This window comes from Mesorhizobium sp. WSM4810 (assembly GCF_055811235.1).
Window position 1 is genome coordinate 1 of record NZ_JBVVQV010000033.1, and the last position, 57,671, is coordinate 57,671.

General features: G+C 59.0%; 51 protein-coding genes and 1 pseudogene (1 of these 52 running past the window's edge). 12 read left to right on the forward strand and 40 right to left on the reverse strand.

Features of this window, described 5'->3' with window-relative positions; translation table 11 throughout:
- Nucleotides 1-116: 116 nt before the first annotated feature.
- From AC0L3O_RS30735 to AC0L3O_RS30755, 5 genes and pseudogenes are all read right to left on the reverse strand, one after another.
- Nucleotides 117-386 (reverse strand): annotated as a pseudogene (locus AC0L3O_RS30735) (tyrosine-type recombinase/integrase); the annotation flags it as partial.
- Between the two features lie 71 nt (nucleotides 387-457).
- Nucleotides 458-919: a c-type cytochrome gene (locus AC0L3O_RS30740; protein ID WP_287052949.1), complete on the reverse strand. Its 462-nt coding sequence runs from the start codon at nucleotides 917-919 to the stop codon at nucleotides 458-460.
- Nucleotides 920-971: 52 nt separating this feature from the next.
- The gene (locus tag AC0L3O_RS30745) at nucleotides 972-1,412 is read right to left on the reverse strand and encodes a hypothetical protein (RefSeq protein ID WP_128185018.1); all 441 of its coding nucleotides are present in this window, start codon (nucleotides 1,410-1,412) and stop codon (nucleotides 972-974) included.
- Nucleotides 1,413-1,852: 440 nt separating this feature from the next.
- Nucleotides 1,853-2,644 carry an MOSC domain-containing protein gene (locus tag AC0L3O_RS30750; RefSeq protein WP_128176615.1) on the reverse strand — a complete coding sequence of 264 codons (792 nt, stop codon included), beginning with the start codon at nucleotides 2,642-2,644 and terminating at the stop codon, nucleotides 1,853-1,855.
- 313 nt (nucleotides 2,645-2,957) lie between these two features.
- The gene (locus tag AC0L3O_RS30755) at nucleotides 2,958-3,365 is read right to left on the reverse strand and encodes a group I truncated hemoglobin (RefSeq protein ID WP_128176645.1); all 408 of its coding nucleotides are present in this window, start codon (nucleotides 3,363-3,365) and stop codon (nucleotides 2,958-2,960) included.
- A 682-nt stretch (nucleotides 3,366-4,047) separates the two neighbouring features.
- On the opposite strand from AC0L3O_RS30755, the gene AC0L3O_RS30760 reads away from it, so the two are divergent.
- Nucleotides 4,048-4,686: a hypothetical protein gene (locus tag AC0L3O_RS30760; protein ID WP_473617478.1), complete on the forward strand. Its 639-nt coding sequence runs from the start codon at nucleotides 4,048-4,050 to the stop codon at nucleotides 4,684-4,686.
- 21 nt (nucleotides 4,687-4,707) lie between these two features.
- Here AC0L3O_RS30760 and AC0L3O_RS30765 read toward each other — a convergent pair whose 3' ends face one another.
- Both AC0L3O_RS30765 and ligD read right to left on the reverse strand, forming a co-directional pair.
- Nucleotides 4,708-6,369 (reverse strand): DNA polymerase/3'-5' exonuclease PolX, encoded by a 1,662-nt coding sequence (locus tag AC0L3O_RS30765; RefSeq protein WP_128176643.1) that lies wholly within the window; start codon nucleotides 6,367-6,369, stop codon nucleotides 4,708-4,710.
- A 107-nt stretch (nucleotides 6,370-6,476) separates the two neighbouring features.
- On the reverse strand, nucleotides 6,477-8,375 hold the full coding sequence (gene ligD / locus AC0L3O_RS30770) for a DNA ligase D (protein ID WP_287120542.1): 1,899 nt from the start codon (nucleotides 8,373-8,375) through the stop codon (nucleotides 6,477-6,479).
- 842 nt (nucleotides 8,376-9,217) lie between these two features.
- Between ligD and AC0L3O_RS30775 the strand changes: the two genes are divergently transcribed.
- The 3 genes from AC0L3O_RS30775 (at nucleotide 9,218) to AC0L3O_RS30785 (ending at nucleotide 15,438) form a co-directional block, all read left to right on the forward strand.
- The gene (locus AC0L3O_RS30775; RefSeq protein ID WP_473617480.1) at nucleotides 9,218-10,228 is read left to right on the forward strand and encodes an ABC transporter substrate-binding protein; all 1,011 of its coding nucleotides are present in this window, start codon (nucleotides 9,218-9,220) and stop codon (nucleotides 10,226-10,228) included.
- Nucleotides 10,229-10,687: 459 nt separating this feature from the next.
- Nucleotides 10,688-14,104, forward strand: a complete 3,417-nt coding sequence (locus AC0L3O_RS30780; protein ID WP_473617481.1) for an AAA family ATPase — start codon at nucleotides 10,688-10,690, stop codon at nucleotides 14,102-14,104.
- Nucleotides 14,105-14,133: 29 nt separating this feature from the next.
- Nucleotides 14,134-15,438, forward strand: coding sequence for an ABC transporter substrate-binding protein (locus AC0L3O_RS30785; protein ID WP_287309329.1), 1,305 nt, complete (start codon nucleotides 14,134-14,136; stop codon nucleotides 15,436-15,438).
- A 763-nt stretch (nucleotides 15,439-16,201) separates the two neighbouring features.
- Here AC0L3O_RS30785 and AC0L3O_RS30790 read toward each other — a convergent pair.
- The 23 genes from AC0L3O_RS30790 to AC0L3O_RS30900 form a co-directional block, all read right to left on the reverse strand.
- On the reverse strand, nucleotides 16,202-16,906 hold the full coding sequence (locus AC0L3O_RS30790) for a DUF1989 domain-containing protein (RefSeq protein ID WP_473617483.1): 705 nt from the start codon (nucleotides 16,904-16,906) through the stop codon (nucleotides 16,202-16,204).
- Between the two features lie 113 nt (nucleotides 16,907-17,019).
- A complete protein-coding gene (locus AC0L3O_RS30795; protein WP_473617484.1) occupies nucleotides 17,020-17,649 on the reverse strand; it encodes an amidase in 630 nt (209 codons plus the stop codon).
- Entirely contained in the window at nucleotides 17,622-18,383 is a 762-nt protein-coding gene (locus AC0L3O_RS30800) for an amidase family protein (protein WP_473617485.1), read from the reverse strand. The genes AC0L3O_RS30795 and AC0L3O_RS30800 overlap by 28 nt, the downstream gene beginning before the upstream one ends.
- Before the next feature lie 115 nt (nucleotides 18,384-18,498).
- Nucleotides 18,499-19,167, reverse strand: coding sequence for an FMN-dependent NADH-azoreductase (locus AC0L3O_RS30805; protein ID WP_419695461.1), 669 nt, complete (start codon nucleotides 19,165-19,167; stop codon nucleotides 18,499-18,501).
- Between the two features lie 173 nt (nucleotides 19,168-19,340).
- Nucleotides 19,341-20,363 (reverse strand): BMP family protein, encoded by a 1,023-nt coding sequence (locus AC0L3O_RS30810; RefSeq protein WP_473617487.1) that lies wholly within the window; start codon nucleotides 20,361-20,363, stop codon nucleotides 19,341-19,343.
- Between the two features lie 110 nt (nucleotides 20,364-20,473).
- Nucleotides 20,474-21,415 (reverse strand): ABC transporter permease, encoded by a 942-nt coding sequence (locus AC0L3O_RS30815; RefSeq protein WP_287236231.1) that lies wholly within the window; start codon nucleotides 21,413-21,415, stop codon nucleotides 20,474-20,476.
- Nucleotide 21,416: 1 nt separating this feature from the next.
- Nucleotides 21,417-22,505 (reverse strand): ABC transporter permease, encoded by a 1,089-nt coding sequence (locus AC0L3O_RS30820; RefSeq protein ID WP_473617489.1) that lies wholly within the window; start codon nucleotides 22,503-22,505, stop codon nucleotides 21,417-21,419.
- Nucleotides 22,505-24,013 carry an ABC transporter ATP-binding protein gene (locus AC0L3O_RS30825; protein ID WP_473617491.1) on the reverse strand — a complete coding sequence of 503 codons (1,509 nt, stop codon included), beginning with the start codon at nucleotides 24,011-24,013 and terminating at the stop codon, nucleotides 22,505-22,507. Before AC0L3O_RS30825 ends, AC0L3O_RS30820 begins: the two co-directional genes overlap by 1 nt.
- Nucleotides 24,014-24,155: 142 nt before the next feature.
- Nucleotides 24,156-25,895 carry an amidohydrolase family protein gene (locus tag AC0L3O_RS30830; RefSeq protein ID WP_473617492.1) on the reverse strand — a complete coding sequence of 580 codons (1,740 nt, stop codon included), beginning with the start codon at nucleotides 25,893-25,895 and terminating at the stop codon, nucleotides 24,156-24,158.
- The gene (gene gcvA / locus AC0L3O_RS30835) at nucleotides 25,828-26,817 is read right to left on the reverse strand and encodes a transcriptional regulator GcvA (protein WP_473617494.1); all 990 of its coding nucleotides are present in this window, start codon (nucleotides 26,815-26,817) and stop codon (nucleotides 25,828-25,830) included. The genes AC0L3O_RS30830 and gcvA overlap by 68 nt, the downstream gene beginning before the upstream one ends.
- Before the next feature lie 14 nt (nucleotides 26,818-26,831).
- A complete protein-coding gene (locus tag AC0L3O_RS30840) occupies nucleotides 26,832-27,764 on the reverse strand; it encodes a polysaccharide deacetylase family protein (RefSeq protein WP_419695455.1) in 933 nt (310 codons plus the stop codon).
- A gap of 24 nt (nucleotides 27,765-27,788) precedes the next feature.
- The gene (locus tag AC0L3O_RS30845) at nucleotides 27,789-29,357 is read right to left on the reverse strand and encodes a rhodanese-like domain-containing protein (RefSeq protein WP_473617495.1); all 1,569 of its coding nucleotides are present in this window, start codon (nucleotides 29,355-29,357) and stop codon (nucleotides 27,789-27,791) included.
- A gap of 8 nt (nucleotides 29,358-29,365) precedes the next feature.
- Entirely contained in the window at nucleotides 29,366-29,947 is a 582-nt protein-coding gene (locus AC0L3O_RS30850; RefSeq protein WP_473617496.1) for a cysteine dioxygenase family protein, read from the reverse strand.
- Nucleotides 29,937-31,148: a cystathionine beta-lyase gene (gene metC / locus AC0L3O_RS30855; protein WP_473617498.1), complete on the reverse strand. Its 1,212-nt coding sequence runs from the start codon at nucleotides 31,146-31,148 to the stop codon at nucleotides 29,937-29,939. The genes AC0L3O_RS30850 and metC overlap by 11 nt, the downstream gene beginning before the upstream one ends.
- Nucleotides 31,145-31,753 (reverse strand): DUF1989 domain-containing protein, encoded by a 609-nt coding sequence (locus AC0L3O_RS30860; protein WP_473617499.1) that lies wholly within the window; start codon nucleotides 31,751-31,753, stop codon nucleotides 31,145-31,147. Before AC0L3O_RS30860 ends, metC begins: the two co-directional genes overlap by 4 nt.
- Nucleotides 31,753-32,559 carry an IclR family transcriptional regulator gene (locus AC0L3O_RS30865; RefSeq protein ID WP_473617500.1) on the reverse strand — a complete coding sequence of 269 codons (807 nt, stop codon included), beginning with the start codon at nucleotides 32,557-32,559 and terminating at the stop codon, nucleotides 31,753-31,755. The genes AC0L3O_RS30860 and AC0L3O_RS30865 overlap by 1 nt, the downstream gene beginning before the upstream one ends.
- Complete coding sequence (locus AC0L3O_RS30870; RefSeq protein ID WP_473617502.1) at nucleotides 32,556-33,419, reverse strand: nitrilase-related carbon-nitrogen hydrolase; 864 nt, start codon at nucleotides 33,417-33,419, stop codon at nucleotides 32,556-32,558. The genes AC0L3O_RS30865 and AC0L3O_RS30870 overlap by 4 nt, the downstream gene beginning before the upstream one ends.
- Entirely contained in the window at nucleotides 33,412-34,443 is a 1,032-nt protein-coding gene (locus tag AC0L3O_RS30875) for a M14 family metallopeptidase (protein WP_473617503.1), read from the reverse strand. Before AC0L3O_RS30875 ends, AC0L3O_RS30870 begins: the two co-directional genes overlap by 8 nt.
- Complete coding sequence (locus AC0L3O_RS30880; RefSeq protein WP_473617505.1) at nucleotides 34,440-35,159, reverse strand: ABC transporter ATP-binding protein; 720 nt, start codon at nucleotides 35,157-35,159, stop codon at nucleotides 34,440-34,442. The genes AC0L3O_RS30875 and AC0L3O_RS30880 overlap by 4 nt, the downstream gene beginning before the upstream one ends.
- The gene (locus AC0L3O_RS30885; RefSeq protein ID WP_473617532.1) at nucleotides 35,156-35,935 is read right to left on the reverse strand and encodes an ABC transporter ATP-binding protein; all 780 of its coding nucleotides are present in this window, start codon (nucleotides 35,933-35,935) and stop codon (nucleotides 35,156-35,158) included. Before AC0L3O_RS30885 ends, AC0L3O_RS30880 begins: the two co-directional genes overlap by 4 nt.
- Nucleotides 35,935-36,936, reverse strand: a complete 1,002-nt coding sequence (locus AC0L3O_RS30890; RefSeq protein ID WP_473617506.1) for a branched-chain amino acid ABC transporter permease — start codon at nucleotides 36,934-36,936, stop codon at nucleotides 35,935-35,937. The genes AC0L3O_RS30885 and AC0L3O_RS30890 overlap by 1 nt, the downstream gene beginning before the upstream one ends.
- Nucleotides 36,933-37,808 carry a branched-chain amino acid ABC transporter permease gene (locus AC0L3O_RS30895; RefSeq protein WP_473617507.1) on the reverse strand — a complete coding sequence of 292 codons (876 nt, stop codon included), beginning with the start codon at nucleotides 37,806-37,808 and terminating at the stop codon, nucleotides 36,933-36,935. The genes AC0L3O_RS30890 and AC0L3O_RS30895 overlap by 4 nt, the downstream gene beginning before the upstream one ends.
- An 86-nt stretch (nucleotides 37,809-37,894) precedes the next feature.
- Nucleotides 37,895-39,034, reverse strand: a complete 1,140-nt coding sequence (locus AC0L3O_RS30900) for an ABC transporter substrate-binding protein (RefSeq protein WP_419695445.1) — start codon at nucleotides 39,032-39,034, stop codon at nucleotides 37,895-37,897.
- Nucleotides 39,035-39,184: 150 nt separating this feature from the next.
- Between AC0L3O_RS30900 and AC0L3O_RS30905 the strand changes: the two genes are divergently transcribed.
- The 3 genes from AC0L3O_RS30905 (at nucleotide 39,185) to AC0L3O_RS30915 (ending at nucleotide 40,450) form a co-directional block, all read left to right on the forward strand.
- The gene (locus tag AC0L3O_RS30905) at nucleotides 39,185-39,487 is read left to right on the forward strand and encodes a putative sulfate exporter family transporter (RefSeq protein WP_473617509.1); all 303 of its coding nucleotides are present in this window, start codon (nucleotides 39,185-39,187) and stop codon (nucleotides 39,485-39,487) included.
- On the forward strand, nucleotides 39,472-39,711 hold the full coding sequence (locus tag AC0L3O_RS30910; protein ID WP_473617533.1) for a putative sulfate exporter family transporter: 240 nt from the start codon (nucleotides 39,472-39,474) through the stop codon (nucleotides 39,709-39,711). The genes AC0L3O_RS30905 and AC0L3O_RS30910 overlap by 16 nt, the downstream gene beginning before the upstream one ends.
- Before the next feature lie 598 nt (nucleotides 39,712-40,309).
- The gene (locus AC0L3O_RS30915) at nucleotides 40,310-40,450 is read left to right on the forward strand and encodes a hypothetical protein (RefSeq protein WP_473617510.1); all 141 of its coding nucleotides are present in this window, start codon (nucleotides 40,310-40,312) and stop codon (nucleotides 40,448-40,450) included.
- A 70-nt stretch (nucleotides 40,451-40,520) separates the two neighbouring features.
- Here the strand turns inward: AC0L3O_RS30915 and AC0L3O_RS30920 are convergent, their stop codons facing one another.
- Nucleotides 40,521-41,675, reverse strand: a complete 1,155-nt coding sequence (locus AC0L3O_RS30920; protein ID WP_473617511.1) for a tyrosine-type recombinase/integrase — start codon at nucleotides 41,673-41,675, stop codon at nucleotides 40,521-40,523.
- The gene (locus tag AC0L3O_RS30925; protein WP_473617513.1) at nucleotides 41,668-42,123 is read right to left on the reverse strand and encodes a helix-turn-helix domain-containing protein; all 456 of its coding nucleotides are present in this window, start codon (nucleotides 42,121-42,123) and stop codon (nucleotides 41,668-41,670) included. The genes AC0L3O_RS30920 and AC0L3O_RS30925 overlap by 8 nt, the downstream gene beginning before the upstream one ends.
- A 975-nt stretch (nucleotides 42,124-43,098) precedes the next feature.
- Here AC0L3O_RS30925 and AC0L3O_RS30930 point away from each other — a divergent pair.
- The 3 genes from AC0L3O_RS30930 to AC0L3O_RS30940 all read left to right on the forward strand — a co-directional run bounded on the left by AC0L3O_RS30930 (nucleotide 43,099) and on the right by AC0L3O_RS30940 (nucleotide 45,274).
- The gene (locus AC0L3O_RS30930) at nucleotides 43,099-43,374 is read left to right on the forward strand and encodes a hypothetical protein (RefSeq protein WP_473617514.1); all 276 of its coding nucleotides are present in this window, start codon (nucleotides 43,099-43,101) and stop codon (nucleotides 43,372-43,374) included.
- Between the two features lie 81 nt (nucleotides 43,375-43,455).
- The gene (locus tag AC0L3O_RS30935; protein WP_473617515.1) at nucleotides 43,456-43,944 is read left to right on the forward strand and encodes a VOC family protein; all 489 of its coding nucleotides are present in this window, start codon (nucleotides 43,456-43,458) and stop codon (nucleotides 43,942-43,944) included.
- Between the two features lie 142 nt (nucleotides 43,945-44,086).
- Nucleotides 44,087-45,274 (forward strand): MFS transporter, encoded by a 1,188-nt coding sequence (locus tag AC0L3O_RS30940; protein WP_473617517.1) that lies wholly within the window; start codon nucleotides 44,087-44,089, stop codon nucleotides 45,272-45,274.
- 212 nt (nucleotides 45,275-45,486) lie between these two features.
- Here the strand turns inward: AC0L3O_RS30940 and AC0L3O_RS30945 are convergent, their stop codons facing one another.
- The 4 genes from AC0L3O_RS30945 to AC0L3O_RS30960 are packed head-to-tail and all read right to left on the reverse strand — an operon-like array spanning nucleotide 45,487 to nucleotide 50,308.
- Entirely contained in the window at nucleotides 45,487-46,719 is a 1,233-nt protein-coding gene (locus AC0L3O_RS30945) for a phosphorylase family protein (RefSeq protein WP_473617518.1), read from the reverse strand.
- On the reverse strand, nucleotides 46,716-47,171 hold the full coding sequence (locus AC0L3O_RS30950) for a response regulator (protein ID WP_473617519.1): 456 nt from the start codon (nucleotides 47,169-47,171) through the stop codon (nucleotides 46,716-46,718). Before AC0L3O_RS30950 ends, AC0L3O_RS30945 begins: the two co-directional genes overlap by 4 nt.
- Nucleotides 47,152-49,944, reverse strand: coding sequence for a hypothetical protein (locus tag AC0L3O_RS30955; RefSeq protein WP_473617520.1), 2,793 nt, complete (start codon nucleotides 49,942-49,944; stop codon nucleotides 47,152-47,154). Before AC0L3O_RS30955 ends, AC0L3O_RS30950 begins: the two co-directional genes overlap by 20 nt.
- Nucleotides 49,945-49,966: 22 nt before the next feature.
- Nucleotides 49,967-50,308, reverse strand: a complete 342-nt coding sequence (locus AC0L3O_RS30960; RefSeq protein ID WP_473617521.1) for a hypothetical protein — start codon at nucleotides 50,306-50,308, stop codon at nucleotides 49,967-49,969.
- Between the two features lie 501 nt (nucleotides 50,309-50,809).
- Here AC0L3O_RS30960 and AC0L3O_RS30965 point away from each other — a divergent pair.
- Entirely contained in the window at nucleotides 50,810-52,417 is a 1,608-nt protein-coding gene (locus AC0L3O_RS30965; protein WP_473617523.1) for a restriction endonuclease, read from the forward strand.
- An 882-nt stretch (nucleotides 52,418-53,299) separates the two neighbouring features.
- Here the strand turns inward: AC0L3O_RS30965 and AC0L3O_RS30970 are convergent.
- From AC0L3O_RS30970 to AC0L3O_RS30980, 3 genes are all read right to left on the reverse strand, one after another.
- Entirely contained in the window at nucleotides 53,300-54,871 is a 1,572-nt protein-coding gene (locus AC0L3O_RS30970) for a hypothetical protein (RefSeq protein WP_473617524.1), read from the reverse strand.
- 515 nt (nucleotides 54,872-55,386) lie between these two features.
- Nucleotides 55,387-55,587, reverse strand: a complete 201-nt coding sequence (locus tag AC0L3O_RS30975) for a hypothetical protein (protein ID WP_473617525.1) — start codon at nucleotides 55,585-55,587, stop codon at nucleotides 55,387-55,389.
- Between the two features lie 203 nt (nucleotides 55,588-55,790).
- Nucleotides 55,791-56,138 carry a hypothetical protein gene (locus AC0L3O_RS30980; RefSeq protein ID WP_473617527.1) on the reverse strand — a complete coding sequence of 116 codons (348 nt, stop codon included), beginning with the start codon at nucleotides 56,136-56,138 and terminating at the stop codon, nucleotides 55,791-55,793.
- 250 nt (nucleotides 56,139-56,388) lie between these two features.
- Between AC0L3O_RS30980 and AC0L3O_RS30985 the strand changes: the two genes are divergently transcribed.
- The gene (locus tag AC0L3O_RS30985) at nucleotides 56,389-56,595 is read left to right on the forward strand and encodes a helix-turn-helix domain-containing protein (protein ID WP_473617528.1); all 207 of its coding nucleotides are present in this window, start codon (nucleotides 56,389-56,391) and stop codon (nucleotides 56,593-56,595) included.
- Nucleotides 56,596-57,551: 956 nt separating this feature from the next.
- Here the strand turns inward: AC0L3O_RS30985 and AC0L3O_RS30990 are convergent.
- Nucleotides 57,552-57,671, reverse strand: the end of a protein-coding gene (locus tag AC0L3O_RS30990) for a hypothetical protein (protein WP_473617529.1). It continues 645 nt past the right edge of the window; 120 of the gene's 765 nt are visible here — the last part of the coding sequence; its start codon lies off the right edge, out of view — the gene reads right to left on this strand; its stop codon occupies nucleotides 57,552-57,554.

Here is a 57,671-nt window from a genome sequence, read left to right on the forward strand (position 1 = left end):
GTTACCTGCCTGCAAGTCCGCTATCCACTTTATTGCAGCCCCTCCGACGAATCGACACGAAGGTCCGGAGAGGGTCACAGAGCGACCCTTGTAGGAAAGCGCCGCTCCACAATACTTCAGAGTTCAACCTGTTCAGAGATCGCCAATGCGTCATCGACCTCGATGCCGAGGTAGCGGACGGTGCTCTCCAGCTTCGTGTGACCGAGAAGCAATTGGACGGCGCGGATATTGCCCGTCTTCTTGTAGATCTGCGACGCCTTTGTCCGCCTCATTGAGTGCGTACCGTATCGTTTCGGGTCGAGGCCGATGCTGGCCACCCATCTGCCTACGATCCTCCCATACTGCCTCGTAGACATGGCGGACCTACGCGGGCGCAGCCGAAAAAGGTTGCCTCTCAGGACCCAAAGCCGAATTTCGCCCGGCCCCGGGCAAATGACTATCCTCGCGCGGAGCGATATTACGGCTCCAGCCTGGTGTGCCGCCCACGGCCGAGCGCGCCGTCGGCGCGCGCCTGCAGGTAGGCATAGATGTCGTCCACATAAAGCGCGAAGTTGGGATCGTCGGCGAACCCTTTCATGACCGAAGCGCCGTTGCTTTGGCCTTCGCGAACAACGCGCCTGAACGTTTCGACATCGAGCAGTCGGTCGACGAGGGACGACGCGAATGTCGAACCCACGCCATCCGGTCCGTGGCAGTGATTGCAGCCCGCATGATAGCGTCGGAAGCTGTTGTAGGTCCGCGCATCGACCTTACCGTCGATGATCCTGTAGAACTTGCCTGCGGCCGCCTCGTTTTGCGACGAGACGGCCGGACTGGCGGCGAGGCAGCAGACAGGGACGGACAACAGGACCAGTTGCTGCAATGGACGCATCGTCTGCTGCTCATGCGGCACTTCGAGGCACGGGGCACCGGCTGCCAATCGTTGCCATCAGATTGGCGCGACGAATGCGGCACTCCGGCTGGACTTGACCCTAACGCGCTTTGGCAATCTCGTCCGGGAGCGCAAGCGCCTGGTTGGCTACGAGCTTGTCCCTCTCGCCGACATCGACCAGCAATGTCGCGGCGTCCTTGCCGCAGGTGACGTTGAGCGAACGGCCTTCCACGCTGTCAAGGCCGGCGATCTGCCCTGGATTGAGCGCCAGACGAACACGCGCCGCCGTTACCGGCAGCACCGCTTCCGGATCACTCTTCTCGGTAATCATCAGAGCAACGGAGCATGTGGCGGCTTGCTGCACGAAATACCCGCTCATGAATTTCGAGCCGAATTCATAGCTGATGCTCTGGATCGGCAAATATTGGGTTTGGCTTTCCGTCGGCCCCAGCGATGCGCCTGAAGCGGCCGGAGCCAAAGCCCACAGGCTCGCGGCTACCGTTCCGGCGAAGATCGAAATGCTGATTGGTCTGCGTAACATAGTGCTCTCTCCTTCAGATGAGCGTGGTTGATCAAGCGATCAAAGAGGCATGCAACTTGCGCGGACCAACAACATCAGGGTCCGAACACTCAGCGTGGTCGACAAACGATTTTTCTGGGAAGTTTACGTCGTATCGGCATGCGCTCGGATACGCGAAAACTGGATATAATATGCGTTTTACGTTTAACAAGTAAGCTTTCAGAAAATTTTCACTAGGCGCTGGGCAAAACCGCAGACCGACATCTTGCTGCTCGTGCAAGTATCCTCCACCCCCTCATGGAGAGCACAGGGGCTGTCAAATTCAAGAGAGAAGTGGAGCGCGCACAAATCAACTGGAGGAAACCGGCGAAGCACCTGACGCTGCGCCTGACGAGATGAGGAAGGTCGGGGTACGGCCGGCTACCGGAATGAGCAAGCAGCGCCAGATGCGGCATCCATACCTAGTCCAGCACTTCGATGTCATCTCCGATCCGCACCATGCCTTCGATCAGGACGGCGCCATAGACTCCAGCCTTACCGTTGTGGGCTTTGGTGACCTTGCCGAGAATTGCGGGATTGCGCTCCGCCGTGTCGGGATCGAGTGTGATCATTGCGCAACGTGGGTCGCGTTCGAGGATTGAGACTACCGTCTTCGAACCGATGCGCAGCATGCGACCAACGAGGCCGTCTTCGGCGAACCCGGTTGTAGACGCGAGGTCCATGAAAACATTCGCCCTGAAGCGCCGCTTGTCGAGATCGATCCCCAGCTCCTCGCCGAGCCGGCGCCCGGTCTGGACCGAGAACAACGAGACCGGACGACAATCTGTCATCGCCCGTTCCGAGCGCATCAAGGTCAGGGCGTGTTTGTCGCCGAGTCCCCCGCCCAACTTCCGGATCAGCATTGGGTCGTCAACCGACAGAACCTCACCCGATGGCGTTTCCACGTCGATGGCAAGGTCCGCTGGATCGGCGAAGATTGGGCTCATCCCGGGCTCGATGCTCTCGGCCTCGGCCAAGTTGGGTGGCTTCGCGGCCTTGTCTGGATGGCGGAAACGGGGGCGGTAGAGTACCATCTTCATCTGCTCACGTCCCGTCAGATAGGGGAACCCGCTGGGTCTCCCGGCGCTCCTAAAGGCGAATAGCCGGTCTCCATAAACGCCGGCGAAGCCAACGAAAGCCTCGCTCAGCTCTTCGCCGCGCATGCTCTTGACTGGATAACGCCACAGGCTTTCAACCTTGCCGATGATAGCCATGCTCTTCTCCTCCCTTTTGCCTCTCTCTTCTTTCGCAGAGATTACTCCACCAGTTAGGCTTGTGTGCTGTCGATGAACGTCGATACTGCAGTCCGCTCGCTGGCCGAAACATTGAAGCTGTCGCGGCGCAAAGATGGCCGACGAAGGTCCGCCAGTCGCTTTCGTTGAACCAGCACCATCTCACCAGCCCCGGCAGGCCCCAAGTAACCGCGGCGAGTGAGCCCGTTTAGGTCCCGGTCAAGGTGCGATAGCCGTGCTGTCTTTTTGCGCGCTGGGCGAGGGCGAGCGATGCCATCTAAAATGGCTCGACTCGTTACGCCGACGGCGCAACAATCGCGGCACGCGTGCTCTCAATGAAAGCCTTGACCTCGGCCTGCTCCGCCGCCGGTACTGAGAATTTATCAAGGGTCGTCTGCACGTCGTCCATGAACGCTTGCCACTCGCCGGGAGTGATCGCCATATCGCGGTGCGACTCCTCCATGCTGCGGCCTGAGTAGCGCTGCGGCCCACCGGCCGCCCAGCACAGCATCTCGGTCACCAGATACTTGAACCCTGCCGGCGGCACTTTGTGATGCGCGTCGTCCACCCGCGGATTGGCATTGAGCCTCGGGTCGACCATGATCCGGTCGATTAAATCCTCGACCACCGTGGCAATGCTGTAGACCCCGCCCAGCCGATCATAGAGCGACGGCGTCTCCGATGCTGCTTCACTGCCAGTCATCGTCTTGCCAAATCCTTGCGCGCCCGCGCCAGCCTTCCGCAGCATACATCGAGCTGAGCGAAAAGAACAGGTTGTCGACTTCGCTGGATTGGGATCAATGTCGGCGATGTGGTGGTCGAATGCGACGATCTGCTGGGCGTGGGCGATGCCTTACCGGGTGTACTTCCCAAGTAATGGGCCTTCAGAGGTGAAACCTCCACCCCCTCCGTTGAGAATGTCAAACCTGTTCACTTCTGCACTTGGCGCAAATGCCTCCCTCAGGCGGCTGGAATGGAATGACTGCTCGTCACCGCTGCGGACGTTCCCGCGGATCGATAGGAAGTTCCGGAACGGGTCAGGAATACCGGTTCCGCCGAACGTCAGCTTTCGAGCAACATTTCGGCTCGGGAATGGCCGGTTAGGGTCACATCCAGACCACCCTTTGAGCGCTGCGTACGTCCGCTTCTGCACCTCGATGGCCGAAAACTGACAGTCCGCAGTCGGCCCCCAAAAAGCCGCCAGGCGGCAACGCACTTTGAGATGAACTCTGCCGCTTCCCGTTAGCCGAAGTTGCAAGCGGCCGCTAACAATCGTGGTTGCGCCTTTAGGGCATCCGTGGTTCAGACCGCTGGTGGATTAGAACTCATGTTGGCTTTGCGATCGGCTCATCGCTGCCGACAATCGGTGACCTATATAAAGGGGCATGTCCACGCGCCGAAAAATCAATGCAACAGCGAAGCTGATTGGAGAGTGGCCTTTAACCCCGGCTGCAACGCTTGGATCGTCCGTCAGAGCGAGGGGTATTTTTCTCGAAATACGCGCCCGCCTTCCAATGGAGTTCAGGAAACTGCTCCATATCGAGTCCCGCGTGCTTACCCTGCGCCTGTCTGAGGGCGCCGAGAATGATGTGCAGGTGGTATTCGGGATCGTATCCAAAGCACTGCAGAATATCGAAGACCTGCCCGTAATCCCCCGTGAAATCGAGGACATTCTGACGATCTCGACGGCCGAACGGCACCGCTGGCTGAAAGATGGTCGCTTGCAGAGCGCCGGGACGAAAACGGTGAAACTCCGCGGGCGGGCAAGGAACATCACCTTTCACGTGTTCGACCCGCAGCACGTGGAGGATGTGCTTGACCGCGACCTGGTTATGGTCTGGCGCGAACAGGACGCAGCGACAGCTGCAGAGAATAGGCGGCGAGCCGCGGGGAAGGCCGCTATGAAACGTGCTCAAAAAAGCGGTCGCGGAACTGCAGCTTCAGCTGGCTATGGCCCCGATGAGAACTCGCACTCCAGTTTGCGCGGCTGGGAAGATTTTGAGGATGACGGACTCCTGCGCTGATAGGCCGGCCGCACAAGCAGGTTAGGACGTTTGCCTGCGCCGTGCGAGATGCGCAAGGAGGGCCGTCAAACGCATCGCGTTCAGGACCCGCTTCGCAGGGACACCGCCCTTGCGCGCCATCTCGACACCCCAATGCATGTGGTCGAGCTCGCGGATCGAATGAGCGTCCGGATTGATGCTGAAGATGCAGCCCTGATCGAGTGCCTTTTGATGCCAGCGCCAGTCGAGGTCGAGTCGCCAAGGATGTGCGTTGATTTCGACAGCGACGCCGTGTTTTGCACACGCTTTGAGGGCTTTGTCGACGTCGAGATCATAACCGGGCCGGCGCAACAGCTGGCGACCGGTCATGTGCCCGAGGATTGTCGTCCGAGGATTTCCGATCGCCTCAATGATACGCTCCGTCTGTTCCTTCTTGGGCAACTTGAAGAGGCTGTGCACGCTCGCGACGACGAAATCGAACTGTTCCAAGATATGATTCGGGTAATCGAGCGAGCCATCCGCCAGGATGTCGGCCTCGATGCCCTTCAGTATGCGAAATTTTCCATTGTATGCCTTGTTCAGCCGGTCAGCTTCGCGGTGCTGTTCAGCAATCTCCTGCAACGAAAGGCCGCCTGCGTAGTGAGCGGACTGCGAATGATCGGCGACACCATAGTATTCGAAACCGCGCTTGCGCGTGGCTTCAGCCATTGCCTCAAGCGTTTCGGTGCCATCGGATGCGGTCGTGTGAGAATGCAGGATGCCATGCAGATCTTCATCCCGAATGAGGGCGGGTAGCTTCTGCTTTGCCGCTCGCTCAATCTCGTCCCTGCCTTCGCGCAATTCAGGCTCGATAAACTGCAAGTCTAGAGCTTGGTAGATTTCTTCTTCTGTCGCTGACGCGATCAGCTTTCTCCCGCGATGAAGCCCGTCGGCGTTTAGGGTGAATCCCTTGTCGGCCGCGAACGTCTTCAGTTGCTCAAGGTGGTCTGCCGAACCGGTTGCTTCGAGCAGGTTTGCGCCAAAGTGCTTCCTGTCCGTGACAACAAGCCTGAGGGTCGTATCCTCGATTCCAGTCGACTTTCTGCCCTGCGCTACCAGGGCGAAGTCGGAAACGAGCTCGCAACCGCGCCGGAAGTCACCTGCAATTTCGACGCGCGAAAACTCTGGATGCTCTTGCTTCACCGATATGACCGCATGTTCGAGAAGAGCGGCGGCCTTGTGCAGGTGAAGTTGCGTTTCGCCGCTTCGCACGATGGCCAGGCTCTGCAGGAGTTTTGTCTGAAGCGCGGCGCCGAGACCTTTGACTGGGCGTATGCGGTCTTCTCTTGCTGCGGCCTCGAGCTCCGCCAGCGAATTTACGCCGAGCAGCTGATGAAGCTTCAGTATCTTATCGGGACGAAGCCCGGGTATGGCAAACAGCTCCATCACGCCCGCTGGAACATCCTCGCGCAGCTTCTCAAGGCTTGGGTGCGTGCCGGTTTGGTAAAGCTTGGTCACGATGTCTGCGATCGCGTCACCGATCCCCGGGATCTTGGTGAGGGCGCCGGTGGCGATGATCCGATCAAGCGGCTGCGACAGCGCCGTCAGACTGTCTGCCGCGCGCAAGTATGCCTTTGTGCGATAGGGATTGTCGTCGCGCATAGACGCCCGTTGCGCGTATTCCCTCAAAAGACTGGCGACGGTCCTCGGATCGATTTTTGCCATGGCTTCAGCCAAACGAGGCCGATCTCCGCAGGTTCCAATCAGGCAAGGCCATGAGCGCCGCGTTGCCCTTTAAATCCCGGCTTTACTGCCTCTTCCCGCGTCGGACGCTACAGATTGGGCAAGGATTGGTCAGCGCGACCCCATCCCGCCAGAGCTTTGGAGGCTGCGCGTTTCTTTAATTCAGGAGCATCGCCCACGTGGAAATGAGAGGGCGCATCTATTGTCTTCATCTCTGCCCACGTAATCGGTGCCGCGACAGGGGCGCCCGGACGTGATCTTGCGCTGTAGGGCATGATCGCGGTCGCCCCGCGCTGATTGCGTAGATAGTCCACAAAGATGCGACCCTTGCGGCGCGCCTTTGACAACACGGCCGTGAAATGGGCCGGATCGCTCTGGGCGACCGCCTGCGCCAGGCGAGACGCGAAGTCCTTCACCTCTGGCCACTCGGCGCCAGGGGTGAGGGGCGCGATGACGTGCACTCCTTTGCCTCCCGTCAGCATCGGGAAAGTCTTAAGCCCCAGCGATTTAAGGATAGCGCGGAACTGAAAGGCAGCGGCGCGGACGGCCTCAAAATCGAGGCCTTCATCGGGGTCGAGGTCGAACACGAGGCGGTCGGCCTTTTCGACATCCTCGATCCGAGCCCCCCATCCATGCAGCTCAATCGTTCCCATCTGGACGCAAGTCATCAGTCCGTCGGCATCGTCGACATAGAGATATGGTTCCTCGTGCCCGTCCTTCTCCGTGATGCCGACATGGTGGACTTTGTCGCCAAAGCTGCCGGCGTCGTGTTTTTGGAAGAAGCACTTCTTCGCGCGGCCCTGTGGGCATCGAACCAGACTGATCGGCCGGCTGCCAACCCAAGGAAGCATGATCGCCGCGACCGCTGCGTAATGGTCGGCGAGCTGTCCCTTGGTAATGTTGGACTCCGGATAGATGACGCGGTCACGGTTACTTATCGCGATGCCGGTTGTCGCAGACGCGGCGAGATCGGCTGCATGACGTTCCGTCTCGAGCACGACCGCCTCCGGCTTCTTGTCTTCGCGGAGACCAAGATAGCTCGGATGTCGTAACGTCCCTTCATTTGTCATTTCGGTGAAGGCAATCTCAGCGACCAGTTTCGGGCGGAGCCAGTGTGCGCCGCGCACTTCGGCGCGTGGTGCGTCGACGGTCGCGGCCTTCTGCTCAAGCGGCGCCATGATCATCAAGAGACGAAGAAGTTCAGCGGTATCGAAGCCGGTGCCGACTTTCCCGGCGTAACGCAGCTTGCCGCCGTCATGAACGCCAAGGATCAAGGACCGAAACGCGCGGACCTTGTCGGACGGCGTCCAGCCGACAATCACAAATTCCTGCCGCCTGATGCATTTGATCTTCAGCCAGCTTGCGCCGCGGGCCGCCACATAACTCGAATCCGCGAGCTTTGAGATGACGCCCTCAAGGCCGGCTGCGCAGAAGCGATCGAGCAGCTCTTCTCCGCGGCCGAGGATATGGTCGGAGTAACGAAGGACCGGATTTTTCGCAGGCAAGATCGCCTCCAGCTTCGCCTTGCGCTCAAGAAGAGGAAGCCTTGTCAGATCTTCGCCGTCGAGCTGCAGCAGATCGAACGCATAAAAGTCGATAGTCGCCGGGGCACCCTTCAATGCATTCTGAAGCGCCTGGAAGTTAGATCTTCCTTCCGCATCGACAACCACGGCCTCGCCGTCAATCAGGGCGGAGCGCACCTTGAGCTTGCGAGCCTCGGAGAGGATCGAGGGAAAACGGCTAGACCAGTCCAGACCAGATCGTGTGTAGGCTCGCGCCTCGCCACCGCCGACGGCAACGAGAATACGATAGCCGTCATATTTCATCTCATGGATCCAACGATCGCCGGCAGGGACCGTGTCCACGAGCGTTGCGAGCTGGACCGGCCGGAAAGCGGGCGGCGCTAAAGTGACCTCGTCACGAGCGGGCGACTTCGCTTGACTAGCGCTCGACCCATTGATTGCCTTACGCGACGTTGGCTTGACCACTCTGACCTAAACCATACTCCAGAGACGAAATAGCGTTATCCGCGTCCAACGCGCGACTACTTCTTTAGTTTCGCTGCAGGCCGTATTGAGCTTTTCGCGATCATTGCCGACCCGCTTGATTAGCGCCTCGGCCTGAGGCCGTGCTCCTGCCTCCGGCCCTTCCATTTTCCCGATTTGCGCGCACAGTTAACTGGCAATAATCAAGAGCAGGAACGTGCCCTCAAATGCCGCCACAGCGTATCCGCTTTCTGCCATCGGCTTTAGAAGCCCGACATTCCGGTTCCGGTCCCCTAAACGGCCTGTCAGCTTTGCGCCCAATCCCGGTCGTTCCACCGGCGCGCCCCGTCCCTTAAAAGCGGACATCCCTCGTTCCTACGCTAGCGGCGACTTCGCGCCAATTCCAGACATTCCCGACGCTTTCCGGGAGCGGACCTTCGCATATCGTCCGAAACCGACCCCAAGCGGAAGTTGGCTGTCCCTCGGCTGAACTTACGCCCATGACCCAATTCGGTCTTTGCGGGGATTGCGTCGGGCGGCCGGAATGCGGCTCAAAGCCGCCCTTGAGCCGCCTAGATTGCCGATTCCGGCTGGTAGGCATGTGCCCGCCTCTAGCCTAGCGGAACACGTTTGTCCTCGCTGGCAGCGCCGATTAGGAGTATGATTACTCATCGCTGGCCGGGACCACTCATGCAGCGAGAGAGCGCAAGACTCCGCCTAAAAAGGGCGCGCTCCATAGCCTTAGACCACTGTGCGCGCTCACCGAGGTTGTCCGTCTGTGCTCGGATCGCTTTTGCTCGATCCTGGCCGGAATCTTTTCGCCAATCCGGAAAAGGAGCGTTCCGATGCAAGTCATCCAAGATCGTCGCACCTTCCTCGCTGGCCTGTCGGCGGCCGGCAGTGCGGCGCTATTCAACATTCGCCCGTCCAATGCAGCAGGGGAACCGCCCCCAGAAACGACCACCGTCCGTCTGGGAAAGTGGGAAGCCTACTGCTGGGCAGCCGTCTTCCTGGCCGGAGAACTGATGCGTGCCGACGGTATCACCGATGTCCGCTATTTGACAGGCGACACCAGCGTCGACAATTCTCAGTGGCTTGCTCGCGGCGACACGGATTTCGATATGAACATGCCGTCGATGCACATCAAGTCTATCGAGGCCGGCGTACCGATCAAGGTACTGACCGGTGTGCATACTGGGTGCTTCGAACTGATCGCCAACAACAGCGTCCCTGCCGTTACCGATATGCGGGGCAAGCGGGTGGGAGTATGGAATATGGGTGGCCACCCGCAAATCTTGGCGAGCCTCATGGCCAACTATGTCGGGCTCGATCCCGTCCACGATATCCGATGGGTAGAAACTGCAGATCCTATGCAAGACTTTATCGATGGGAAAGTCGATGCGTTCCTCACCGATACGTCGATATCGCACAAGCTTCGCGCTCAGAAGAATTTTCCCGGCCACACGGTCGTCAACATCGCCGTCGACCGCCCGTGGTCGCAATACTTCTGCTGCATGGTTGCCGGCAGCACGGACTATGTGACCAAGTACCCGGTGGCGACCAAGCGTGTATTGCGCGCCATCCTCAAGGCCGCCGACTTCTGCGCCTCGACCCCGGAACTGGCGGCGCAGGCGCTGGTCGATCGAGGCTTTCTGCCCAACTATGACTCCGCTCTGGCAACGCTGAAAGAGAACCCGCACGACAAGTGGCGAGAATACGATGCCGAGGATTCGGTCCGCTTCTATGCGTTGCGCCTGCAGGAGACGGGCATGATCAAGTCGAGCCCGCAGCAGATCCTAGCAAACGGAACGGATTGGCGTTTCCTCAACGAGCTGAAACGGGAGCTGAAGACTTAACGCCTAGCCGAAATGTCCGCTTGTTGGGTGCTCATCGGACGTTCAGCCTCGCCCCTTCGAATGACGGCTTCTGGCGCTCCTTGCTCCCTCCGTTCGAGGAAGCGTACGGCAGGAAACCCCCAACCTAGTCCTCCAACGGCTTCTTCCGCGTGCAGAGCGGTTAAAAGCACGGGTCGCCTCGATTGCGCCAATTGGAGACGCTTGGTGACGACGCGTCGAACGTCTTGAGCGGGGCCGAAAACAGACCGGCAGCTTCGGTCTGAGAATCTTCAAGAGCGGACATTTCAGGTTGGGTGTGGGCATCGTCCTGACGTGACCCGGAGCTGCCATTTGCCTTTCCTCAACGCGTGCCCTCTCTCACCGGAACCTGACGTTGCTATGGGCATAACCGCAAGGACGACCTAGCCTCCTGTTTGCGGTATAATGCTGGCCAAACTTCCACCGCCTAGGGAGAAGGGCATGGATATCGCGGCATGGCTGGCAAGCCTCGGACTGGGGGAATACGCCCCGGCCTTCCGCGACAATGACATCGATTTCGAGCTGCTGCCTAAGCTCACCACCGAGGACTTGACGGCCTTGGGCATCAGGTCCGTGGGGCATCGGCGCAAGCTGCTCAGCGCCATTTCGGCGCTCGCGGAGAATTCCTCCGCTCAGCCAGGGTCGAACCTGTCCACTCTTGAGGAGTTTGCACAAGACGCCACCGCCGACGACGTGGCAGCGCCACGAGCAGAGCGGCGGCAGCTCACCGTCATGTTCGTCGACCTCGTCGGCTCGACCGCGCTGTCGCAGCGACTCGATCCCGAGGACATGCGCGAGGTGATCCTCAGCTACCAGCAGGCAGTGTCGCGCGAGATCGCGCGCTACGAGGGACGCGTCGCCAAGCTCATGGGCGACGGCGTGCTCGCCTATTTCGGCTGGCCGCAGGCGCATGAGGACGACGCCGAGCGCGCCGTGCGCGCGGGTCTCGCGGCCGCGACCGCGACCGGCCGACTGGCCGGCCCCGGCCGAGTGCCGCTCGCCGCGCGTGTCGGCATCGCCACCGGGCTGGTGGTCGTCGGGGACCTGGTCGGCGAAGGCGCGGCGCAAGAGGAAGCCGTGGTCGGCGACACGCCCAATCTTGCAGCCCGGCTGCAAGCCATCGCCGAGCCGGATTCTATAGTGGTCGCGGAGGCTACGCAAAGGTTGGTCGCCGGACTGTTCACAGCGACCGATCTTGGTGAACGCGAACTCAAAGGCTTCACCGCTCCAGTGCGGTGCTGGCGCATCGTCGGCGAGACGGCGGCCGAGAGCCGCTTCGAAGCCCGGCACGCCGTGCTGACGCCTTTGGTCGGCCGGCAGGAAGAGCTCGCCTTTCTGCTCGAACGGTGGCATCGCGCAACATCGGGACAAGGCCAGGTTGTCCTACTCACCGGCGAGGCTGGCATCGGCAAGTCTCGCCTGTTGGCCGCACTTGCCGCGCAGGTCGCCGCAGGGCCGCGTTCGGTACTGCGCTTTTTCTGCTCGGCCCACTACACCAACAGCGCACTCCATCCCCTGATCTCGCATTTGGAAAGGGCGGCGGGCTTCGTGGGCGACGACAACGCCGACACGCGGTTCGACAAGCTCACGGCGCTGCTTGCCGAGATCGGCGCGGAGGCTGGCGAGGCCCTACCATTGCTGGCAACGCTGCTCTCGATCGATGCAAGCGGGCGTTATCGGCCGCCGAAGTTGCCGGCGCCGGCGCTCAGGGCGCGCACGCTCGCTGCCTTGACGCGGCTGGTCGAGGCGCCGGCGACGAACGCTCCAGTGCTCGTACTCGTCGAGGACGCCCATTGGATCGACCCCACGACGGCCGAATGGCTAGAAACGCTCGTGGAGCGGCTCTCGGACCTGCCGGTCCTGCTGGTGGTCACGGCGCGGCCGGAATTCGAGCCACGCTGGAGGGCGCTGTCGTGTGTCGACACGCTGCAGCTGGGACGGCTCGAACCAAGCGATGGCACGGCGATCATGGAGCGGGTGGCGGGCGGCAAGAAGCTGCCGCGCGACATCGCGGACCGCATCCTTGCTAACACGGAGGGGGTGCCGCTGTTCGTCGAGGAGCTGACGAAGACCGTGCTCGATTCCGGCCTATTGGTCGAGGCGGGCGATTGCTATCTGGCGATCGGGCCGCTGCCGGCGATCGCGATCCCGTCGACGCTGCAGGACTCGCTGATGGCGAGGCTCGACCGGCTGTCTCCGGTGAAGGAGACGGCGCAGATCGCCGCCTGCATCGGCCGCGTTTTCCAGCACCGGCTGCTCGCCGCAGTGAGTGGCGCCGGCCGAGGCCGGCTCGACGATGCGCTCAGCCAGCTGGAACAGGCAGAGCTGCTGTTCCGCAGCGGCGCGGCGCCGGAGGCGACCTACACATTCAAGCACGCGCTGGTCTGCGACACGGCTTACCAGAGCCTATTGAAAAGCCGGCGCCAGCAGATCCATGCGAAGATTGCCGCCGCGCTGGAAGCGGAGTTTGCCGACGTCGCCGAGACCGAACCTGAGACCGTGGCGCAGCACTACACGATGGCCGGACTGGCGGCTGAGGCCGCGTCATGGTGGCTGAAAGCCGGGCAGCGGGCGATGACAAAGTCTGCCAACCGCGAAGCCGCGGCGCACTTCGGCAAAGGACTCGAGCTCGTTGTGACTTTGCCCGCTTCCGAGGCCCGTCTCAGGCAGGAGCTGTCACTCTGGACGGCAATGGGCTCGGCGCTCATCCCCGCCAGAGGTTGGGGCGATCCCGAGGTCCTGCACTCTTTCTCGAAGGCACGGGAACTTGCCGAAAGGCTTGGCGATAAAACACAGCTGTTCGCCGCGGTCCGGGGCGAGAGCGCCTGCCGCACCATTTCGGGTCACCTGCTCGCCGCAAATGCGCTCGCCAACCAGTGCCTCACGCTCGGCATGGAGCTCGCGCATGCTTCCGGCGATTCCGGCTACATGCTGGAAGCGCACCACCAGCTCTGGGGCGTCAACTTCTATCTCGGCAACTACAAGACCAGCGAGGTGCACGCCAGCCAGGGTATGGCCATCTACGACTACGAGAAGCATCGCCACCTTGCCTGGGGCTATACCGGGCATGATCCAGGCGTTTGCTGCCGGTCGTTCTCCGCACAGATGCTCTGCGTTTGCGGCAATCCGGATAGGGCGGTTCAGCAGTCAAGAGAAGCCGTCGCCCTGGCCGAGCGCGACTCGCACCCTGTTAGCCTGGCCCAGGCGCAGATGGCGCTCAGCGTCGTCCACCTCATGCGGCGGGAGCCGCATGATGGGCGACTCTGGGCGGAAAAGGCCATCGCCGTGTGCACCGACTTCGCCATGCCGCTGCTGCTTGGCCAGGCTCGCGTGTTCTTCGGCTGGGCGCTCGCTGGTGTGGGGCAGCTGGACGAGGGCATTCGCCAGATGCGCGAGGGGATCGCGGCGATCGCCGCGACCGGTGCCGACATGGGGATGGCTTACTACCTTTGCGCGCTCGCCCGCGCCTGCGGCGAGCGCGGCGAGGCAAGCGAAGGACTTGCCCTTCTGGAGCAGGCGTTGGACACGCTCGCCAAGTCTGGCTCCAGCTACCAGCTGCCCGAGCTGTTGAGCGCCAAAGGAGAGTTGCTATCGCGCCTGGACCAGGGCGACGATGCTATCGAAGGCTCGTTCCGGCAGTCGCTGGCCGCCGCCCGCGAGCAAGGTGCGAGACTGGCCGAACTGAGGGCCGCGCTTCGGCTTGCCCGACTTTGGTCCGATCGCGGGCGCGAGAGCGAGGCGCGAGACCTGCTCGCACCCGCCTATGCGGCGTTCAACGAGGGTTTTGGCATGCCCGACCTGGCAGAGGCCAGAGCCGTGCTGCAGAAGCTTTCACATCATCCGACGGCATCGCCATAGGGAGGCAACGACCCCCGGGGAGGAACACCATGTTCAAGCAAATGTGCATTGGTCTGCTAGTCGGCGTAGCACTAATGCTGGCCGGCAAACCGGCTTCTGCAACCGAGCTCACGATCTTCTGGGCGGAATGGGATCCTGCAAATTATCTGCAAGAACTCGTCAACGAATATGAGAGGCAGACCGGCGTCAAGGTGACCGTCGAAACAACGGCCTGGCCGGGGTTCCAGACCAAAGCGTTCGCCGAATTCTATGCCAGGGGCGATGCGTACGATATGGTCGTTGGTGACTCGCAGTGGCTCGGCGCTGGCTCGACCGGCGGCCACTATGTTGAGCTGACCGACTTTTACACAAAGCACGACGTCGCGGAGCTGATGGCTCCGGCCACCGTGGAATTCTATGCCGAATATCCGGGTGGCAGCGGCAGGTACTGGGCGATCCCGCTCGAGGGCGACGCAATCGGCTGGGCGTATCGCAAAGATTGGTTCGAGGACCCGAAGGAAATGGCCGACTTCAAGGCGAAGTACAACTACGACCTCGCCGTGCCGAAGACCTTCAAAGAGATGCGCGACATTGCCGAGTTCTTCTATCGGCCTGACCAGAGATATGGCATCGCGATTTACACCGACAACTCATATGATGGGCTGGTGGGCGGCTTCGAAAGCGTGCTTTTCTCGTATGGCGGCGAGCTTGGCGACTATGCAACCTACCAGGTCGACGGTTTTATCAATTCCGACAGGGCCGTGGCCGCGCTCGAATTCTATAGGGAGCTGTACAAATTCACGCCTCCGGGCTGGGCCAACGCCAATTTCGGAGAGGAGAATCTGGCGATCACCGAAAGCCTGGCCGCGATGAGCATGAACTATTTCGCGTTCTTCCCATCGCTTACCAACGAGGCTAGCAATCCGAATGCCAACAACACCGGCTTCTTCGCCAACCCGGCCGGACCGCGAGGCGATCAGTTCGCCCCACTCGGGGGGCAGGGCATCTCGATCATCTCCTATTCGCAAAAGCAAGACGAAGCCCTCAAATTCCTCGAGTGGTTCATCAAGGACGAAACGCAGAAGAGGTGGGCGGAGCTCGGGGGCTACACCTGCAGCGCGGCCGTGCTGAAGTCGGATGCGTTTCAGAACGCCACGCCGTACAACAGAGCCTTCTATGAGACCATGTTCAAGGTGAAGGACTTCTGGGCGGTTCCGGAGTACGCCGAATTACTGCAGCAGTTTAACCAGCGAGTCTATCCGTACGTGACGGGCGACCAAGGCACGGCCAGGGAGACGCTTGATGCCCTCGCCGCGGACTGGAACGCGACTTTCAAGAAGTACGGGCGCCAGTAGTCGGTGTAGTTATGGATGGGACGCATCGCGTTTCACACCGAACATCGTGGAGATGCCGAACGCCTGCTTTGCGAAGCAAAGCGGACCTTCTCGAGACGGCCGCATAACTTCGGCTTCTGTGAAGGGTTACGGATGCCGGCTTCTGTGAGAGGTGCCGAGCGCTGGGGCCGGCGTCCGGAAGCCTCCAGGGAACGAACCGGCATGGTCGCCGGTAATGTCCGCTATAAGGCGGTGGCAAGCCTGACTTCAAACCGCCGACATGGGGCGCGAAGCGGTCATCCGCGGCACGAGGAACGACGGTCGCCAACGGGTCACTCGCGCTGGTTGGGCTCAATGTCCGGTTTCTGGAAGGAAAATGGGGCCCGCAAGGTCAGGATTGGGTCAGGTCGAGACTTCAAGCGCCCCAAGCAGAACGTCAGCTATTGCCATCCGGAAGTCCCGAAGCTGTCAGTCCGCTTCCGGCCCCGCTCAAGACGTTCGACGCGTCGTCACCAAGCGTCTCCAATTGGCGCAATCGAGGCGACCCGTGCTTTTAACCGCTCTGCACGCGGAAGAAGCCGTTGGAGGACTAGGTTGGGGGTTTCCTGCCGTACGCTTCCTCGAACGGAGGGAGCAAGGAGCGCCATCTGCTGACGTTCAGGCCAGTCAGTCCGAAGGTCCACTCTTGCCCACCAAGCTGCACTTAAGCACTCAACTCGCAGGTATCCTAGCTCTCAGTCTCCGCTAAGCGCTCCAGCCGCCTGCATTCAACGCGTCGGAACGGTCACTTATTCGGCTGATCGACCCGGAAGTGCAGTTCGACGGGCATATTATTTTCGCCATTGATGGGAACCATGTCCTGCGGGCACGCGGACATCACGACGACCAGATCCATTTTAGCACGGAACTCGACCCGGTCGCCCGCCTTCGAAACGGTTGGAAGCCAAGCGATACTGCCATCGGCACGTACGGGAGTGTTCATCCACAGATTCAGCGGACTCGGGATTTCGCTCGCGCGCAAGCCGATGGCAAGCATCGCCATGCGAAGGTTGTCGGTGCAATTGTCGTGGTATTCGGTGACACCCAGGAGCCGATAGCGATAGAGATCGCAGGCGGCTATGACGGTGTCGTGAACTCCAGGAGAATCATCAACTTCGAACGTGAGGAATGGTCTTCGCCGATTACTGACAAGGGTATCATTCACCTTTGGCGTTATGTGGCTGAGATACCCATGCAGATGCTCCATCGAAAGATATTCGCGAAGATCAAACGCGTTGAATGCCCAGAAATCGCACACCTGTGTGCCGTGCGTATTGATGATTGTAATAGTCTGGCCTTTGGCTAATCGTACGGCTCGTCCCTGGCGAGCAGGCACATTGTAGACCTTGCCGACCTCCGGAGCGCCGTCGGCGGAAATTGGATTGTCAAGAGTGCTGTTTTGTCCGTCCGGTTTGCCCTGATCTTCAAAATGCGGAGAATGCAAGCTCATGGAACACCCTTGATCTGGCCCGTAGGTGATTGGAACGGAGCGCCGGCAACACAGGAGGGTATGCCGTCACGTGAATAAAGTGATGATGCCGAAACACCGCAACTGAAACGTGTTCATCCGACGCGAAAGCGGAGGTCATCAGTAGGCATTGGCGAAATGTACTTTTCAACCCACAGGGCGGCTGACAGCACGCCTTCGTCGCTATCGACGGCGCCGGACAAGAGCGCCGACGTCGCCAATCCGATGCTCCTGCCCGTGGGCACGGCGATGCCCGGCATATTGAGGAAGCTGCCTATCATCGTGAGTGACAGGGTTGCGAGATTGACTTTGGCAAACAAGTCCGCGTCCCCTTCCATGTGCGACAATCGCGGGGCGACATGCTTGACGGTCGGCATCAGCAGGATCGCGCCGCCGAGTTCGCGGGCGATGTTTCCGATCAGTTCAGCGGGTAGGTCTCGCAGGATCGCTATTTCAGCTGCGCCTAGGGATGTTGCCGCCTCAAGCCGCGCGACGATTCGAGGGTCCAGCAATTCGCGTGAGCCACCAACGAGCAATTTCTTGTGCTGTGCATAGGCTTCGGCCGCGCCAAGCCAACCGGCATCGTCAAAGACCTTACGGCTGCGTTCGACAGCGACGACACGTCGATTTTCGACCCCGGCGCCGGCGTCGCTCAGCCTTTCAACGAAGCCGATGAAGTTGTTGCGCACCCCGTCAGTCAATTCGGGATCCTCGAGGATACCCATATCGACCACAAATTTCGTGGCGACGATGCCGGCGAAATGTTTGGCTTCCTCTTGCCACGCATCGCCGCATCCATAGTCACGCAATCTGCCACTGTCCGGCAAATCGGACCAACACTGTCGAATGAACTGGCGAGAGGAAAAACGCCGCTCATATCATAGCGCGAGGGCGAAGCCTTGAAGCCGACGAGGCCATTGAAGGCGGCGGGAATCCGGATAGAGCCGGCCGTATCGGTGCCAATGGACGCGGCAACGACGCCATCCTTCACAGCGATTGCCGATCCAGATGAGGAGCCCCCCGGCACACGGATTCCGTCACCGGGGGTTCCAAAGTGGAGATTAAGACCGAGGCCAGAATAGGCTAGCTCGCTCAGATTGGTCTTGCCGAGAGCGAGAAGGCCCAGCCGTCTGGTGTTCCGAACGCCAACGGCATCTCTCGCGGCGATTGCCGCCTTCGCAACGACCGCTGGAGAACCGGCCGTTGTGATCATACCTTGGACGTCGAAAAGGTCTTTCCAGGCAATGGGGACGCCATCAAGGGAACTTAAGGGACGTCCCTCGCACCAACGGACGTTGGATTGTTCCGCCTCTGCAAGAACTTCCTTTGCTCGCAACGAAATGAAGGTATTTGGGCTGCATGCGGCGCGCGCCAACGCCTGCTCGACCAATCGGCAAGGATTGGTATCGCCCTGAACGAGCGCGGCTGAAAGTTCTTGCAGGGTACCATTGGGTTGCACCGCGGCGTCCGTTCGGCTCGATTTCTTGCTGCCAACCTTCCGCCCAGCGCTAAGTGCTCAAAAGACCCAGGCGGTTGAGGTGCGGCACCTCGTCTCGAGAGGTTGAGCGGGACGGTCAGGACGCCGCGGCATATACGGCGCTCGGCATCGACAGCCGATCGACAAGTGCCGGAATCGCGGCATGTGCCGCCGCAATCGAGGTGGCATGTCGGTCCCCGCCGAACTCCTGAAATTCGATACCGACATGATGCATCGCGTCCACGCCGAGATAGTGCTTGATCGCTCGAAGATGGGTGTCGAGATGGTTCATGTGGCTGCGAATGCCGTCCGGCTCGAAACCGAATTCCCCGCATGAGGTCAGGAGCACCAAGGTCTTCCCCGAAAGCATCGGCTCCAAGGGAAAGTCCCCTCGCCCAAGATCGAAGGTGAACGTCTTGTTGATGCGGACGATCTGATCGACCCAGCCCTTCAGGGCAGTGGGCATGCCGTAATTGTACATCGGCGTGCCAAGCACAATGATGTCCGCGGGCTCAAGTTCGGCAATCAGCGTATCGGAAAGAGCGACCAATTGGCGTTGGTCCTCGGTAAGCAGTTCTGGTTCGGTGAAGACGGCGGCAATCCACGGTTCCGTTGTGGCCGGGGGCGGATTTGCGCCCACATCGCGCCGGATGACGATATCGCGAGGATTACGCGCCTTCCAAGCCTCGATGAACTTTGCAGACAGGTCCCGCGAAAGCGAACGCGAGATCCGTGCGCTCGCGTCAATGTGAAGAATAGTGGCCATTGTGATCTGCTCCGATTTCGATTTACCGCAGACCTATCAGGCTGATGCGTAATGGATGCCCGATTTGATTTAAGCCAATGGCTGAATAGAAATCATCAGCGTGACGCTCAAACGAAAGCCGCCGCAGGGTTGTTTGCACAGCCCCGCGGCGGCGATTTTTCAAGTCCAACCGGTCAGTACGGCTGCGGCTTGAGTTCGCCCGATCTCATCTTGGCGACGAGCCCTTGAACCTCGGCACGAACGTCTTCCGGTACATCCGCGTGAAAGGTCCCGATGCGCATGGCGGCTTCATTGTTCAGATCCGCCTTATACAGCTGGCCCTTGAGTTCCCCCTTCACCGAGAGGCGCAGATAGGTGAGCATGTTTTGGCTGACGTCGAGAATGGCCGACTGGATCATGATATCGGGCCATTTTTCGATCGCGTCATAGTACAGGCCGACGGCATACGCTTTCTTTTCCTGGACCGCCTGAAGCGCGCCAACCGTCGCGCCATCCATTGTGGGCCACACGACGTCGGCGCCCTGGCTGAGCTGATTGAGCGCCGCCTCCTTGCCTTTGGCGACATCGTTCCAGTCGCCGGTCACCGTCACCAGCACCTTGGTGCCGGGAACGGCTGCTTCGGCACCGTCCTTGTAGCCCTGAACCGAGTCGTTGGTGAACTTGAACTCCTGGGCGATCATGATGCCGATTGTGTTGGCCTTGGACATCTTGGCTGCCGTATAGCCCATGAGGTAGCCGAACTGACTGAAGTAAAAGTCGGCATTCGCCACATTGCCGCCGACACCAAGGCCGTTGTTGACCATGAAGGCCGTATCGGGAAAGCGCTTGGCGACGCGTTGGACGGCGTCCTGATATTCTCCACCGTGGCCGATGACGAGATCGTACCCGCGGCGCGCATAGTCGGAGAGCACCTCGACCTGATCCGGTTGCTCGACGAGTTCGGAATAAGCAAATTCCAAGCCCAGTTCCTGTTGCGCGGCTTTGAGGCCGGAATATGCGGCCTGGCTCCATCCGTTGTCGGTGATGGTGCCCGGCATGGCAATGGCTACTTTGTAGGCATCCTTTGCGAGAACACCAGACGTGCCGGACAGGGCAAATGTCGCTGCCGCCACTCCCGAAATAAAAACCTTACGCGCGATCATCATTGATCCTCCCAAGCACCGGCAATATTGCCGTGTGCAAACCAGCCCAATCACAGGACCTGTGATTGGTGAGCTCCACTCACCCGGTTATCGTAAGAATGCCCCTGCGCGGCAAAACTGATTTGTTCTCAACTCATGCATAAGATTGTTGCATGTGTTGGCGTTCAGCGGCCTTCCCGGTCATAGGGGGCGCCAAGCGCTTCCGGTGCACGAACCACGCCGACCAGCCCGACAAGGGCGACAATCGACGCCAGATACGGCAGGATCAAGAACACCTGGTAGGGAATTTCCGGATTGACGAATTGCAGTCGCAACTGGGCCGCGTCGCACATTCCAAAAAACAGCGCCGCGAGGATCGCCAACGCCGGATTCCACCGTCCGAGAATGACGGCGGCGAGAGCAATGAAACCTTTTCCAGCGCTCATGTTTTCCGCGAACAGGTGGATTTGCGAAAGCACCAGCTGCGCACCGCCTATTGCCGCAAGCATGCCGCTGCCTATCAAGGCGGCGTAGCGAAGCCGGAACACAGCCACACCCGACGAATCCGCCGCGCGAGGATTTTCACCGGTTCCGCGCAGGCTGAGCCCCCAAGACGTCTTGAAGAGCAGCCAAGATGAAACAGGCGCGAGAACATAAAGAAGGTAGGTCAGCGGATCCTGATTGAACACCGCAGGGCCGACGATCGGGATCGCGGACAATCCAGGGATCGCGATCTTGCCGAACCCTTCGACGGTGGCGCGTCCCATCTCCTCGCCGAAGAGCTGCCGCGCCAGAAACGAGGTCATTCCGGCAAAGAGCAGATTGATGGCAATGCCGGCAACCAGTTGATTGATGCGCCAGGAAACCGCAAGAACCCCCAGTAAAAGTCCGCCTACGGCGCCCATCAGAATTCCGCACGCGAGGCCAATGATCGGCGATCCTGTGGCAAACGCGCCGATTGCGGCGCCAAAGGCGCCGGCAAGCATCATCCCCTCAAGCCCGATGTTGAGGACGCCGCTCCGTTCGGCGAGCACGCCACCAAGCGCAGCGAATGCGATGGGAACCGCGAGGCGCAGACTGGACGCCATGAAATCGGTGAACTGTCCTATGTCCGTCAGGAATTCCATTCTAGCTCGCTTTCTTGGCAGCCGGCAGGATTAGCGAGGCACGGCGGGCGCGTAGGTAGGAAAGGATGCCGAAGCGGTCGGCGCGCATGGCAAGGCTTGCGGCGAGCATGATCACGACGAGCCCCTGGAGCGCATCGACGATCGAGCGCTCCACACCAGCGACACGTTGCATGGCGCCGGCACCAGCCTGGAGGCCGGCAAGGAAGAATGCCGCGACCGGCACGAGGATGGGCGAGGCCAGCGCCATGAACGCCACGACAATGCCGTCAAACCCATAGCCGGAGCTGAACAGGTGAAAGAGGCGGTATTTGAGGCCGATCACTTCAAAGCCGCCGGCAAGACCGGCGAGGCAACCGCCCAAAATCATTGATCGCAGCATCTGTTTGCGAACGGCGATGCCGGCATACTGGGCAGCTTCCGGGTTTCGGCCGACGGTGTCGATCGCAAAGCCCGACGGCGTGTAGCGAAAGAACAGGTAGATGACGACGGCGATCAAAAGTCCCGCCATTGCGCCAATATGCGTATCGGTTTCCGGCATCAGAATTGGCAGGTGCAGGAATTCGGGCAGTTCCTCGGAGTAAGGATACGGCGCCGACTTCGCGAGCAGCGGGCCGCTGACGGCATAGGAAACGATGTGAATGCCGATGAAGTTCATCAGCAAGGTCACAATCACTTCGTTGATGCCGTGATACGCGCGAAGATAGCCTGGGATGGCCGCCCAAAGTCCACCTCCGATCATTGCTGCGACAACAACGATCGGGATACCTGCATAGGAGGGCATCTCAGGCAGCGCGAGTCCAACAACGGTAGCAAACAGGCCACCGAGATAGATCTGACCTTCGCCGCCAATATTGTAGAGCCCGGCGCGCAACGGCACCACGACCGCCAGGCCCGCAAGCAGGATCGGCGAAGTCTTTACGAGCGTGTTGCCGATCCCCCAATAGTCGAAGAAGGCCTCACCGAACAGGGCCTGATAGCCGGCTACGGGGTCTGACCCGGCCAACAGCATCAGGACGCCGCCGATCAGCAGGGCGATGGCGACAGCAAAAACCGTGCGCAGTGCGAAAATCCATTCAACGACGCGGTCCATCATGCCGCCTCCATGGTCACACCGGCCATCATCATTCCAATTTTTTGGGCAGTGACATGCTCGGGCGCCAGGATTCCCGTAAGCCTGCCCGCGCAAATGACGCCGACGCGGTCGGCGACTTCAAGCAGATGCTCAAGTTCGGTCGAGATGTAGAGAACCGCCACGCCGCGCGCGCGCTCTTCGAGAATCTTGTTTTGCACGAACTCGATTGCGCCGACATCGAGACCCTTGGTGGCCTGCATCACAACGAGGATGCGCGGCCGTGACTCGATCTCCCGCGCCAGAATGATCTTTTGCTGGTTGCCGCCCGAAAGGAAGCGCGCCTGTTGTTCGGCCGAGCGCAGGCGAATGTCGTAGCGCGCTATCAGGTCGACCGCACGCTCCGCAATATGCCTGTAGTCAATGATGCCGTTGCGACTGACCGGTTCCCGGTCGAAGCTGCGCAGCACGAGGTTCTTGGACACCGAATAGTCCAGAACGAGCCCTGTGGCGTGCCGGTCTTCCGGTACGAACCCGATCTTGGTGTTGACCACCCGCTCACGCACGTCGAGGTGGCTGATGCTCTCGCCCTCGACTAGAATGTCGCCCGACGTCAACGGCCTCATGCCGACAATGACCTCTGCGAGCTCTCTCTGACCATTGCCGTCAACCCCGGTCAGGCCGAACACTTCGCCCTCACGCAGCGAAAACGACAAGGATTTGAGCGCGGATGCGCCGCGGTCGCTTTGAGCACAGACGTCAACGACTTCAAGAACCGCCCGACCAGGCTCGCCGACGCGATTCCCGATCCGAATGTCGGATTCCCGACCCACCATCAGTCTGGAAAGTTCTTTCGGCGTCGTCTCGGCGGCGCCCACTTCGGCAATGACGCGACCTTGGCGCATGATGGTCACGTTGTCCGCTACTTCCATCACTTCGTCGAGCTTATGGGTAACGAACAGGATGGTGTGTCCCGCGGCTCGTATTTTCTTGAGTCCGTCAAGAAAGCTGCCGATTTCATCGGGTGCGAGAACGCTGGTTGGCTCGTCCAGCACAAGGATTTCCGCGTTGCGATGGAGCACTTTCAGAATCTCGACGCGCTGGCGCATGCCTATGGGCAATTTCCAGACCGGCGCATCTGGATCGACATCGAAGCCGTATTGTTCCGAAATCTCGCAGATCCTGGCGGCCTGCTGCTTGAGGTTCAGCGAGAGGCCGCCGGTTCCCAGCAAAATATTCTCGGTGACGGTAAGCGCGCTGGCGAGCTGGAAGTGCTGGTGGATCATGCCAATGCGATGGCCAATCGCATCGCGAGGAGAATTCAGAACGATTGGCGCGCCATCGATGAGTACCCGACCGTTGTCAGGCCGGTAGAGGCCGTAAAGCACATTCATCAGCGAGGTCTTACCCGCCCCGTTTTCACCGAGAACGGCGCGGATTTCGCTCCTGCCGACGGTGAGACTTACATTCTCAAGCGCCTTGAAGGGCCCGAACGATTTTGAGACATTCTCGACGATCAGATGTGACATGGGATTCCTCGACGAGGTCGCGCGCTGCACCGCCACGAAAGCGTTCGGCCTGCTCTTTCCTATTGGGCTCGCAATAGTTCGCCCCCTCAACTGAAAAGGGCTCATCCGTCGCATGAAGCAGGAGGTGGATTTCGAAAGAGACTCAGCCGTCCGTCTCACGCCGGGCGCTGTCGAACCGCGAAAGCCATCTCTGGATGAAGGGATCTAACGCCGCGGCGCTTTCCAAATCCCCATGGGGGATGGGAGTCCGGCTGAGCGCATCGGCAATGTCGGAAGCGAGTGCCCGCTTGTCGAAACGGGTGGGCTGGCCGTTCTCGAGCACGACCTCGCCATCGACAATAACCATGTCGACGTGGCGCGCCTTCGCGCGCGTCATCAACAAGATGAACGGGTCGGCCTCCGGGGCGACCCAGGGCGAGGTGAGTTCGTCGAGACGCAGCAGGACGAGATCGGCCTTGAAGCCCGGCCGCAACATGCCGATGCGAATGGATCTGTTGAGATGTTGCGCACCGACCCTGGTCGCCATCGCAAAGACATCGCGTGCTCCGACGCCGGGCTCCCGCGCTCCGGCGTTCAAATGTAAGCGCCATGCGAGGCGCATCTCGGCGAACATGTCGTCGTCGTCGTTCAAAGTGGTGGCGTCCGTGCCCAGCGCAACAGGAATTTGCATTGCTCTCAGTTTGCCGACCGGAGCAATTCCGCAATGAAGGCGAAGGTTGGAGCCCGGATTGCTGACGACGATAACGCCGGTGCCCGCTAACGCCCCAATATCCGCATCGGAAAGGTGGACGCCATGTGCGAGTGAGAGGCGCGGCGTCAGGATGCCGAGTGAATGGAGATAGGCGATAACCGACTGACCGCGGCTACGCTGGCTTGTTTCCTGTTCGTAGCGGGACTCGAGCGCGTGGGGCTGGATCCCCGTATCGTAGCGTTCGGCGCGCAGATTAATTTCCTCGAGAACCGATCGCTCGACCCATTGCAAGCCTGGTGGACCGAACCAGAGGTCAATACGTGGCTGCGTCGAGGCCGCGGCGTGCCATGCATGGAAAAGATCGAAAAATTGTTCAGGGCTCACTCGGTCGGTCGGCGCCATCCAAGTGGCTGCAAGTTTTCTGATCGCAGGAGGGAGTTGCACGGCGAAGCGCTCGTCCTCGCCCTCGCCGCCCAGGAGAAACCCCATGGTTCGGATACCAGGCGCAACAACCGCGCGGATGCCGGCGCTGGCGTAGCCATCCATCTTGCCGCGGACAGACTGGTCGACATTTTCGGCGCTGCCGGCAAGGCCGCACATGTCGATCATCGTGGTGACGCCTGTTCGCAGCATCTGGCAAGCGGTCCACATAGCGGACAGGCGCGCATCGAGCGGGCGCAGGGAGCGGATGCCCTGCAGCCAGGATTCTAGCGGTGCATCGGCTATGCCGTGCAGGGATGTCGGCACGCCGAAGCTGTGATGGTGCGCGTTGACCAGCCCGGGCATCAAAAGATGCGACGTGGTTCCGACGACCTTGCAGGACGGATTCACTTTTCGCAGTTCAGTATAGGTGCCGTTAGCGCCGATTTTGCCATTCACGACCAGAACGGCGCCATCTTCGATAAAGTCCGATGGTTCGTCAGACAGCAGTGCCCAACGCGCGCGCACGATATAGGTCGACTGCTGACGATGTTCCCTCGAGCCGCTCATGCGCGCAGCAACAGGCGTCCCCAGGGCGAACCCGTTGGTGCCTGGTGCGCCTTTCCTCTGGTCGAAGACGCTTGCCAATTGCATGTCGAACGCTGCCTGCTTGATGAAACACGGCAAACCTATCAAACGTTTTTCAGCAATGAAGTGAGGATTGCTCAGGCGTCGGGTGAGCGGATACCGGATGGCAGGTTTGATTCTCAATAAGCTCGCCGGCAGGACTATCGCGGAAAATATCGGCTTCTTCGAGCAGCCACTCCCGGAAGGCCGCCACTCTCGGATTGCCGGAGCGAGTTTCGGGGCAGATCAGATAGTAGTTCTTGTTGGGCAGTCGAATGGAGGAAGCGAGCACCAGACGGCCTTGCACAATATCGTCGGCGGCAGCGATCAGTCCCACCAGCGCAAATCCATTGCCGTCAATCGCCGCCTGTATGCACATATGCTCATCGCTGTAGACCGCGTTGGTTGGAAGATGGGCGCCGCCCAGACCGGCCTCCTCGAACCAGGTGGACCAGTTTGGATCGCGCTTGGTGAACCCGGACCATTCGTAGTGGATGAGCGGGCCGCGGGAAACGGCGGCCGCATCGTCGTCAGGGGATGTGCCCGCAAGCAGCGAGGGGGAACAAACGACGGCTGCCTTGTCCGACAGCACCCAAACCGTGCTCAAATCGGCGTAGTCGCCGAAGCCATAACGAATAGCCAGATCGAAGTTGTGGCGTGTGAAGTCGACCGTCTCGTCGGACCCGCTGACCTTCACGACAATGCCGGGGTGGCGTTGCCGGAACCGGCTCAATCGCGGCATCAACCATTTGGTAGCAAAGGAGGTCGTGGTCGTTACCGATAACTCGCCCGTCGCGGTGGCATCGCTCACTTCCTCCGATGCCAGCTCAAGATAAGAAAATCCCTTGCGAACCAAGGGCGCATAGGTTTCGCCGGCCTTGGTCAGGGAAAGCGACCGCACCAGACGGTTGAAGAGTTTTTGCTGCATGAACTCTTCGAGCAGCTTGACCTGATGGCTGATCGCAGTGGGAGTAACATGGAGTTCTTCCGCAGCCATCTTGAAACTAAGATGCCTGGCTGCGGCATCAAACGCTTGCAGGCTCTTGAGAGGAGGAAGTCTATTCATGATCCACCTTCGGTTCAGCCGTCGGTCTCCTCGCCGCTACGCTGTGGCGCACGCGGTTCCGCCATGAGGACCGGCAAGTCGTAATAGGGCAGTCGGTCCACCCGGATCTTGTGGCTGGCGGTCGCATGACAGGAACGGACATAGGCCGCGATTTCATGCAGCGGTGCGAACCAGACATCACGCGTTGAAAGCATATCCTCCAGCCAGTGCTCGACCTGGCGCCAGCGTGCGAGGCGGCCGGTGAGGAACGGATGCCAGATTCCCATCCAGAAGCCCCCGGCCTCGTATTGCGCCTCGAACTCTTCCTGGAAGGCGCGCAGGCCGGTGCTGGGAGCGGCGACCGGCATCATATATCCGATCTCGGCATAGTGGGCGAATTGCGGCCAGTCATCATTGCCCCAATGGACCGGAATCTCCACCAGATCGCCCTTGTCGGTCTTGAGCATATAAGGAATATCCGCTCCCATGAGCGAGCTATCGTAGGAAAAGCCGCGCTCGATCAGTAGATCGATGACGCCTTGAGTGGCATTGTAAACAGGTGCCCTATAACCGCTTGGCGTCTTGCCGGTAAGCGACTTGTGGACATCAAGCGCTCTATCGAACCAGTAGGTCTGCTCAGCCAGAGAATGTTCGGTTGGGTCCTCGTGGAGATAGCCATGGTGGCCCACTTCGTGGCCGGCCTTGAGGATCGCCTCCACCGTTTGCGGGTACTGCTCAATACACCAGCCCGGAACAAAAAATGACTGCTTGATCCCCAGCCTTCGATAGGTTTCGAGGATTCGTGGAACTCCGACCATTGGTCCATATTGACCCATGGAAATCGGATAGAGGCGCGTATGCCCGTCCTTGGGACGGGAAATGTGGATCAGGCTGTCTGCATCCATGTCAAAGGTGATGGCGCAGGCGCACCGAGCCCCGCCTGGCCAAGTTATCGGGTTTTCAATCACGTCGAGGTTCCCCTTTCTTGGGGTTCAAAGCGCGAAGACAGCGCGCTCCTGCGCATCGAGTCGCGCCACCAGCCCGGTTTCCCAGGCGATATATTGTCGGGCCGCTTCGAGATTGCCGCTGTGGCGGTCGTGCGTGAAAAACACGAAGTCGATCGCCTCTTCGTCCGGCGGCTCATCGGGCGTCGATACTACCGGCAGCCCAGCTGCCTTCCACGCCGCCGGGTCGCCTTTCAGCGCACGGACATCAGCATAGCCCATATTCCGCAGATCGCTCGCGATCAGGCCGTCGACAACGGCGTCACCGCCGCAGAGCACGATCGGCCGCCCGATCTCGACGTCTCTGACGGTATCCGCAAGATGGGATCGCAGCGTCCAGCGCGCCCCCGAAATGTGACCCGCTCGAAAACTCATGCTCGGCTGCGTGTCAAGCAAGAGTTCCTTTCCAATGAGAGCAGATTCCAAATTCCGGACAGCCGAGGGAACGATGACAGGACTGGTGGCGACATCGATATCCGGCCAAGCGGCTTGCCCTCCGGCAAGCGCATAGACCTCCCACCCCATCAATCTCAGCCATCTCGCGACGACCACGGCGCGCATTTCATTGTCATCGATGAGAACAATTCGGGCGCCACGTACGGCAGCCCAGACATCTGTCGACTGGATCAATTGGCCCCCTGGTGCGTTCTCGGCGCAATCGAGATGCTCAGCCGCGAATTCGAGGTCGCTGCGAACGTCAAAGACGTATGTGGTGCGCGTTTCATCCCTTCCCCATGCATTCACATCGGATGCTCGCGCAAAAGCAACGTTCCATCGTTCCGCCAACGCGCGAGCCTGCATTGTCATCGCTCCCAGCGCTTGCAAACCAGGGACCGCTTCAACCCTGCGTGAGGAACCGCGCTCCAGCTCCAGCCCGGCAAGCCTCCATCCCTGAGTGCCATTCTCGAGGGCAAACACCGGATTCCTGATCCCCATATCCCTCAGAATTTGTGCTCCGAGGATCGACCGCGTGCGTCCCGCGCAATGCACGACGACCGGAGTTTCTTCATCCGGAACAAAAAACTCAGCACGATAGGCCAGCTCGCCATTGGGCACGCAAATGCTGCCCGGCACGTTCATTTTCGTATGCTCATTAAACGGGCGCCCATCAACGATGACGAGCGCGTCGCCGCGCTGGATCCGCTTTTGCAATGCCGCTGGCGTAATATGCGGCACTTCGAATGCCTGCTCCACCAGTTCGCCAAAGGCCTTGCTCGGTACGAACACGCCCTCGAACAAGGTAAACCCGGCCTCTGCCCAGCCACGTGCACCGCCGATCAGGACTCGCATGTCACCATAGCCGAGCCGCCTTCCGAGGTCTGCAGCGTGTTCCGCCCGGCCTGATAAACCGTCGTCGTACAACACGACACGGCAATTTCGCCGCGGCACCAGCCTCGTCAACAATACTTCGAAGCGACTGAATGCCGCTGACGAAGCGAGAAATGGATGGCCGGCCGCGAACTCACCGGCTTCACGCACATCGAGCAGTGCAATTTCGTCGCCATCGCTTAAGGCGCGCTTCAGCGCCCGGGCGTCAATTCCAACAGATGATGTCACTGCACAGCCTAGCGTTTGGTGGCGACAGCCATTTTCATCGGCTGGGCAGTCCCTGCTTCGAGGTCGAACACCAGCCTCTCGGTGAGTGCTTCGAGTGCCTTGCCGTAAAAGTGCAGGTGCCGGATCGGTGCTTCGCTCCTGATCTCCACTGAGTGGATATCGTCGGCGAGCAAAGCGATGCCTTCCCCTGGACGCACTTCGACCTCCCCGGTGACCGTGAGCCTGGCAGGACCGGGGCCGGTACCGCCATCAACACGATCGTAGAGGGTATTGTGCTCGCTGCCTTCCACGGCGGCGATGCATGCCCAGGTCGTGTGATTGTGCGGCGGCACCTTGTTGCCGGGCCGCATGACGTTGAGGTAGAGCGTGAATTCCTGATCGTCGTCCGAACGCACAAGATATCGGGCCTGCCGTTCGCCCGGCTCCGGATCGGCATAGTTGGCAGCGTTCCATAGGCCAGGAAGCGCGGCGAGCTTTTTCAGCGCGTCGAGCACCTTGGAAAGGCTGGCGCGGGTTGCCCCTTCGCTTGTAACGATAGCCCGAGCTCGTTCGACCATCGCATCAATCATTGCGTCGTTGTCACTGCGCATGGTTCATCCTCCGTTGCAGATCTCGGCGTTGGTTTTCGAAAACCGAGAGCCCCGCCTCGAGATCGGCGATCAGATCATCAGGGTCTTCAAGCCCGATGTTGATGCGAAGCAGTGGCCCCGTTGTGCGGTCTTGTGAGGCAGTTCGGATGGGCTTCGAAGGCAGGATCAGGCTTTCGTAACCACCCCAGCTGGAACCGATGCCGAACAGCTTGAGCGCGTTGATCAGACCGTGGATGGCGTCATGTCGCGCAGGAACAAGTTCCAGGCCGAACAGGCCGGATGCTCCGGTGAAATCTCGGCGCCACAATGCGTGCGACGCATGGCCGGCAAGTGCGGGATAATAGGCACGCGACACCGCCGGGTGCTGCAACAGCCAGTCAAGCACAATTTCGCTACTTTGCTGGTGCTGGCGCAGTCGTGCCCCGAGCGTGCGCAGTCCACGCAGCCCAAGCCAGCAATCATCCGGCCCGGCGATAACACCGTGTTCGGCGGCATAGCCGCGCACGCGCTCGAAATATTCCTCGGTGGTGACCGCTATGCCGAGCATGGCGTCGGAATGGCCGACAATGTATTTTGTCGCCGCGTGAATGGACACATCCACGCCACGTGCAAAAGCCTGAAAGAACAGCGGCGTCGCCCAGGTGTTGTCGGCGACAACAGCGATGCCCCGCGGACGACAAACCGAAGTGATCGCCGGGATATCCTGGACCTCAAACGTCAAGCTGCCCGGAGATTCGCAGTAGACGACACGGGTGTGATCCGTGATGAGGTTTACAAGCTCCGCACCCATCCCCGGATCGTAGTAGGTGGTTGAAATCCCGTCTCTGGCCAGCGCCTCATCACAGAATTTTCGCGCCGGTCCATAGACCGTATCGACCATCAGCAGATGATCGCCCGGCCGCAGCAACGCCCGCAGCACGCTGGCGATCGCTGACAGCCCAGACGGAAAGGTGGTGGCGCGAAAGCCGCCTTCAAGCGCTGCGACCGCTTCTTCAAGCGCGAACGTCGTTTGGGTACCGTAACGCCCATAGCGGAGGGACGAGAATTTCTCGACACGCGAACATTCATACGCCTGGAGGTCGGGATAAAGTATTGTCGAAGCGCGTACGACGGGAACGTTGACCACGCCACCGAACGCCTGCGGATCGCGCCCGCTATGAGTGAGAATTGTGTCCGGCCTCAGCCCGCTGACCTCGTTCACTGCGCGTCCCCAAAGATCGTATAATGCGCGTCGGTAGGCATTCGCCCCGCGCCGTTCACCGCGGAAATATCCTGCGGACAGGCCGAAAACACCACGACAACGTCTACGAGGGCTTCGAACATCACATAGTCGCCAGGTTTTGAAACCGGCGGTTCGCGAGTGATCTGCCCATCGGGCGCGACGGGGAAATTCATGAACAGGTTGAGCGGCCCGGGCGTGAAATCCACGTCGCGCCCGATCGCCATCAGTGCCGCGTGGAAATTGTCCTCGCAATTGTCATGCCCCGGGTACCCCATCTTGGCGTAGATACCGGGGCTGCAGCAGCACATCAGCGTGTCGTGGACTCCTGGCGTCGTGTCTTCAACCAGCTTGAGCATTGGCCGATAGCGATTGGAGACAAGGACATCGCCGACAGCGGGAGTAAGACGGCTGTTCCAGGAGCGGGTTGCTTCCATGGCCATGTACTCGCCGAAATCCGCGGCGCTGAACGCCCAGGTATCGAGTACCTGCGAGCCAAACGTGTTTTCGACCCGCAGCTTTTGCCCCGCGGTAAGTGCGACTGATGTGCCTTTGCGCGCGGGAATGGTCATGTGTTCCCGTTTCATCAGGCTGTCCTCCGAGTCTTGCTGGCTAATCGGTGCTGGTTCGATGCGTTGCCATAAGGGTAGGCAGGCGCGCCGAGTTTCATCGACAGATCGCGGCCGCCCTCCTGCAGCATGGCAAGCCATGCGGGGATTTTTGCTGGCTCGAACACATCGAGCGGGAGCACGAATCCGATCGCCGCAGTGACTTTTCCGTCGCCCCCCAGAACAGGCGCCGCGATCGCAACGAGCCCCGGTGCACTTTCACCATTGCTGACACAGAACCCATTCTGGCGGATCCCTTCGAGCTGATCTGCCAGCACTACCGGGTCGGTAATGGTCAAAGCCGTAATCGGCATCAGCGCGTTCCGCTCGAGGAAGCCTCTAAGCTCATGCTTATCCATGCCCGCCAGCAGCACCTTGCCGGCCGATGTGGCATGTGCGGGCAACCTGTTGCCGACGCGCCAATGGCCTTCGGCATAGAGCGGCCCCTCGACGGCCATCAGATGAAGCACGATGTCGCCATTCATGACGCTCATCGTCGAGGAAAGACTGGAACTCTCCATAATCCGCCGCAGCACGGGCAGCGCCTCGCGCGCGAGCGCACTGGATTTTGGATATCGCGATCCAAGCTCGAAAGCGGTGATGCCGACCTTGTAGCGCCGTGTCGTCGGGTCCTGTTCCAGCACGTTCTGGTCGCGAAAAACCGCCAAAAGCTTCGAGACCTTGCTCTTGGGTAAACCGGTGGCGAGGCACACATCGCCGACGGAGAGTGTCTCGCTGGTAATGAACAGGCGCAGAATGTCGAGGGCGGTATCGAGCGTTTTCATATAATGTCCTCTCGTGGCGCCGAAGATCCCGGCAGGACGGACACGCTGTAAATATCGCTGCGGCGTGAAGCGAGATGGGACTGGCCGACGGACCGTATCGCCGCGGGATTCACCCATGGCGCAAGAAGAACGGCATCTTCGTCGCGGCTCGCAGGGCCAGCCCGGAATCGTCCGTCAGGCCCGACGATGCAACTCGATCCTAGAAAGCTCAGGTCCCCTTCGGCGCCTGTCCTGTCGGCGACGGCAATAGTGATCTCGTTGGCGCATGCTGCAGCGATTGCCATATGGCAACCTATCGGCAGTCCATGTGCATCGAACGGATTACGATGACGCGGATTGCCCGCCCAATTTGACGGCAGCACCACAAGCGTCGCGCCGGCAAGCGCCATGGCGCGGATCAGTTCGGGAAACCAGAGATCATAGCAGATGGCGACGCCAACCTTTCCCCAAGGCGTGTCAACCAGCAGCATCGAACCGCCAGGATCATAGAGGTCGCGCTCAAAATTCCAGAGATGCAGCTTCCGATAGCGCCGGCATGCGCCGTCGGGGCTGATCACGACAGCGGTATTGTAGAGCACGTCCTCGCGCTCTTCGATCAACCCGCCAATCACCCACAGATTGTGCGTTCGGGCTGCGTCGGACCAGGCAGCCACAGTCTTTCCCTGCAATGTTTCAGCCAGCGGCATTAATTGTCCGACGCTGTCGAACACATAGCCGGTCATGGCGCATTCAGGGAGCACCGCAATATTTGCGCCCGCGGCCGCGGCTTTCGCAAGTAGCGCAACACTGCGCGCCCGGTTCTCGCTCACGGCACCATGCACGGGGTTGAACTGTAGGACGGCGATCTGTGGGTCAGGCATGGAGAAAGCTCCACTCGATGCCGACAAATGCCACCCGATCTCCACTGTGCACCACCGGGTCCGTGCGCAGCCCGATTAGCGCCACGGGAGCGTCGAACTCAATCTTCTCGAGTTCCTCACCCCAAACGCTTTCTACAATTCCAATCGGCTGTCCGGCCGGCACGATGCTTCCTGCCACCGCTTGTTGGCGAAAGAGCCCACCATGGCTGCACATGACGTGACGCCGCCGAGTTACGCGCTGGACACCTCCTGGCTCCCAGCCGTCGGCTTCGAGAAGCCCTATATGCTGCGCCAGTCGAAACAATCCCCTTACACCCTGCGCGATGTATGCTGGCTCTTGGCGGCTCCCGCCGCCCAACTCGACCATGAAAGCCAACAGCCCGGCCTTGAGCCCCTGATAATCTAGGGCGCCGGCGACGTTGCCCGGCAGTTCCGATTCGCCGTCGAGGGGCATACGGCAAACAACGAACGGTTCGAACGTGGCCGCGGCGGCGAGCAGCGCGCTTTCCTCAGCCACGTGCGCAGATCCGATTTTGTAGACGACGTAAGGTTTGCTGTCGAAATACGGATTCATCGTGTGAAAGTTGACCAGCACGTCAGCAACGCTTTCGATCTCCGAAAACAGTGTCCAGGCAAGGCGTTCCGATGCCAGTCCATCAGCTCGTCCTGGAAACGACTGATCAAGGTCAAGTTCATCCTGCGGCACACGTTTGCGCCGCGCGTCGAAGCCGAGCGGGTTGGAAACCGGCGTCACCACCACTCTGCCCCGCATTTGGCTTGGATCCAGCGCGCGATAGAAGTCCAACGCCGCAAGGACGCCGTTGATCTCGTCGCCGTGCACAGCCCCATTCAGCCACAGACAGGGACCGTCTTGCATACCCCGCAACACGAGATAAGGCAGATCGATGCTCTGGCCGCTCGCCATTGTTCCCATGGCCAGTCGGCCACTAGCGCGCTCGCCGGGCTTGAGGGCCAGAAGGGCTTTGTTGACCAACCCGCCCTGCTTAAGCTTGGAGTCCATCATGCCGCCTCCTCGCCGAGATAGGCGACGCGCACCCGCGGGTCTGCCAAAACCGTCTTCGCCGGCCCATCGACGGCCAGAGTCCCCATCTCAAGGACGATTGCCCGGTCGGAAAACTGCAGCGCGCCCATCACGTTCTGCTCGGCAATAATCACGGTGACGCCGCGCGCCGCGATCTCTTGAACTGTCTCGAATATCTCGCGCATCATCAAAGGCGCCAGTCCCAGTGTCGGTTCATCGAGCAGCAGCACCCGCGGCTTCAGCATAAGCGCCATTGCGATCTCGATAACCTGCTGCTGGCCGCCGCTCAGGTAACCGACAGGCACATTCCACTTGGCTTTGAGCATCGGGAACTGATCTGTTGCCCGTCTAATTGCAGCCTCGCGTTCCTGCCGCGATAGCGTATAGCCGCCCATGAGCAGGTTTTCGGCGAGGGACATCGCCGGAAAATTGCAGCGTCCTTGCGGCACCAGCGCGAGCCCGCCTTTCAGCCTCTGCTCGGGCGTCGTGTCCGTAATGTCATTGCCTGCGAAGGCAATCGATCCATCGAAGCGCTTGCCGATACCGAATATCGACTTCAAAAGGGTCGACTTTCCTGCCCCGTTACCGCCCATTAGTGTCGTGATCGTGCCCTGCTCGATCGCAAGATTGACGCCACGCACGATCGGCTCATCGACATAGCCGACCGACCAGTTGTTCAGCTCGATGATTGGATTCATGGAACCTTCTCCGTCGCGACATCGCTGCCGGAGCCACCGAGATAGGCACGCATGACGCGCTCGTCGGCGCGCACCGTTGCAGGCGGTCCTTCCGTCAGTTTCCGGCCCGCTTCCAGAACGACCACATGATCGGCATGACGCATGACGAACGGGATGTTGTGCTCAATAATCACAAAGGTCCGCCTCTCGGACTTCAGCGCGTCGAGCAGGCGCGAGAGATCGCGGATCACTGATGGGTTTACGCCCGCCAGCGGTTCATCGAGAATGATGATTGCCGGATTCAAAATGAGCGTCGCCGCCAGCGCAAGTAGCTTACGCTGTCCGTAAGATAGGATCGCCGCCGGCGCCTCGCGATAGCGTTGCAGCCCGACACGCTCGATATGTTCGTCGAGGACCTCGGATGATGGCGCCTTCTCTCGCACCCGCGCAAAAGTGAGCGGATTTGTCGCCGCCGCACCGCCCGCGGCAATGCGCAGATTGTCACGCAGCGAAAAGCGTTCGTAGACACGAACGTTCTGAAAAGTGCGCACCAGTCCAGAAGCCGCGACCGTGTGAGCCGAAGCCCCGGTAATGTCCTTGCCGGCCAGAATCACCCGTCCGGCGTTGGCTTTGGTGAATCCGGAAATGCAGTCGATAGTGGTGCTTTTACCCGAACCATTGGGTCCGATCAGCGCGGTAACCGAGCCAGCCTCAACGGAAAATGATACGTCGTCGACCGCCTTGATTCCGGCGAAGCTCTTGGAAAGCCCTGTGACTTGCAGAAGACTTGTACCCATCACGCGCGCCTCCGCCACAGCCGCAAGCGCCTGTCCTCTAGATATCCACCAAAACCGCGTGGCATCACAATGATGATTGCCGCAAGCAGCACCCCAAAGATGACAAGACGCCACTCAGAACTTACGCGCAACATTTCGGGCAGCGCGGTGAAGACCAGGCTCGCGCCCAGAACGCTCCAGAAATGTCCGGCGCCGCCGGCAATGACGATGATCAGCAGTATCTGGGTGTAGTACATGTCGAAAATGCCGGGCTCGACGATCGAGAGGTGGAAGGCGTACAGAGCGCCGACAAAGCCGCTTACCGCACCGGAGATCACAAAGGCGAAAAGCTGCCAGCCAGAAACGTCCATTCCCTGTGAGCGGGCGAGCGACTCATCCTGGTTGGTCGCCAGCAAAATCTTGCCCATCCGCGTCGACATAATGGAGTAGAGCAAAGCCAACACCGGAGCGATCAGCATCAGCGCGATCCAGTAGAACTGGAACGGATCGGCACCGTCCAGGTTGACCACGCCCGGAATGGATATCGAGAGCGGTGGCAGGCCGGGGATGCCCATAGCTCCGCGCGTAACTTCGGTCCAATTGCGGGCCAGGAGTTGCAACAGCAGTGTCAGTGCCAGCGTGACAATGACGAATGCTGCCCGCGACACCCTGAGGGCGGGTACACCAACCAGAACGGCAACCACCGCGCAGATTGCTGGAGCGATCAGCAGGCACAGCCATGGGGACAGCCCGAGGCTCTGACTGCCGATCGCCGATACGTAGGCGCCGACACCCCAGAAGCCGGCCTGTGCAAAGGAAAGCTGACCGGCAAAACCGTAAATCAGGTTGAAGGCCTGGCTCATCGCAGCAAAGATCAGAGCCACGATGGCAATCTTGATGACGTAGGTATTTGGCGCCAGAAGCGGTGCCTCGACGATCACCGTGACTGCGACAAGGCTGAGAGCAACAAATAGACTGCGTGGCATGGCGGGAGTTTCGAGGCTTGAGGCAATTGCAGTCATATCCGCACCCCTTGTCCAAACAGGCCAAGCGGCTTTACCTGCAAGAGCACGATCATAAGGCCGAACACCACGACGTCCTGCAGTACTGTCGAACCAAGTCCGCCCGCAAAACTCTCAGCGAGGCCGACAATCAGCGCGGCCACGGCGGCGCCAGGTATATGGCCAAGGCCACCAATGATTACGATGGCAAAAGCCTTGAATAGCAGCGAAACGCCGAGCAGCGGATGAACCGTGAAGAGCGGCGCGAGAGAGGCGCCGGCCATGCCCGTCAGTCCCATTCCCAGGATAACGGCATGGCCGGCTACTCGCTTCGGGTTCATGCCGACAACTGTGGCGGCAAGCGGATTTTGGGCCAAGGCACGCATGGCCATTCCAAAGCGAGTGCGGGTCAGGAGCCACCAAACCGCGGCCAGCGTTCCAAGTGCGATGGCAGCGGCCGTCAGGCGAAGCTGTTCGATACCAACGCCAAGAAACTCAATTCTGGAATAGACTTCGGGGAAATCGATAATGTGCGGCGTCGCGCCGACCGTGGCGAGTAGCGTGTTCTGCAGGATCATGCCGATGGCAAGCGTCAGTATAATCCCGCGTTCGAACTCGCCGCTTTTGAGATGCTTCAACAGGCTCTCGTAGAGCAGAAAGCCTACCATGGCGATGAGGACACCAGAGGCCGCAACCCCGACGACATAGGGCAGTCCGAGCCAGTTGCTGAGTACAAGCATGGCGAACGCACCAAGCGCGAATATCTGCCCATGCGCGAAATTGACGATTTCGAGCACGCCAAAAATGAGCGATAGACCAACCGCCACCAGCGCATAGATGGCGCCGAGGATAAGTCCATTAATCAGCAATTGCCCGAGCAGGGAAATGTCCATGGCTCTGATTGACCTTTATTGGCGAACACGGCCTAAGCATAGGAGGCGCAGATCTGTCTTTCGGCAGACCGGCGCCCCGGTTTCGTTTACGTCCCGGACGTGCTGTCCACGATAACCTTCGTCCCTTCGACACGCAGGATCACCGCCTTGTTGTGGGCTTGATTGTGCTCGTCGAACGAAATCGTTTCGTCGAGCAACGAGGGATAAGATGTGGTGACCAGCGCCTCGCGAATGGCAGCTGGGTTGGCGTTGCCGGCGCGTGTGATGGCGTCAGCCAGCACCTTCACCGCTTCGTAGCCTTCGAAACTCTGATAGTTTGGAGCCTCGCCAAACTTGCTGGTGAACTTTGCGACGAACGCCTTGTTGCCCTCGGTGTCAACGGCTGGCGCGTAGGGGAAGACGCTGGTGGCGCCGTCGAGCGCTCCAGCGTCGATCAGGCTTGCCTGAAGATCGGACAGTTCGATGCGGCCGGTAATTGGAATGTTCAAGCCGGCAGCGCGATACTGCCGAAGAAAATTGAGTTCATCCGCGCCTACCGCGTAGAGTGCGATCGCATCCGGCTTTTTCGAGCGAAGCCTTGCGATCACCGATGCGAAGTCGGCGGTTCCTTGAGTGAAGAAGTCGGCTGAGCCGATTGCGATACCGCTCTTGACCAGGGCGGCCTTGAGTGCTTCGTGCCCACCACGCCCGTAATCGGTGTCTTCACCGATAAACGCGATGCTCTTGTACGTTCCTTTCGATGCAAGGTAATCACCAAGCGCCGCAGCTAGGCCCGCGTCAGAAGGATTGATCTGAAATGTCCAGATGTTCCCGCCCGCACCTGCAGCTTCGCTGATTTTGGGATTAGTCGACACGTCAACGATCAGCGGCACTTTTGCGCGTTCAATCACCGGCATGATCGCAAGAGTGACCGAACTGCACAAACCTCCGATGATGGCAACAACCTTGCCGACGTCGATCAGTTGGTCTGCGCTGGCCACGCCTTGGGTCGGGTTGCACTGATTGTCCTGGACCTTCAATTCCAGCTGACGGCCAAGGACGCCCCCTGCTTCATTGAGTTCCGCGACCGCGAGTTCAGCGCCCTGGCGCTGATGTTGGCCAAGGTAAGCTGCGCCTCCCGTCTGCGGACTGCTCAGCCCGATCGGGATTACGTCCTGCGCGAATGTACCAGAACTGCCTAGAAGCGCGACTATCGCGGCGCTGTATATCACACGTAGAGCTTTCACTTGCCGTTCCTCCAATCGGTTTCATATAAAGAAACACTGTTTCATTATTATGGACAGATAGCTCCGGCTGTGTCAATAGCGCTCCATTGACAACAGGCGAGGATTGGCGTCGACAAAAATCTCGCCAGGCTGATCGCCGCGGGCACGGCCGTGTGCGGCGCCTCCGCCATTCTGGCCGTCAACGGTACAAAGCGTATCGATGAAGAGCACGCTGTCTATGCCGTCGCTTGCGTTACCGTACTCGGCACAGTTTCCATGCTGGCGGTCATGACGATTGGCGACCTGCTCGAGCTTTCTCCAATTGCCTACGGAACTTGGGCAGGCGCGTCTCTGCACGAGGTCGCTCAAGTATTGGACGCCGCTCAGCATCAGGTCGGGTCGGAGCCGGTGGCAACGGTAGTGAAACTCAGCCGTATCCTCTTTTTGCCGTCGGCTTTATCTGGGGCTTCCTGACGCTGGTGCTGATCCAAAGCACCGGGGTCGTTCCTCCGATGGCGGTCATCATCACCGGTTACATTGTCAATTTTCTTCTCGCGGTGGCGCTCGCCGGCCTCGCATTCGGCGTTAAGGTCGCAGCAATTCACGACAATGGCTGGAGGCCGCTGGCTCTTGCAGCCATAGCCACAATTCTGATCAGCGTTTCGAGCCTTGCCGCGATTTTGTTATCCGGGATGTGATTGCAGGGCCGGCGTTCGTTGGAGCGGTACTTGACACTAAACGTGTTGATCCAAGAGCAGGGGCAGGTCGACAGTTTCCATGCTGCGGCCCAGAAGGGCAGGACCGACAATGGGGCGCCGGTTCGCGCGAGGATCGACTCCAAGTCAACTCCTCTGCCTTCGTGCTCGATCCGGATGGTAGACAATATAGAGGCTGTCTTCCGCAGCGCTTGAAGTCCGCTCTCCCCCTGTCGCGCCGTTGGCGTCTCATCATCTGAAGGTCGGCACGGGTCAGAACTTCCGGTTCAGGCTGTGCCGCGGAAAGGCAGAGAGGGGTCGAACCTTGCCGATCAGGCAGCGGCGAAACGGCGCTGATGGGGAGTGGATCCACGCAACGGCGTGGGTAGGTCCATTAATGAGTCGCATAGGCGCTGTTGGTCAACTACCTTCGTATAGCCGCCGGGTCACCTGGGTAGACGGCACGAGCAGACCGCGCCAAGGCTTCTTCGGCGGCCCGATGCCCGACCTTTGCCATTCCAAGTGGTTTGGTAGGGACGTCGAGATGGCACTGCTAAGACTAGGATCGCGAAAGTTGAGATATAAACAGGAGCGTAGCTTGATGAAAACGGAAAACTGGAGCGAACGGCTGGACGCAAGAATCATTGAATGGATGAAGCGCGTTCCAGCGCCGCCGCTTTGGCTGTTGCTCGCTATGCAGGGCCTCGCGCTCATCATGATGATAGTGCTTCTGACTTCATGAGATGAAAGCATGGAGCAGGCGCAAAAGGTTAGGATAGCTCAAGGCATACGACTACCAGGTAGTTCGTCCACTAATCCAAATTCGTTTTCTCAGTTTCGAGATCAATGATAGTCGACTTCATGGCCTCGGACGGCAAATGAACATAATTGTAGGCCGTGACGCGGGAGCCGGGCGCGTGGCCTAACCTGGGCTGAAGAATGACGTCATCGACTCCACGTTGCTTCAACCAAGTCGCGTGCGCTTTCCGAAGCATGTGAGGAGTGATGTGCATCTCTGCGCCGTCGCGTGTAACTCCGGCCTTTTTGATAGCTGTCGCGAGGGCTTTTTCGAAGTTCCACATTCTGCCACCTCCGCGCCCTAAAAACACAAGGCTTGCCGACGCACTATCGTCTAAAGCTTGTTTGAGGGCGGCATGCTTGGCCACGACAAGTTCCTTCATGAGGCTCGCGCCAACAAATACGTCACGATCACTGTGGGCTGTCTTCGGTGTCCAGCCAGCTTTCCGACGGATCAATATCGCGTTGTGGAGTTCATCGACATCCGCCCATGTCAGCGAAAACGCCTCGCCCTTTCTGCAGCCAGTCTCCGCAAGAAAACGAATCAACAGAGCAAGGTTAGGAGGCAGAGCGGCCACCACCCTAACGATCTCCTCAATGGTTGGAACGCTGAGCCGCTTCCGTGGCTCAGGAATCGGCTCCACTTTGGGTATCTTATGGAGAAGATCGTGATCCACAGCCCAACTTAGAATCTGTCGCAGTAAGCGGATTTCGGAGTTGATAGTGGCGGGTGATCGACCGACTGCAAGCCTGATCTTTTGATAGTCAACGATATCTTTCGCCGAGATTCGCTCGATATCCAGGTCGGCTAATGGGCCAAGCAGCGCCTTCAAGCGAAAAGCATGCGTTTCGAGTGATATCACCCGCTTCTTCTGCGTGGCTACGCGATCAGCTTGCGTCGCAAGCCATCTTTGAGAGAGTTCAGAGAACGTGATGCCAGCAACAGGGCGATGGAAGCCCCGGAGTGCTCCATCGATCTGAAGGCTCCGGAGAAGTTGCCTGGCTTCGCTCATGGCTTCGCTTTTCGTATCGAAGCTCCGACGGGTTCGCCTGCCTTCCAGGGAAACGTGTGGCGGAATATCCAGAAACCACTTCCCAGATTGCTGGCCGTCCCGAACGCGAGGTGCAATGCGAAAGGGACCAATCTTGAGCGCTTCGTTATTAGCCATCTCCCCGCCCCTTCCCCAGCAGGCGCTGAACATGCAGGACTGGATCGAAGACGTCGTTAGATTTGGGTCGGCCCAAAGAGCGACTTCCAATTTTTGCAACCCGTTGCACCGGGCGCGACCTATTGTCGTCTTTCATGGGACGGGTAGCTACGGCTCGTTCCGAGAGAATGAATGCTTGCACATCTGACCTGGAATAGATGGCTCGCTGACCGATCTTAGAAACCGGCAGTTTGTGGCGCGGAATTCGCCGAACGAAATCTAGGCTGCATCCCAGCATACGGGCGACATTCTCCGCAAAGAGGTAGTCTCGACCGAGCCCATCCGCATCTGCGAGAAAGCGACCGGGATTCTGCTTCCTATCGAGATCATAGGCTGTTCTTACGCGCGCCGCGAGGTTCTCGAGCAGAGTCCCCGGCGCCCGATTGCCGTCCAATTTTTTCTCGCGCATTGCCGGCCCCTAGAAAGTTGTCGCGATCATCCAAAGGCGTGTCTTGGCTGTGCAAGTGCCAAACACCCCCGTGTGAGGCCTAGGGGAAAATGGGCTGACTAGCAAGGCGGTAAGTAGGTCAGTTTTGAAAGCTGCTGCGACCAAAGTGTTTGTCAATCCAATAGCTTACACCTTTTTTGACGGTCGACATGTTCGATCTTTAGGGATAGCTCGCGGTCGAAAAGTATTACTAAGACGAGCACCCACAGCGTGAAATCTCAACCGCCCGCAAAGAGCTACGCGACTTCGCCTTACCCAGGGACTTTTCGGCTTCGTCGAGGGTATACGACCGCCGTCCGAAGCGCGGCTGATCTGCAAATGACGGCCTTGGCTGGAGCGACCAAGTGGGCTAGTGAAGGCAGCGTCGTGTTGACCGACTTTTCGGGACTTGATGCGACGATCCCGTTCATCCTGACCATTGCCGCACTCCACGGGTTGAACGCCCGAAGCACGACGTCAGCCAGCTTCAATCGGTACATGGACCGTCTTCGGGCCGCCAGGGTACCCTCCGCAATCCTTCGATGTGCAGGTGACTGCAGAGGGGCCGTGCGCCGTCTGTCTGCAATCAGGGTGAGTTCAGCGGTTAGCCGCCGTTCGGCTGAAGTGCCCAGCCCGACGTTTGGCCCGATCTCCTGACGGCTCCCTGTCAGGAGGGCCGTGCTAAACTTCTCCCACGATTGCTGAAGAACAAAAGGTCTTTGACTATGACGAATCGCCGTTTCTCGCCGCTCTCGGATCCAAGGCTCCGCCAGCCGACCGGGCGAAAGACATGCACCTGTACGGGTGGCTGATCGGAAGCTGGGAATGGACACCATACGTCATCTCGATGACGGCACGACCGAGGAATCAACCGGAGAAGTCCATTTCGGCTAGGTGCTGGAAGGTCGCGCAATTCAGGATATCTGGATCAGGCCCAGACGCCCTGCGCCGTCCACCATGTATGGCACGACCTTGCGTATCTTCGATCCCGACATCGGGGGCTGGCACATCATCTGGAACGACCCGCTCAACCAGGACTACTCGCGCCAGATTGGACGAGCCGAGGGTAAGGACATTGTCCAGATCGGCGAGGATTCGCGCGTCCTCAAAGCGCGGTGGCGTTTCACCGAGATCGCGGCCGACAGCTTCCATTGGATCGGCGAGGAAGGATCGTCCGGCAACGATCCGTGGCAAATCACCTGCGAGCATTTTGCCCGCAGAACGGATCCTTGATACCTTGGGCCGGTCCAGCAGAAACTGGCCCTTCCCTTTCCATCTAAGTGAAGCCGCTTTCGGCTCTCTGGACGGGGCCGGATGCGGACCACTATCGCGCATCATTGGCCGTCCGATCGCAATCAAGGAAAGGGTTACGACAATGAGCAACAAGCACTTTTTGCGTGGCATGGCGACGGTGAGCTTCTGGGCCGACGACGTGGCCGCGGCGCGCGACTGGTACGCGGAACTGTTCGGCGTCGAGGCGTACTCCAGCGGCCCGATGCGGAAAACCCCGCCTATGTCGAGTTCCGAATCGGCGACGACGAGGACGAGTTCGGCATCATCGACCGCCGCTACGCACCAGCAGCGATGCAGCCCGGTCCGGGCGGCGCCATACTGCTGTGGCACGTCGACGACATCGAGGCGGCGTTCGCTCGGCTCAAGGCCATGGGCGCCACGGAGTACGATCCGATCACTAAGCGCGAGAACGACTTCGTCACCGCCTCGGTGGTCGATCCGTTCGGCAACGTATTGGGTATCATGTACAATCCGCACTACCTCGATATGCTCAAGTCGCGGACTGCGTAGGCAGACGAGGCCGCGTTCCCACGGGAGACATTCGCCCCTGGTGCAACGGCATACCAGGTTATCGATCGCATTGCGGCTTGGCCGGAAGGAGGGCGGTAGGCTGAAAGTATTCAACGCAGACAGGGCCGGTGCGGCCGGAGTCATGCTCGCGACGCTTGTTGGCGTGGCTGCAATGAGTCAGGTGTTTCGTACTATTGCGGCCATCGTCGCCCCCGGACTGCAACGTGAACTCGGACTCTCGACCGAAGAACTCGGCATCTACGCCGGCGCCTTCCATCTGTCCTTTGCCCTCGCCCAGATACCGATGGGCCTGGCGCTTGACCTTTACGGCGTGAGAAAGACCGTTGGTTCGGCTTTCCTCCTTGCAGTAGCGGGAGCGCTCCTGTCGTCCATTGCAACTGGCTTCCCGGTTTTGATGCTGGGGCAGTTGCTCATTGGCATCGGCTGCGCACCAGCCTTTGTGGGATCGCTGTTCTTTGTAAGCAAACATTTTTCTGAAAAGAGTTTTGCCCGAGTATCGGGTTTGGTTCTCAGCTTCAGCGGCCTTGGGTTACTGGCCACTGGCACGCCGCTGGCATGGGTAGTCGAACAGTGGGGCTGGCGCAGCGCTTTTGTGGCGACAGGCGTCGTTGCGGCGGCAAACTTGGTCTGCATCCTCGTCCTCGTTCGGGATGATCACGGCAAGAACTCAGGCGACATCGCAGGCGCAATTCGAGAGACGCTTGCGATGTTGAAGGAACGGCAGACAAAGGGCATCGTTGCGCTCGCGCTCGTTGGCTATTCGTCCTACATCGCGCTGAGGGGCCTGTGGGCGACACCCTTGTTCATGGAGCGACACGGCTTCACACTGACGGACGTCGGGAATGTGCTTCTCGCCTCATCGATCGCGACCTTGGTTGGCCCACCGCTATTCGGTCTGGTGCGGGCGAAAGGACGCTCACGGCGATACCTGATCTGCGCGAGCATGGCCACTTCCGCCGGGATTTTCCTTATCCTTGCAATCTCCGCCAACTGGATCGTCGATGCTACGATGTGCGTTGCGCTTGGTGCGCTCACCGGCTTCACGATCTTGCAGTTCGCAGACACTAAGAGTGCATATGATCCTCAGGTCGTCGGCCGAGCATTCGGAATTCTGAACACAGCTGTATTCCTCGGCGTTGCCATCATGCAGGGCGCAACTGGATGGGTGGCGTCCACCGCGAGCACGTTTAGCATCAATCAATTCGCTGCTGTCTTCGCGTTCATCGCCGCGGCGTGCCTGCTGGCCATGGTCGCCTTCTTCATGCTTCCCTGGCCAGAATGGGAGGTCGGCAGCAAAACTGATGTTTAGGTATCAACGCCTTGCTAAGTGGACGGTAAGCCAATCCTGATAGTGTCGAATGGGAGGCCGGGCGTGCTTACTCTAGTCGACAGCTACGCGGCCGGAAGCAGCCCGTCTGCCATCGAGCAAAGTTTGCGGGGAGCGGCCGTTCAGTAACCGGCCCGAAGCGGTCACCATGTTATTACACGACCGGGTTTGCGATTTATCGAACAGCTATCAGATCAGGAATTTCGTTCTCCCAGATACGCCTTCACGATTTCCAATGCACAGACTGCGCTCGTATGGGCAGCATAGTCCTGGTAAGTATCGTTCTTCTCCGAATTGGCGAAGTCGCAGACGGACTTCACCACTAACGGGAGAGGCCTTGGTGCTGGCATCTCCGCCACCGTTGCGTAGACGGCGTAAGCCTCCATCTCGACGGCCACCACTTTTCGCTTCGCGCTAGCGAGTTCTTCGAAAAATCCATCATCAGCCCGTACGGCCGCCCCTGACGCCATCGCCCCGATTTCGACGTTTAAGACGCTGTTGATCTTCTGCTTCGTGTATCCTCGGCGAATTTCGTCCAACCTCAATTCATCGGCCTTGATAGCTTCAGCATGCTTACGAAGCATCGGATCCAAAGCGATCTGAACAGGATCGGGAGCGAAACGGAGCGCTTCCCCTTCCTTCTTGTGAAACTTGCCGCTCCCGTAGTCCCAGGAGATGTTGACCACGACGACGTCGCCGAGTTGAATATCACCTTCCCTACCTGCGCATATACCCGTCATGACGACGAGGCGCGGGCGGAAGGCGGCGGAGACTTTCGAGACCGCGGCCGACGTGGCTACCATCCCCATCTGAGCGGCGTGGCAGGCGACGCACCTGAATGTCCTTCCCTCCACGGTGAAGCTTCCCACCCAGTATCTAGTCGGGTCGGTGACACGTTGGAGCTCTTTCCAGCCGCAGTCGAGTGCCAATACCGCTTCGAGCTCCGGTTTGGCGAGCGCGCAGACGAATGCAACATCGTAGTCGTAATCTTGGCCCAACGTGGCCGCTTCGACCGAGGACTTGATATATCGCACCTTGCTGGTCAGTTGATCGATCCAATCGGCGGACTTGGTGTCGAATTTGAGGATGGACCAGAGGCCATTGTTGAAGTCCGCTTCGGATTGGTCGCGGGCATCGTCGTACGACGTAAGCCCGACAATGTACCGGGGCCTAAGGTAAGTGGTCCTAGCAATGATGTCGCGGAGCAGTGTCTGGCCGCCATCTATCTCCGCCTCCGCCAGTCTGGCTTTAGGTATCATGAGGTCCAGAATGAGCAAGTCGAACTGGGTTTTGCGCATCTCCGAGCTAGCGTCGTACGCGTTTGTTACATGCGCGATATCATCCGTAGACGGCACGCCCGCTTCAAGCAGCACCTTGGAAACCGCAGTAGCTTTCGCGATGTCATCATCAACAATCAGGACTTTCATTTCAATTCCAAGCCTTCGATCATCGTTTTCAAACTCTTCTCCCATTCGTTGATCGAAGCATGGTAGTAGACTGCTCCGACATAATGCTCAGGGAATTTCAGTTTGAGGTCGGCATCCAGGTCGTTCAGCCCCGTTACGTTGGGAGCTTCGCCGAAGCTCTCGAACTGAGTGAGGACGATAACTTTGCTCCTACCCGACATCCTGGCCATCTGACGCAGGAATTCCTTTCCGCCGAATGCATGCATACGCCCATCCGGGTCAGGCCCGCTGGAATCGTAGTTCGGCAACGTCATGTCGAGGATCACGAGATCGGGGCTCACGCGCTTGGCCTCACGCAACCCTGTGACAAGCGAGGCGCTGTGTATCACTTCGTCGTCCGCGAAATAGGAATTGAGGAAATCAAGGACCCTGCGCCGCTTGTTCTCGTCGTCTTCAACTACCAAAAACCGCATGATCTCGCTCCTCTGTGGGCTGGCGAATGAACCGGAAGCTGAATTTCAGTTTACAGAAAAATCGTCCGCTTTCCTCGTCAACTCCGAACACGACCGGATCGGGAGCAACCGAGAACGCCATGATTTTGGCGAGCTTGGGGAAGCCAGTACCGCCTTCTCCACTGACGTCCTTGGAGACATCGGCGCTCTTGAGTTTGGTCATCGCCTCCTCTATGGCCCGTCGATGGAGGGAGATGTCACGGCATTCGCTCTGGAACGTCAATTCCAAGATTCCAGGATCGATTTGCTCGAACTCGATGTTGACTGCGGGACGGTCCAGGTCCGCATGTTTCGCCACATTGCCGAAAAGTATGAAGAGCGCGTCAGTGAAAACGGTGAGAGCGTTCGTCATCGGCATATCGAGTTGGCCTGACAGCTCAAGATAGGGGTCGAAATTGGGATTGAGGCGACGCACCATCTGCTTGCCGATTTCCACCAGGACGTCGATCCGCAGCGGAGCGCTCTCCACGGCCTGAGGCACATCGAACCATTCCGCCATTTCGTTGAGTGCATCATGGACCCCGGTCCGCGCGCGGACGAGAGCATCGTTCAGCATGGGCAGGCTCGGAGCGTTCGTTGATTCGACGAAGTGTTGCCCCAATTCGTCGAACAACAAATCGAATTCCTGCCTGAGATCGACGCGGATGTAAGTCTGTACGGTCCCGAGAACGTTGCCCAGGTGGGCCCAGTAGATTTCGAAAAAGGTATCTAGGAACTCGTCGAATTCGAGGATGCTTTGCGCTTCCGCAGAAAACCCCATGACGACCGCGTCGGCGAAACGGTAACTGATAAGTCCCTTTGGCTTCTCCACTCGCCGTATCTGCACGAAATCGGAAGAGAACCGCTCTACGAGCATGTCGTATTTCTTGGAGAAAGCGCCAAGACCTCTGGATACCCGGTCCGCATCGTCATGGCCTACCAATGGCTCGAGGAGTTCGTACCAATGGTCGTTCGCCGCGTAGGATCCCCCGGATGACACGCTCGTCAAAAGGTGCTGTTCCTGCGAGGGGCGTCTTAGCTGGCCCGAGATGGTGCCATGGCGTATCCTCAAGCTCAGATAGCTGTTGATGCCATGCCTGCTGTTGAGACTGCTTTCCCGGCAGAGCTGATCTAGGATTTCCGCGAACAACGCCGAGACCTCATTGTCGGGTATCTCATACGGCTTGGTATCCGAAGCCCCCGAAGCGAGACGATCGAGCATCTCCAGCAAATATTTATCCGAGACCGTCTCCATTCCCGCTTCGGTAAGGGCTCGGAAGCGATCGAACTTGCCTCTGAGATTTTTTCGGGCCCAGTCCCGTATCGGCTCCTCGTCCATGGAAATCTTGCTTCGATCCAGGGACTTGATTGCCTTAACCACCTCTTGGCGGCGCAGGATGAGCTTGATCTCTTCGTCGTAGACTTCAGCCCGTTCTGATGACAACGATTTGAGGGTTGCCAAGATCGCTAGCCGTTCCTCATCCAGCTCGAACTGGGTCCCGTAGGTGAGCGAAAGGCTCAGCATGTCCTCCGTGCAGATCGCCCACAGTAGAAAAATCAGTTTATCCACGTCGTCGACACGGCTCGGTTGCAATTCTGAAGGGCGGAGCACGCCGCTGTCATCGAGGAACCGCTCGACCGCGTAGGAAAGTGAAGACCTGAATTCACGGTCGAAATTCTCGGCCAGTAGCCAAGTTGCCAACGCCATGTTCGTGGAGCCAGAATACCTTCCAACGGTCTGATCATCGAGGCGCGCGGCGAGGCGCTGGAGCGGCAGCCATTGAAGAAGGCCGTTGTCACGTCGATAGAGCTCGGCGACTAGGTCCACAGCCGAGTTGATCCTGCCCGACGCCAGAAGTCCCTCGATCTCGCACCACGTTGCGAGCCGGGTCGCCGGAAGACCTCCGGATCGAGCCGTTTTCAGCACTTCCACCGTCGACAGGTTATCCTTGGCCCGTGCCAGCACAGACATCGTCCACCAAGCTTGAGAGCGGTCTTCCATCGCGCCAGGTTGAAGGGACGGATCGAAGCGGTGAAAGTTGGCCACAAGGGCCGGACATCCTGCCGAAGTCGTCAGGACCCCGGCGTAGTGAGGCACCAGCGGATCTGGAAGGTATGGGATTATGGTAGGGTCGTGGTCGTTGTTGGCCATGAATCTACGTCGTTGGGTGGCAGCGTCGGCCAGCGAAGACGGAGTGTCCGACAGCCTTGAGATCGCTGTGGCGAATTCTCCGATATTGAACCGAGGAAAAAGAACCGCATGGCGCAGAATATGCTCCCGAGCCGTATCCAGCTTTTCAGGCCGCAACTGTACATCCGCCATGGACGCCGCCAAGTCTTCGGAGACGTTTTCGACCTTGGGAGCAAACCCCAGGTTTGAGGCGAAATGAACCTGGTGCAGATTTCCTGCAGCCGGAAGTCCTTCGATGCCGAAGCCGATCAACCTCTCATCGAACTCGAAATCGACTGCGTCGAAATTATCCGCGGCTGCCAAATTGCCCATGAGATATGAAAGCTTGAGCATCCTGATGTCTCCAATTTCCGACATCAGCGGCAATACATATTGATAGAGTAGGCCAGCGGTAGGGCTGCCCTCCGCAGCGCTCACGCGCGCCAAGTGGACCAGGCATTCATAAAGATCCAAAACCGACAATGTTTGAGCCTGCGCCAACATCTCGGCTTCGTCGCCGTCCTCGATGTCGCTGTTGGCGAGTTGGTAGTTGAGAAAGCGTTTGCCAGGGGCATCGGTCCACACCCGATGTATGTGTCCAGCGATCTCAGAAAGAAACCTGCTCGGATTCTGGTCGTTTTCGGAACGGACCCCAAACCAATAAGAAATAAAAGAGGGCGGCGACCGATGCACCACTCGATGTCTGCGACGCGATCCATGACTTCTGCGCTTCAAGTCCATGGACCAGACTTGTTAAGGCGATGCGCGCCGAAAGCATTTCTAGCGACCAACAAACTTCGCCGTTGATCTCGTCAACCAACACGATCGCGTCTTCGTAACGCGATTGCTCAAGGCAATTCTCAAGGTTCTGACGCAGATCGACATAGCAGCGTAGCTTGTCCAGCACTGCCCGCAGAGTGCCGAGCGCCCAAGCCAATTCGCGTTCCAAGGACACGGCAGCCAGCGAAGGCACCGAGCTGATTTGTGTGAGCGCTCGGGGGACAAGCCCATCTAGGGGTGAACGATGACGCTGGCTGCGAACGACCCAGCCGGCAATGGTGGGCAAGGTGCCAATAGGTGACGAAGCCCTCAAGTGCGCGATGGAAATCTTCGGGTCGATCCCGCCCCGGACCGCGTTCCGCCAACCGGAATGAGGGGGAGGAGGTCTTTTTCTGCTTAGCGGCAAATTGAAGTCCTCGTCGAAAGAACTTCGATTACATTTCAAACTACATCAATCAAGTGTGCTGCACGATGTGCTCGCGAAATTCCACAGTGTAATTTGAGTGATCAGAATTTCCAGATCATGCAAGTGGCTCAATATGCAAGAGGGGCAGTCCTGATGTCCGCTGCTGGCGCAGCATGCAAACTCACCAGAGGGGCTGATGTCCGCTCGTGGGGAGCCGGTCGCCGTAGTCTCTGCGTCCAATATCAGGATGCACGGTGGTTTGCGATGCCGACATTGAGGCAACCCGCAACGTCTCGACCGGCCCAAAACCTGCCATTGACCCGTCTTTCGCGGCGCGACGTCCGTACAGCGGGAATTGAGCGTTTCTACAAAACGCCGAGAGTGTTATTGCTTTTCACTATGAGTAGAGCCAGACCAACAAGAACAACGAACCCAATCCATTTCGAAGACCTTGACCCCAAGCGTTTCGAGGACCTGGTCCGTGAGCTGATCTATGACTTCCGGGAATGGCAAACGATAGAGGCCACGGGCAAGGGCGGGGACGATGACGGCTTTGATATCAGAGCCTACGAACGCGCCACGACAACCACCATTGACGATGACGGTAACGAGGTTGTCCGCCCAATGGACGGCTACGCGTGGATGATCCAGTGCAAGCGCGAAAAAGCAATTCCCCCCAGCAAGATAAAGAAAATCCTAGAGGACATCGCTCCAGACAATCCGCCATACGGGTATATCCTGGTTGCCGCGACAAACTTCTCGAAGAAGGCCTACGACGCCTTCCGCGATGAACTCACCAAGTTAGGCGTCTTAGAGTTCTATCTTTGGGGCAACGCGACGCTCGAAACCGAGCTCCATCAACCGAAGAACGATAGAATCCTATTCACATTCTTCGGGATATCGAACGTCCTGCGGAGAAGATCACGCGCTACAGAAATCAGGTCCGAAGTCACGAACAAGAACCGCGTTATGCGAGTGCTCGGAGATAGCCCCGCGCGTTCTTGGATTCTAGCGCGAGACTCGAAAGACAGGCACTATCCGTATGAATCCGAGTATGCGGATTTTGCCGAAAGACCCCGTTGGAAGGGCTTTGAGGTTGTCGAACTTCACCCACGCGGCGTGATCGTATTGATGAAACGGTGCTATGCGTACTTTGACGAGTCGGAGAAGACCTTTGATCTCGCCGAGCCGCCTATAGTGCTTCGAAACCCATACGATAGAACGCGCGACACAGAAAGCGACCGAGAAGAACGAGAGAAGCTTGATCTTGTCAGGAATTATTGGGAAAGGCTGCGTCAGCAGAGCCAAGCAATGTTTCATCTTAAGGGCATTATTCGTTACGAGGATATGCTTGTGATCGATGATAAAGGCGATAGCTGGAACGAGATTCCACACATATTTGTCGACTTCGTAGATGGGTCTCCAGTGTCCGGTACGCTTGCGTACTTAGAAAAGGGACAGCGGGAAATCGGCCTAGATGGTTTCTCCCGAGTGGCTATCTTCCCCAAGTCTTTTCCCGAACCAGAGTTCGGAAAAATCTACGACGAGGAAGGGCTGGCTTTGCCCGAAGGGCTCTGTGAGCAATATGTGAACTTCGGCGGCGGCGACCTGGATAAGCTGTTCGATGTTGATGGACGATTTGCGCACCTGAAACCAAGCGATGTTGCTGTCGTTCGGTTCGGACAAAAAGACGACCGTTTCGTCCAGATCACTCATCGGTACGACTTGTCGGGCGACGATCTACTACGAGATCATCCCCAGATGGTTTGGCAGGTGAAGCAACACATCGGTCGAGATCCATTGGCGGATGATGTAATCCAAATCCTGGAGTGCCGCAGCTGTTACAAGCACCAATGGGAAGGCCAGCATTAGCCCTGCCCAAACCTTGGCGGGCATTAAATCAACCGCGGTGAATGGCCGCTTTCGAGCAGAGGGTCTGGAGACGTGAGCGACCGGGATTGGGCGCAAAGCTGTCGTGGTTTGACATCCAAAAGCATACTGCAACGCGTTGGATTTCATTTTGGTTTTAGATGCGCCCGAGTTCTGCGGCGATATTCCAATTGCCCGCGGCCTCGACCCAGCTTTTCGTTTTGCTGCCTCGCTTTCGCCCTAGGAGACGCCAGCAATCTTCTTCTCAGAAATATCCTTCGATAGTGCGCTTGCAAACCGGCAGAAACAGCAGCGTCAATGGTATGCCGCACTCGGCCGCTGAAAGCGGGTTTTGCAACGGGTTGCACCAACCTCAACCCGTGAGGCGAACCCGCGCGATATGGTCGCCACCTTGGTTCAGTCAAACGTCACTTTGCCGTCATCCAGGCTTTGCATCGGCGCGCTCGCGTTTGCTGGTGGCGGGCAGCCGCTAAGAGCAGTGCAACTGGTTGCACCAAACTGACCCATCTTGGGTGATTAGGGCTCCGCCAGAACGGGCAAGGAGCGCCAACTACGGACATCGCCAAGCCACTACTCGGACGTCGCGTTTGGGGGCCGAAAGCGGAACGGCAGGTCCCTCCATCTAAGCCATGTTACAGACATTCACATCAATCCACCTACGCGGGATCGTCCGGTTGTCAGGCCAGCGCCAAGAGTCCAAGCCCCTCCCGCACCAGTCTAAGCGGGCCGCCGATGCGGCTCTGGCGATACATGTAAACACACAGGTACCGTAGCTGGATCCGACCATCCGAGATGCAAACCATGTCGCACGTCTGCCTCGGTGAGCGAGCTGCGGTTGTTGTCCTGCTGTGCGTGGCTCACGGATCAGCTCCACTGGCTCGGGTCGAAGGGGGGAATATCGAGGATTTCCCCGGTGTAAGGTCCGATCTCGTCATCCAGATCAGGGAATGAAGGACCCGTGCTCTTGGCCTTCTCCTCGACAGGCTTCCGGGCCTTGTCGGCCCATGCCTGTTTCTGCGCCGCCTGGAGCTTGTCGTAGGCAGCCTGGGTCTGGTGCAGGATGTCGGTGTTGCGGACCTTGATCTCGCGCTCCTGGGCCTTGGCCCGGTTGGCGCCTTGCGTCTCGCCGATCTTCTTCAGGGCGTTCTCGCGGGAGAGGCCGGCGCGCATCAGCCGCTTGATCTCGCCATCCTCGCCGACAGACAGGGTGGCGTCGCGGTAGCGGTTGCGCTCGGCGAAGGCGTCGAGGAAGCTGGGGAAGAATTTACTACCGATCAGGAAGCGCTGCGAGGGCATCTTCGGGGCGGGTGCCTTGGTCATCCATGCGAACTTGTCGGCCACGATCGCCTCCCAGTGGCGGATGGTGAAGTCCAGGAAATCATGCCGGCCGGCGTTGTCCTTGAGCATGTGCGAGGCCAGCACGGCGCGCAGTTGGAAGCCGTCACGCTTGGTCATGAGCGGGGCGGGGATGCCCGGGTAGGTCTCCTCCCAGGCGGCGAGGAAGGTGGCCTGGTAGGCATCGGCGGTATCCTTCTGGCGGATGGCGGCGAGGCGTTGGGCGCGGTCCTCGGCGGAATGGATGGCGGTGTCGCGGATGATCTCGGCGGCGGTCGGCGCGGGCGTGGGGCAAGCCTCTTCGTGCTCTTTGGCGGTCAGGACTGTCTGACCTACCCCGCCTAGCTCTTCCTGTTCCTCTTCCGAGAAATCACCCCCGGTCGGCGCAGCCGTCCGGTAGTTCTCGGGTTGTTTCCCTTCGGGTTGTTTAAGGGGTTGTTTAATAGAACCGTCAGATTGACGTTTATTCGGCCCCAAATTGACGGTTATAGGAGCGGCATATACGTCAGCCTGACGGTTATCACTCTCCGCCTCGTCCTCTATATCCGTCAAATTGACGGTTAAAGGGCTCCCATAAACGTCAGGCTGACGGTTATGAAGTTCGGGACCCTGGCCCATATCCGTCAATCTGACGTTTATAGGGGACCCGAACTCCTCGTCGATCTCGGTGAGTTTGCCTGCCAGGCGCTTGGGAATGGGGAGCTTCATGATGCCTTCTGCCGGGGTCCAGTGCAGATTGAGGGTGATCTTGGTGGCGCGGTGCCGGACGGCGAACACAAAGATGGCGCCCCGTTCCCTGAGGCGCTTGATTAATCGTTCGAGCGTGCTTTTGCTGTAGCCGACGGGCGTCAGCCGCCACGGCCATTCCTCGTGATCCGAGCGGACGCCCTCGATCATCTGATCCAGGGTGACGTCGAGGATGGCGCGGCCCCACTGGATGGTGTTGTCGTAAACATAGGCGAGAAAGTCCCGCTCGTCCGGTAACAGGTGTGGGCGCCAGACGCGCTCCATCACGTTACGGATGGCGAGCTTCTCCGAGACAGAGAAGTCCTGATACATTTTAGCGGTGTGACTTTGATTACCCACTGCATCGACTTTCATGTGTACGAATTAATTTCCAACTCAACAAATCCAGCAAGTAATACGGCCGTTCAGAAGCCGGGCTCAATGCGTGAGCCACTCAAAAGCGGCTACCTGAGCGAACATCAGTTCTGCGCTAAGACGAACAGGTAAGCTTGCAGGATTAGGAGTGAAAACCAAAAGAAGCCAGAGCGAAAACTAGGGGACACTAAATAGCGCTCCCTAACGGCTAAAGGCCGTCCAAGCGGAGAAGGGGAATGAACTGGTGCCACGATTAGCTGAAAAGGGCCTAACAGGACAAAGTGGCGCAATAGCGTGATGTGGAGGTCGAGTATTCGCTGGCCGCGGTGCGAGAATTCCCGCTCTTTCGGAAAGAGGGCTGGGGGTCGAATGGGACAGGACGGGCCCAGCAAGGGGAAAAGAGCGGAACAAAATTGGGCCTGAACATTCTGACCTAAGGCGCACAGGACCGATTTCCCAACGTCCTCTTTAACTCGACAACCGAGCGGCGAGCTCTTCGAGGCTGCCACCCACCATCACGCGGCGGCGAGCAAAATCAATACAAGGACTATGTTTAAGACGAGTAAAAGTTGGACGCAGCGGAGGTGTGACTCAAGTTTGGTAACGGTGACATTTTTAGGAGAGATATTGTCAACGCGTGCAGCTTCCTGCGCCAATTCATGGGGGACGTTCACCGAGCGCAAGGCAGCGTAGAGTTCTCCGTAGACCAAGGCCACTGTCGCCCTCCTTGCAAACGAAATTTGCGTCGAACAGGCCGTGTGAACGGCATAAGGCTACCTACCGCATAGCAAGCTTACGATACAAACTCGAGAGAAAGTGAACTTGCTTCCGCGCCGTAGTTCGCTCGCTATCCGTAAGGATTCTGCAATTCATACGTAGGTTGGGTAACAAGCGCATCACCAGCGCAATGACTGCGTCGTCAGTCTTGGTCGAACTCATCTGCATTCCTCTTGTTCTCTGGTTGTTGGTCCAACTGGAGAGCTCGCTTTTGCGGACTTATAGGCGAACCAATTTCGACATATTGGGCACGCTCCCTATCCTGGTTCTGCCTCTCTTTTTCTTTCTCTTTCTCTTCTGCCGCCGTTCGGGCTTTCTGCCGCTTTCGCTCTGCTTCGTCATCAGCACGTTGCCTGATCAGCGGCAGTTCCGCACTCGAAACCAAGGGTATTGAATTGCTGTGTCGGCAACTCTGCTTCGGCAGTGGCCCATACCGGATGAGAACTATGTTGCCTTGGTCATCGTAAGCGTAGTCATCAATGTGGGACATGAGAGTTCTTCGTTAAGATCGGGACAAGTTTCGTACCCAATCGCCGTTCTCGGGTGCCGCTTTTGCGATGGCCTCGTGATTGTCGCCGAAGGGGTTCAGGGGGTGCCCGCGAAACAATACCGTCTTGCTTCCCTTTCATACTCCGCAGACAATGAGTGACATACCCCTGCATTTGCTTTTCACCGAAGTCAAGCGGTATTGTCACTTATCGTCTGTAGACCGATAGTCGACTGACCTTGACCCTGTTGGCGTGGACATTCGCGAACGCCTCGCCCGAAACTTGCGCAAAATGCGGCAGCAGAAAAACTTGTCGCAGGAGGCTTTTGCACACGACGTCGGCATCCACCGCACCTACATATCCGACCTCGAGCGTGGGGCCAGGAATCCAACCATTACGATCATCGATAAACTTGCGCGGTACCTGGGCGTAACACCAGGGGCTTTGTTGGACGAATAGATCTAACCGCTATCGTGTTCCTATCTGAAGCATAGCGTGCCGCGCGGATCACCGGAACCGGATGGAAGTTCTCCCGTGCGTAGCGCTGCATTGTCTGCACTTTTTGCGGGAAGCGTCATTTACTGCCATCCAATGCGCCGTTGGCACGCCGTTCGATGGGCTTACAGATTGCAACTCTTCCAATGGCGCCGCCTCGGGACGGCCGACCAGGTCGATACTTGCGGCTAAATCAGCAAACGAACGTGACGCCCTTTGTAAAAAATCAGCAGAACGGTGCAACCCGTTGCAAAAAGTGGCGCGAAGCCAGTGCTCGGGAACGGCTCGTTATGGGACGATTTTGCAACCCGTTGCAAAATCGCGCTGTTTGTCGACAGTCCTAAGGCGGGCCTGGTCAACCTTTGATGCTATCCCGACGTCTGGGCCATGCAGTGGAATGCTAGAACAGGATCAAGGGGCGTCGCTTTTGCGCCGTGGTCAACGTCGGCTCCTGGCGCCCGAAACAGCCATCGCAACACGTGTCTTTTAACGGCGAAATGGTGATGGTTTTTCCACGGGGAAATCATTTCCATCTTGGAAGCAGATGGACATGGCGTCTACGGCACCTATTAGTGAGAAGCTGACATTCAGATCCCACCCTATCTCGCTAGCTACACAGAAATCCGCCCGTTCGGCACGACGAGCATGACCGCCATCCTATTCAAGTCAAGTTCGGTTGGCAGCGGTACGTGGAGGTCAGCTGTCGACAGGCCACCATGCCCTGTACGCTGCCGGTGCGGCTAGCATTGTCATCCGGAAAACCGAGGATGGTCTTTCATTCGCCGCCACCGCGCGTCAGTGCTTGACTCCCATTCGAGCGCGCAACGTCGCTGTGACGTGATCCTCGTGCGGCTCAAAGAAATCGATCGCGTCACTACTCCTCGATTGAAGGCTGATCGTCATCCAGTTCTCGCCACCTACTAGGACGCGAGTGACAAGCTCGGCGACCTGACTGGCCTGCTCAACAGTCGCCGGATCGAGTTTGAAACGTCATCGAGCAGCGTGCGGACGTCCCATAGGGGAACGGTCCCATGGTCGAC

Coding starts and splice junctions, on each gene's coding strand:
- AC0L3O_RS30745 (WP_128185018.1), bottom strand. CDS start 1,412: ATGTTACGCAGACCAATCAGCATTTCGATCTTCGCCGGAACGGTAGCC.
- AC0L3O_RS30750 (WP_128176615.1), bottom strand. CDS start 2,644: ATGGCTATCATCGGCAAGGTTGAAAGCCTGTGGCGTTATCCAGTCAAG.
- AC0L3O_RS30755 (WP_128176645.1), bottom strand. CDS start 3,365: ATGACTGGCAGTGAAGCAGCATCGGAGACGCCGTCGCTCTATGATCGG.
- AC0L3O_RS30760 (WP_473617478.1), top strand. CDS start 4,048: ATGTCCACGCGCCGAAAAATCAATGCAACAGCGAAGCTGATTGGAGAG.
- AC0L3O_RS30765 (WP_128176643.1), bottom strand. CDS start 6,369: ATGGCAAAAATCGATCCGAGGACCGTCGCCAGTCTTTTGAGGGAATAC.
- AC0L3O_RS30775 (WP_473617480.1), top strand. CDS start 9,218: ATGCAAGTCATCCAAGATCGTCGCACCTTCCTCGCTGGCCTGTCGGCG.
- AC0L3O_RS30780 (WP_473617481.1), top strand. CDS start 10,688: ATGGATATCGCGGCATGGCTGGCAAGCCTCGGACTGGGGGAATACGCC.
- AC0L3O_RS30785 (WP_287309329.1), top strand. CDS start 14,134: ATGTTCAAGCAAATGTGCATTGGTCTGCTAGTCGGCGTAGCACTAATG.
- AC0L3O_RS30790 (WP_473617483.1), bottom strand. CDS start 16,906: ATGAGCTTGCATTCTCCGCATTTTGAAGATCAGGGCAAACCGGACGGA.
- AC0L3O_RS30795 (WP_473617484.1), bottom strand. CDS start 17,649: ATGGGTATCCTCGAGGATCCCGAATTGACTGACGGGGTGCGCAACAAC.
- AC0L3O_RS30805 (WP_419695461.1), bottom strand. CDS start 19,167: ATGGCCACTATTCTTCACATTGACGCGAGCGCACGGATCTCGCGTTCG.
- AC0L3O_RS30815 (WP_287236231.1), bottom strand. CDS start 21,415: ATGGAATTCCTGACGGACATAGGACAGTTCACCGATTTCATGGCGTCC.
- AC0L3O_RS30820 (WP_473617489.1), bottom strand. CDS start 22,505: ATGGACCGCGTCGTTGAATGGATTTTCGCACTGCGCACGGTTTTTGCT.
- AC0L3O_RS30825 (WP_473617491.1), bottom strand. CDS start 24,013: ATGTCACATCTGATCGTCGAGAATGTCTCAAAATCGTTCGGGCCCTTC.
- gcvA (WP_473617494.1), bottom strand. CDS start 26,817: ATGAATAGACTTCCTCCTCTCAAGAGCCTGCAAGCGTTTGATGCCGCA.
- AC0L3O_RS30850 (WP_473617496.1), bottom strand. CDS start 29,947: ATGCGCAGTGACAACGACGCAATGATTGATGCGATGGTCGAACGAGCT.
- AC0L3O_RS30860 (WP_473617499.1), bottom strand. CDS start 31,753: ATGAAACGGGAACACATGACCATTCCCGCGCGCAAAGGCACATCAGTC.
- AC0L3O_RS30865 (WP_473617500.1), bottom strand. CDS start 32,559: ATGAAAACGCTCGATACCGCCCTCGACATTCTGCGCCTGTTCATTACC.
- AC0L3O_RS30870 (WP_473617502.1), bottom strand. CDS start 33,419: ATGCCTGACCCACAGATCGCCGTCCTACAGTTCAACCCCGTGCATGGT.
- AC0L3O_RS30875 (WP_473617503.1), bottom strand. CDS start 34,443: ATGATGGACTCCAAGCTTAAGCAGGGCGGGTTGGTCAACAAAGCCCTT.
- AC0L3O_RS30880 (WP_473617505.1), bottom strand. CDS start 35,159: ATGAATCCAATCATCGAGCTGAACAACTGGTCGGTCGGCTATGTCGAT.
- AC0L3O_RS30885 (WP_473617532.1), bottom strand. CDS start 35,935: ATGGGTACAAGTCTTCTGCAAGTCACAGGGCTTTCCAAGAGCTTCGCC.
- AC0L3O_RS30890 (WP_473617506.1), bottom strand. CDS start 36,936: ATGACTGCAATTGCCTCAAGCCTCGAAACTCCCGCCATGCCACGCAGT.
- AC0L3O_RS30895 (WP_473617507.1), bottom strand. CDS start 37,808: ATGGACATTTCCCTGCTCGGGCAATTGCTGATTAATGGACTTATCCTC.
- AC0L3O_RS30915 (WP_473617510.1), top strand. CDS start 40,310: ATGAAAACGGAAAACTGGAGCGAACGGCTGGACGCAAGAATCATTGAA.
- AC0L3O_RS30920 (WP_473617511.1), bottom strand. CDS start 41,675: ATGGCTAATAACGAAGCGCTCAAGATTGGTCCCTTTCGCATTGCACCT.
- AC0L3O_RS30925 (WP_473617513.1), bottom strand. CDS start 42,123: ATGCGCGAGAAAAAATTGGACGGCAATCGGGCGCCGGGGACTCTGCTC.
- AC0L3O_RS30930 (WP_473617514.1), top strand. CDS start 43,099: ATGTATGGCACGACCTTGCGTATCTTCGATCCCGACATCGGGGGCTGG.
- AC0L3O_RS30935 (WP_473617515.1), top strand. CDS start 43,456: ATGCGGACCACTATCGCGCATCATTGGCCGTCCGATCGCAATCAAGGA.
- AC0L3O_RS30940 (WP_473617517.1), top strand. CDS start 44,087: ATGCTCGCGACGCTTGTTGGCGTGGCTGCAATGAGTCAGGTGTTTCGT.
- AC0L3O_RS30945 (WP_473617518.1), bottom strand. CDS start 46,719: ATGAAAGTCCTGATTGTTGATGATGACATCGCGAAAGCTACTGCGGTT.
- AC0L3O_RS30950 (WP_473617519.1), bottom strand. CDS start 47,171: ATGCGGTTTTTGGTAGTTGAAGACGACGAGAACAAGCGGCGCAGGGTC.
- AC0L3O_RS30965 (WP_473617523.1), top strand. CDS start 50,810: ATGCCGACATTGAGGCAACCCGCAACGTCTCGACCGGCCCAAAACCTG.
- AC0L3O_RS30970 (WP_473617524.1), bottom strand. CDS start 54,871: ATGAAAGTCGATGCAGTGGGTAATCAAAGTCACACCGCTAAAATGTAT.
- AC0L3O_RS30980 (WP_473617527.1), bottom strand. CDS start 56,138: ATGTCCCACATTGATGACTACGCTTACGATGACCAAGGCAACATAGTT.